Annotated in this window: 55 protein-coding genes and 1 pseudogene (2 of these 56 only partly in view); 42 read left to right on the forward strand and 14 right to left on the reverse strand. The window is 59.2% G+C overall.

Annotated elements, in window-relative coordinates:
- Together SO058_RS06345 and proB are read right to left on the reverse strand one after the other, a co-directional pair.
- Positions 1-925, reverse strand: the 5' portion of a protein-coding gene (locus tag SO058_RS06345) for a glutamate-5-semialdehyde dehydrogenase (protein WP_320842150.1). It extends 323 nt beyond the left edge of the window; the window shows 925 of its 1248 coding nt (coding positions 1-925); it begins with the start codon at positions 923-925; the stop codon falls past the left edge of the window.
- Entirely contained in the window at positions 913-1731 is an 819-nt protein-coding gene (gene proB / locus SO058_RS06350) for a glutamate 5-kinase (RefSeq protein WP_320842151.1), read from the reverse strand. The genes SO058_RS06345 and proB overlap by 13 nt, the downstream gene beginning before the upstream one ends.
- 166 nt (positions 1732-1897) lie before the next feature.
- Here proB and SO058_RS06355 point away from each other — a divergent pair, with 166 nt between their 5' ends.
- From SO058_RS06355 to SO058_RS06405, 11 genes are all read left to right on the forward strand, one after another.
- Entirely contained in the window at positions 1898-2212 is a 315-nt protein-coding gene (locus tag SO058_RS06355; RefSeq protein ID WP_320842152.1) for a cell division protein ZapA, read from the forward strand.
- A complete protein-coding gene (locus SO058_RS06360; protein WP_320842153.1) occupies positions 2209-4248 on the forward strand; it encodes a U32 family peptidase in 2040 nt (679 codons plus the stop codon). The genes SO058_RS06355 and SO058_RS06360 overlap by 4 nt, the downstream gene beginning before the upstream one ends.
- Before the next feature lie 5 nt (positions 4249-4253).
- Positions 4254-4817: a Maf family protein gene (locus SO058_RS06365; RefSeq protein ID WP_320842154.1), complete on the forward strand. Its 564-nt coding sequence runs from the start codon at positions 4254-4256 to the stop codon at positions 4815-4817.
- A 39-nt stretch (positions 4818-4856) separates the two neighbouring features.
- On the forward strand, positions 4857-5696 hold the full coding sequence (gene mreC / locus SO058_RS06370) for a rod shape-determining protein MreC (protein WP_320842155.1): 840 nt from the start codon (positions 4857-4859) through the stop codon (positions 5694-5696).
- A 4-nt stretch (positions 5697-5700) separates the two neighbouring features.
- Entirely contained in the window at positions 5701-6210 is a 510-nt protein-coding gene (gene mreD / locus SO058_RS06375; protein WP_320842156.1) for a rod shape-determining protein MreD, read from the forward strand.
- Positions 6211-6233: 23 nt separating this feature from the next.
- Positions 6234-8327 carry a penicillin-binding transpeptidase domain-containing protein gene (locus tag SO058_RS06380; protein ID WP_320842157.1) on the forward strand — a complete coding sequence of 698 codons (2094 nt, stop codon included), beginning with the start codon at positions 6234-6236 and terminating at the stop codon, positions 8325-8327.
- A gap of 86 nt (positions 8328-8413) precedes the next feature.
- Positions 8414-9154, forward strand: a complete 741-nt coding sequence (locus SO058_RS06385) for a nucleotide-binding protein (RefSeq protein WP_320842158.1) — start codon at positions 8414-8416, stop codon at positions 9152-9154.
- Between the two features lie 43 nt (positions 9155-9197).
- Positions 9198-9608, forward strand: coding sequence for a methylglyoxal synthase (locus tag SO058_RS06390; protein ID WP_320842257.1), 411 nt, complete (start codon positions 9198-9200; stop codon positions 9606-9608).
- Positions 9609-9683: 75 nt separating this feature from the next.
- Positions 9684-11042 carry a histidine--tRNA ligase gene (gene hisS, locus SO058_RS06395; protein ID WP_320842159.1) on the forward strand — a complete coding sequence of 453 codons (1359 nt, stop codon included), beginning with the start codon at positions 9684-9686 and terminating at the stop codon, positions 11040-11042.
- A gap of 30 nt (positions 11043-11072) precedes the next feature.
- Positions 11073-12878, forward strand: a complete 1806-nt coding sequence (gene aspS / locus SO058_RS06400; protein ID WP_320842258.1) for an aspartate--tRNA ligase — start codon at positions 11073-11075, stop codon at positions 12876-12878.
- 63 nt (positions 12879-12941) lie between these two features.
- Complete coding sequence (locus tag SO058_RS06405) at positions 12942-14885, forward strand: LTA synthase family protein (RefSeq protein ID WP_320842160.1); 1944 nt, start codon at positions 12942-12944, stop codon at positions 14883-14885.
- A 43-nt stretch (positions 14886-14928) separates the two neighbouring features.
- Here SO058_RS06405 and SO058_RS06410 read toward each other — a convergent pair whose 3' ends face one another.
- The gene (locus tag SO058_RS06410; RefSeq protein WP_320842161.1) at positions 14929-15795 is read right to left on the reverse strand and encodes an AraC family transcriptional regulator; all 867 of its coding nucleotides are present in this window, start codon (positions 15793-15795) and stop codon (positions 14929-14931) included.
- Between the two features lie 170 nt (positions 15796-15965).
- Between SO058_RS06410 and SO058_RS06415 the strand changes: the two genes are divergently transcribed.
- The 3 genes from SO058_RS06415 (at position 15966) to SO058_RS06425 (ending at position 19473) form a co-directional block, all read left to right on the forward strand.
- Entirely contained in the window at positions 15966-16877 is a 912-nt protein-coding gene (locus SO058_RS06415) for a sugar phosphate isomerase/epimerase family protein (protein ID WP_320842162.1), read from the forward strand.
- Positions 16878-17277: 400 nt separating this feature from the next.
- Positions 17278-18993 carry a solute:sodium symporter family transporter gene (locus SO058_RS06420; protein WP_320842163.1) on the forward strand — a complete coding sequence of 572 codons (1716 nt, stop codon included), beginning with the start codon at positions 17278-17280 and terminating at the stop codon, positions 18991-18993.
- An 84-nt stretch (positions 18994-19077) separates the two neighbouring features.
- Positions 19078-19473, forward strand: a complete 396-nt coding sequence (locus SO058_RS06425) for a VOC family protein (protein WP_320842164.1) — start codon at positions 19078-19080, stop codon at positions 19471-19473.
- A 16-nt stretch (positions 19474-19489) separates the two neighbouring features.
- On the opposite strand, the gene SO058_RS06430 is transcribed toward SO058_RS06425, so the two are convergent.
- From SO058_RS06430 to SO058_RS06440, 3 genes are all read right to left on the reverse strand, one after another.
- The gene (locus tag SO058_RS06430) at positions 19490-19942 is read right to left on the reverse strand and encodes a SufBD protein (protein WP_320842165.1); all 453 of its coding nucleotides are present in this window, start codon (positions 19940-19942) and stop codon (positions 19490-19492) included.
- Positions 19943-20026: 84 nt separating this feature from the next.
- Entirely contained in the window at positions 20027-21988 is a 1962-nt protein-coding gene (gene iolD, locus SO058_RS06435) for a 3D-(3,5/4)-trihydroxycyclohexane-1,2-dione acylhydrolase (decyclizing) (protein WP_320842259.1), read from the reverse strand.
- A gap of 42 nt (positions 21989-22030) precedes the next feature.
- Positions 22031-22837 (reverse strand): 5-deoxy-glucuronate isomerase, encoded by an 807-nt coding sequence (locus SO058_RS06440; RefSeq protein ID WP_320842166.1) that lies wholly within the window; start codon positions 22835-22837, stop codon positions 22031-22033.
- Positions 22838-23107: 270 nt separating this feature from the next.
- On the opposite strand from SO058_RS06440, the gene SO058_RS06445 reads away from it, so the two are divergent.
- A complete protein-coding gene (locus SO058_RS06445) occupies positions 23108-23989 on the forward strand; it encodes an AraC family transcriptional regulator (RefSeq protein ID WP_320842167.1) in 882 nt (293 codons plus the stop codon).
- 41 nt (positions 23990-24030) lie between these two features.
- Here the strand turns inward: SO058_RS06445 and SO058_RS06450 are convergent, their stop codons facing one another.
- On the reverse strand, positions 24031-25332 hold the full coding sequence (locus SO058_RS06450) for an MFS transporter (RefSeq protein ID WP_320842168.1): 1302 nt from the start codon (positions 25330-25332) through the stop codon (positions 24031-24033).
- Between the two features lie 258 nt (positions 25333-25590).
- Entirely contained in the window at positions 25591-26346 is a 756-nt protein-coding gene (locus SO058_RS06455; RefSeq protein WP_320842169.1) for a DeoR/GlpR family DNA-binding transcription regulator, read from the reverse strand.
- Positions 26347-26448: 102 nt separating this feature from the next.
- Between SO058_RS06455 and SO058_RS06460 the strand changes: the two genes are divergently transcribed.
- Positions 26449-26613 carry a hypothetical protein gene (locus tag SO058_RS06460; RefSeq protein ID WP_320842170.1) on the forward strand — a complete coding sequence of 55 codons (165 nt, stop codon included), beginning with the start codon at positions 26449-26451 and terminating at the stop codon, positions 26611-26613.
- Here the strand turns inward: SO058_RS06460 and SO058_RS06465 are convergent.
- Together SO058_RS06465 and deoC are read right to left on the reverse strand one after the other, a co-directional pair.
- Entirely contained in the window at positions 26610-27791 is a 1182-nt protein-coding gene (locus tag SO058_RS06465; RefSeq protein WP_320842171.1) for an iron-containing alcohol dehydrogenase, read from the reverse strand. The two genes, SO058_RS06460 and SO058_RS06465, sit on opposite strands and share 4 nt — an antisense overlap.
- Positions 27792-27804: 13 nt before the next feature.
- A complete protein-coding gene (gene deoC / locus SO058_RS06470) occupies positions 27805-28509 on the reverse strand; it encodes a deoxyribose-phosphate aldolase (protein ID WP_320842172.1) in 705 nt (234 codons plus the stop codon).
- A gap of 182 nt (positions 28510-28691) precedes the next feature.
- On the opposite strand from deoC, the gene SO058_RS06475 reads away from it, so the two are divergent.
- From SO058_RS06475 to SO058_RS06495, 5 genes are all read left to right on the forward strand, one after another.
- Positions 28692-29405 (forward strand): Crp/Fnr family transcriptional regulator, encoded by a 714-nt coding sequence (locus tag SO058_RS06475; protein WP_320842173.1) that lies wholly within the window; start codon positions 28692-28694, stop codon positions 29403-29405.
- Positions 29406-29620: 215 nt separating this feature from the next.
- Positions 29621-30472 (forward strand): transketolase, encoded by an 852-nt coding sequence (locus tag SO058_RS06480; protein WP_320842174.1) that lies wholly within the window; start codon positions 29621-29623, stop codon positions 30470-30472.
- A 15-nt stretch (positions 30473-30487) separates the two neighbouring features.
- Positions 30488-31453 carry a transketolase family protein gene (locus SO058_RS06485; RefSeq protein ID WP_320842175.1) on the forward strand — a complete coding sequence of 322 codons (966 nt, stop codon included), beginning with the start codon at positions 30488-30490 and terminating at the stop codon, positions 31451-31453.
- A gap of 113 nt (positions 31454-31566) precedes the next feature.
- On the forward strand, positions 31567-32928 hold the full coding sequence (locus SO058_RS06490) for an MATE family efflux transporter (RefSeq protein ID WP_320842176.1): 1362 nt from the start codon (positions 31567-31569) through the stop codon (positions 32926-32928).
- An 87-nt stretch (positions 32929-33015) separates the two neighbouring features.
- A complete protein-coding gene (locus SO058_RS06495; RefSeq protein WP_320842177.1) occupies positions 33016-34188 on the forward strand; it encodes an NAD(P)-dependent malic enzyme in 1173 nt (390 codons plus the stop codon).
- 37 nt (positions 34189-34225) lie between these two features.
- On the opposite strand, the gene SO058_RS06500 is transcribed toward SO058_RS06495, so the two are convergent.
- The gene (locus SO058_RS06500) at positions 34226-35023 is read right to left on the reverse strand and encodes a prepilin-type N-terminal cleavage/methylation domain-containing protein (RefSeq protein ID WP_320842178.1); all 798 of its coding nucleotides are present in this window, start codon (positions 35021-35023) and stop codon (positions 34226-34228) included.
- On the reverse strand, positions 35020-35229 hold the full coding sequence (locus tag SO058_RS06505) for a hypothetical protein (protein WP_320842179.1): 210 nt from the start codon (positions 35227-35229) through the stop codon (positions 35020-35022). The genes SO058_RS06500 and SO058_RS06505 overlap by 4 nt, the downstream gene beginning before the upstream one ends.
- Before the next feature lies 1 nt (position 35230).
- Here SO058_RS06505 and iolE point away from each other — a divergent pair, with 1 nt between their 5' ends.
- The gene (iolE, locus tag SO058_RS06510) at positions 35231-36157 is read left to right on the forward strand and encodes a myo-inosose-2 dehydratase (protein WP_320842180.1); all 927 of its coding nucleotides are present in this window, start codon (positions 35231-35233) and stop codon (positions 36155-36157) included.
- A 43-nt stretch (positions 36158-36200) separates the two neighbouring features.
- Here iolE and SO058_RS06515 read toward each other — a convergent pair whose 3' ends face one another.
- Positions 36201-37613 carry an FtsX-like permease family protein gene (locus tag SO058_RS06515; protein WP_320842181.1) on the reverse strand — a complete coding sequence of 471 codons (1413 nt, stop codon included), beginning with the start codon at positions 37611-37613 and terminating at the stop codon, positions 36201-36203.
- Positions 37606-38373 carry an ABC transporter ATP-binding protein gene (locus tag SO058_RS06520; protein ID WP_320842182.1) on the reverse strand — a complete coding sequence of 256 codons (768 nt, stop codon included), beginning with the start codon at positions 38371-38373 and terminating at the stop codon, positions 37606-37608. Before SO058_RS06520 ends, SO058_RS06515 begins: the two co-directional genes overlap by 8 nt.
- A gap of 188 nt (positions 38374-38561) precedes the next feature.
- On the opposite strand from SO058_RS06520, the gene pyrH reads away from it, so the two are divergent.
- From pyrH to SO058_RS06620, 20 genes and pseudogenes are all read left to right on the forward strand, one after another.
- Entirely contained in the window at positions 38562-39284 is a 723-nt protein-coding gene (gene pyrH / locus SO058_RS06525; protein WP_320842183.1) for a UMP kinase, read from the forward strand.
- A 1-nt stretch (position 39285) separates the two neighbouring features.
- Positions 39286-39840, forward strand: coding sequence for a ribosome recycling factor (frr, locus tag SO058_RS06530; RefSeq protein WP_320842184.1), 555 nt, complete (start codon positions 39286-39288; stop codon positions 39838-39840).
- A 51-nt stretch (positions 39841-39891) separates the two neighbouring features.
- The gene (locus SO058_RS06535; protein ID WP_320842185.1) at positions 39892-40635 is read left to right on the forward strand and encodes an isoprenyl transferase; all 744 of its coding nucleotides are present in this window, start codon (positions 39892-39894) and stop codon (positions 40633-40635) included.
- Between the two features lie 25 nt (positions 40636-40660).
- Positions 40661-41479 (forward strand): phosphatidate cytidylyltransferase, encoded by an 819-nt coding sequence (locus SO058_RS06540; RefSeq protein ID WP_320842186.1) that lies wholly within the window; start codon positions 40661-40663, stop codon positions 41477-41479.
- Positions 41480-41484: 5 nt separating this feature from the next.
- The gene (locus tag SO058_RS06545; protein ID WP_320842187.1) at positions 41485-42624 is read left to right on the forward strand and encodes a 1-deoxy-D-xylulose-5-phosphate reductoisomerase; all 1140 of its coding nucleotides are present in this window, start codon (positions 41485-41487) and stop codon (positions 42622-42624) included.
- Positions 42625-42651: 27 nt separating this feature from the next.
- Positions 42652-43680, forward strand: coding sequence for an RIP metalloprotease RseP (rseP, locus tag SO058_RS06550; RefSeq protein WP_320842188.1), 1029 nt, complete (start codon positions 42652-42654; stop codon positions 43678-43680).
- A 5-nt stretch (positions 43681-43685) separates the two neighbouring features.
- On the forward strand, positions 43686-44732 hold the full coding sequence (ispG, locus tag SO058_RS06555; protein WP_320842189.1) for a flavodoxin-dependent (E)-4-hydroxy-3-methylbut-2-enyl-diphosphate synthase: 1047 nt from the start codon (positions 43686-43688) through the stop codon (positions 44730-44732).
- An 8-nt stretch (positions 44733-44740) separates the two neighbouring features.
- Positions 44741-49114 carry a PolC-type DNA polymerase III gene (locus tag SO058_RS06560; protein ID WP_320842190.1) on the forward strand — a complete coding sequence of 1458 codons (4374 nt, stop codon included), beginning with the start codon at positions 44741-44743 and terminating at the stop codon, positions 49112-49114.
- Between the two features lie 13 nt (positions 49115-49127).
- Positions 49128-49469: a DUF6054 family protein gene (locus SO058_RS06565; protein WP_320842191.1), complete on the forward strand. Its 342-nt coding sequence runs from the start codon at positions 49128-49130 to the stop codon at positions 49467-49469.
- Positions 49470-49481: 12 nt separating this feature from the next.
- The gene (locus SO058_RS06570; RefSeq protein ID WP_320842192.1) at positions 49482-50405 is read left to right on the forward strand and encodes a DUF3658 domain-containing protein; all 924 of its coding nucleotides are present in this window, start codon (positions 49482-49484) and stop codon (positions 50403-50405) included.
- 64 nt (positions 50406-50469) lie between these two features.
- Positions 50470-51426 (forward strand): annotated as a pseudogene (gene hisZ, locus SO058_RS06575) (ATP phosphoribosyltransferase regulatory subunit); the annotation flags it as partial.
- Between the two features lie 39 nt (positions 51427-51465).
- Positions 51466-52104, forward strand: coding sequence for an ATP phosphoribosyltransferase (hisG, locus tag SO058_RS06580; protein ID WP_320842260.1), 639 nt, complete (start codon positions 51466-51468; stop codon positions 52102-52104).
- Positions 52105-52107: 3 nt separating this feature from the next.
- A complete protein-coding gene (hisD, locus tag SO058_RS06585) occupies positions 52108-53409 on the forward strand; it encodes a histidinol dehydrogenase (RefSeq protein ID WP_320842193.1) in 1302 nt (433 codons plus the stop codon).
- The gene (gene hisB / locus SO058_RS06590; RefSeq protein WP_320842194.1) at positions 53396-53971 is read left to right on the forward strand and encodes an imidazoleglycerol-phosphate dehydratase HisB; all 576 of its coding nucleotides are present in this window, start codon (positions 53396-53398) and stop codon (positions 53969-53971) included. Before hisD ends, hisB begins: the two co-directional genes overlap by 14 nt.
- A 6-nt stretch (positions 53972-53977) precedes the next feature.
- Positions 53978-54589, forward strand: coding sequence for an imidazole glycerol phosphate synthase subunit HisH (gene hisH, locus SO058_RS06595; protein ID WP_320842195.1), 612 nt, complete (start codon positions 53978-53980; stop codon positions 54587-54589).
- 3 nt (positions 54590-54592) lie between these two features.
- Positions 54593-55306, forward strand: coding sequence for a 1-(5-phosphoribosyl)-5-[(5-phosphoribosylamino)methylideneamino]imidazole-4-carboxamide isomerase (gene hisA / locus SO058_RS06600; RefSeq protein ID WP_320842196.1), 714 nt, complete (start codon positions 54593-54595; stop codon positions 55304-55306).
- Positions 55306-56070 carry an imidazole glycerol phosphate synthase subunit HisF gene (gene hisF, locus SO058_RS06605; protein WP_320842197.1) on the forward strand — a complete coding sequence of 255 codons (765 nt, stop codon included), beginning with the start codon at positions 55306-55308 and terminating at the stop codon, positions 56068-56070. The genes hisA and hisF overlap by 1 nt, the downstream gene beginning before the upstream one ends.
- 1 nt (position 56071) lies before the next feature.
- A complete protein-coding gene (hisI, locus tag SO058_RS06610; RefSeq protein WP_320842198.1) occupies positions 56072-56407 on the forward strand; it encodes a phosphoribosyl-AMP cyclohydrolase in 336 nt (111 codons plus the stop codon).
- Positions 56404-56727 (forward strand): phosphoribosyl-ATP diphosphatase, encoded by a 324-nt coding sequence (gene hisE / locus SO058_RS06615; RefSeq protein ID WP_320842199.1) that lies wholly within the window; start codon positions 56404-56406, stop codon positions 56725-56727. The genes hisI and hisE overlap by 4 nt, the downstream gene beginning before the upstream one ends.
- Positions 56728-56953: 226 nt before the next feature.
- Positions 56954-57391, forward strand: partial view of a C39 family peptidase gene (locus tag SO058_RS06620; RefSeq protein ID WP_320842200.1) — the 5' portion only. 378 nt of this gene lie beyond the right edge of the window; 438 of the gene's 816 nt are visible here — the first part of the coding sequence; it begins with the start codon at positions 56954-56956; the stop codon falls past the right edge of the window.

The following is a 57391-nucleotide window of genomic DNA, read 5'->3' on the forward strand; positions in this document are numbered from 1 at the left end:
CGTAGTCCTCGTCCGTCGCGGGTACGACCGCGCCGCCGAGTATCGCCTGCGTGCGGGGACAGCCGTGGAGCTTGACGCCGTCGGGTGCGAGGCCCTGCGCCGCCATCGGCAGGAAAGCTTCCGCAACATCTGCGTGTACCAGCAGGCTTTCCGCCGCGTTGCACACCGAGATGCGCTGGCATTTGGCGTTTACCAGGATGTTTTTCGCCATTTCGAGGTCGGCCGAGCGGTCGACGTAGATATGGCAGTTGCCCGTGCCTGTTTCGATTACCGGTACGGTCGCATTCTGCACGACCGCCTGGATGAGCCCCGCGCCGCCGCGGGGGATGAGCACGTCAAGATAGCCGTTCAGGCGCATCATCTGGTTTGCAGTCTCGCGCGACGTATCCTCGACCAGGTTGATGGCGTTTTCGGGCAGCTTTTCCGCCGCGAGCGCGCCGCGCATGATGCGGGTGAGGCACATCGAAGAGCGGAACGCCTCCTTGCCGCCGCGCAGGATGCACGCCGAGCCGGCCTTGAAGCATAGCGCGGCCGCGTCGACCGTGACGTTGGGGCGCGCTTCGTAGATGATGCCGATGACGCCCATGGGCACGCGCCGCTGGCCGATGGTGAGGCCGGAGGGGGTCTTTCGCATCCAGAGCGTTTCACCCACCGGGTCGGGCAGGGAAGCGACCTGCCGACAGCCCGCCGCGATGTCCGCGATGCGCTTTGCATCCAGCATCAGGCGGTCGAGCAAGCCGTCGCCCAAGCCGTTTTCGCGGCCGTTTGTCAGGTCTTCCCGGTTGGCGGCGATGATCTCGTCCGCGTGGCGCTCAAGCGCGTCCGCGATGGCGAGCAGGCCGCGGTTTTTGTCGTTCGTGCCGAGCTTTGCGGTTTCGCGCTTGGCTTGGTTCGCGTCATGGGCGATCTGCATCAGTTCCCGCATGTCAGTTTCCCTCCTCGTGCAAACAGGGTGCCTACCTGCTTGCCGTCCACTACGTCATAGAGCACGTTTACGTGCTCGCCGTTCGCCACCAGCATCGGGATGCCCGCGTCCATGCACAGCTCGGCGGCGGTCAGTTTGGTCGCCATGCCGCCCGTGCCGTGCGACGAGCCCGCGCCGCCAGCCATGCGGCGTACCTTGGCGTCGATCTTTGGAACGAGCGGGATGAGCTTGGCCTGCGGGTTTTTGCGGGGGTCGGAATCGAACAGCCCGTCAATATCGGAAAAAATGACGAGCAGGTCGGCCCCGCACATGCGCGCGACGACTGCCGAAAGCGTATCGTTGTCGCCGAAGTTCTCAATATGCACGAGCTCGGCGGTCGCGACCGTGTCGTTTTCGTTGACGATGGGCACAACGCCGGTCTCGAGCAGCGCTGTGAACGTATTGTGGATATTCTCACGCTGGCCGTCGTTTGTGATGTTCTCCCGTGTCAATAATATTTGCGCGACATTGATGCCGTATTCCAAAAACATTTTATCATAAATATGCATCAGCTCACATTGGCCGACCGCAGCGGCCGCCTGCTTCATCGAAAGCTTGTGCGGCCGGGCGGCCAGCCCGAGCTTTGCCGCCCCGACGGTGACCGCGCCCGAGGACACCAAAACCATCTCATAGCCGCGGTTTTGCAGGTCGCAGATGCAGCGGACAAGCTGCTCAATGCGCCCGATATTGAGTTTGCCGTTTTCATAGGTGAGCGTTGAGGTGCCGACCTTGACGACGATGCGGCGCACCTCCCGGATATTTAGCATGATGTGGTCTCCTTATAATGTATATTCCAACTCAATCATATTTTAACATAGTGCATCATCGAAGACAAGTGAAACAAAAAAATGTTCCAAATAGGCGTTTGCTGTGGTATACTATATTTTATCGAAATATGCCTTTTTAGACCGAACGCGAAAGGGAGGGGCCGCTATGCCAAACCGTGTCACGATCCAGATCGCAGGGCAGCACTATACCATGCTGGCCGAAGAGTCCGAGGAATATATGAACGAGGTGGCCGAACTCGCGCAGCAGACCATCGCGGAATGCGGCGGCTCAGCCGCATTTGCGACAACGCGCTCACTGGCGCTTGCCACCGTCAATTTAGCGGACGAGTATATCAAGGCCAAGAAGCAGGCCGAGGCCGCGGAAGCCAAGCTGCGCGTTGCAGAAAGCGAGAACGAGGCGCTGCGCAGCCAGTTGGAGCGCAGCCGAAACCCGCATAATAACAACCAGCACCGCAAATGAGTTTTCCAGAACTGCTCGCCCCGGTCGGCTCAATCGAGGGCGTGCGCGCCGCCGTCCAGTCGGGCGCGGGCGCGGTTTATATGGGCTATGGCACGTTTAACGCCCGGCGCGGTGCAAAAGGGTTTACGCGGGAGGAGATGGCGGAAGCCATCTCTTATTGCCGCGCCCGGGGCGTGAAAACGAACCTGACGCTTAACATCCTGACAGGGGACCGTGAGCTGGAACCGGCGCTTGAGGACGCGAAATTCTTATATGAGGCCGGCGCGGATGCGCTGATCGTACAAGACTTGGGGCTGGCGCGGCTGCTGAAACAGCACGCGCCCGATCTTGCGCTGCATGCATCGACGCAGATGACCGTGCACACGCTCGACGGCGCGGTGGCCGCGAAAAAACTCGGGTTTTCGAGGGTCGTTTTAAGCCGCGAATGCAGCCTTGATGAAATACGGCTCATCACGGAGAAATCCGGGATCGAGACCGAGGTGTTTGTGCACGGCGCGCTGTGCATGTGCTATTCAGGGCAGTGCTATCTCTCCTCGGTCATCGGCAGGCGGTCTGGCAACCGCGGGCTGTGCGCGCAGCCGTGCAGGCTGCCGTACAGCGGGGGCTATCCGCTGTCGCTCAAGGATCTTGCGCTTGCCGATCATGTGAGCGAGCTTGCCGATCTGGGCGTATCGTCGCTCAAGATCGAGGGGCGGCTCAAGCGTCCGGAATATACCGCCATTGTAACACAGATCTACGCGGGACTGCTCCGCGAGCACAGGGGGCCTACCCCCATTGAGCGCGAAACTCTGCAAAAGGTGTTTTCGCGCGACGGCTTTACAGACGGGTATCTGACCGGACAAAAAGGCGGCGCGATGTTCGGCGTAAAGACCGACGTGCCGTTACATGAAGTACAGACGCTGTACGACGAGGCCGCGCGCCGCTTTGCGGAGGGCAGGGAGGCGCCGCTCGTGCCGGTGTCGCTGTCGCTGACGGCGGACGAGACCGGCCTGCTGCTGAACGCGTGGGACGGCGAGACGGACGGCGTGACGGTCATGGACGTTTCACCCGTCGAGCGGGCGCAGAATCGCCCGGCGACGGCGGAAAGCGTGCAAAAATCGCTTGAAAAAACCGGCGGTACGCCGTTTTTTGTTAAAGAAACGCATATCAAGCTCGCGGACGGCCTGATGATCCCGGCTTCGCGACTCAACGCGCTGCGGCGCGAGGCGCTGCAAACGCTGCTCGCGCGCCGGGCTGCGCCGCCCGCGCGGCAATGGAACGAATGGGAATCGGCTGCGTCCAAACCTGCATGCCGCCCGTTTTGCGGCTTTACCGCCTCGGTGCGCACCAAAGCGCAGGCCGACGCCCTGCGGGGACTGGGGCTGCAAACGGTGTATGTCCCGCTGGACATCGCCGCAAAGACCGGGCAGCCCGCGGTGCTGCCGCGCGTGTTTTCTGACCGGGAGCAGCCCGAGATCGAGAAGATGCTGGAAAAGGCACGCCAAAACGGGACAAGCACGGTGTTGATCGGCAATTTGGGACAAATGGAACTGTCAAAACGGCTGGGCCTTTCCGTGCACGGCGATTTTGGGCTGAATGCGTTTAACAGTGAAACGCTGGCAGCGCTTGCGGGCTGCGGCGTTTCACGCCAAACGCTGTCCTTTGAGGCGCGGCTCGCACAGATTCGGGATATGCAAAAGCCGGTTGAGACCGAACTGATCGTTTATGGCCGCCTGCCGCTGATGGTTTTTGAAAACTGCGCCATCCGGCGGCAGCACGGAGGGAAATGCGCCTGCAAAAACGGCGTGACTGTCCTGACAGACCGCAAGGGCGAAGCGTTTCCGCTGCTGCCGGAATTTGGCTGCCGCAACACCCTGCTGGGCAACCGCCCGCTTTGCCTGCGGGAGGATCTTGCTAAGCTGGGCGTGACCCATGCCCGGCTGCAGTTCACCATCGAGCCGCCGGAGGAATGCGCGCGCATCGCGCGGGCGTTTCTTGCGGACGAGCCGCTGGCGGGCGATTTCACCAAGGGATTATATCATCGGGGAGTCGAATAACAGATATGGAACTTATTTTGGCCTCGGCCTCGCCGCGCAGGCGGGAGCTGCTGAGCCTGATAACAAAGCATTTCACCATTTGCCCGGCGGACGCGGACGAGACCCTGCGTCCGGGCGAAAAACTGGCGGACGAGGTCGTGCGCCTTTCGGTGCTCAAGGCTGAAGCTGCGCAAAGAAAGCACCCGGACGCGGTGTGCATCGGTTCGGACACGCTGGTCACCATAGACGATGCCGCGCTCGGCAAACCGCGCGACACACAGCACGCCGCCGCAATGCTGCGGCAGCTTCGGGGCCGCACGCACGAGGTGCTGACCGGGTTAGCCGTACTGCTGCCGGACGGCGGCGCGCGCACGCTCTGCACGCGCACGCGCGTTATGTTCCGCGATTTTGCGGAAGATGAGCTTGCCGCTTACCTCGCTACGGGCGAGCCGCTTGACAAGGCGGGGGCCTACGGCATCCAGGGACACGGCGCGCTGCTTATCGAGGGCATCGCGGGCGATTATTACAGCGTAATGGGCCTGCCGGTGGCGGGGCTTAACGGGATATTGCGGGAGATCGGCGCGGTTTGACGCGCCGTCTGCCCGGGACAAGAGAGGAGACACGGACCCTTGCGAAGAAGAAATTTCACCTCGCGGTTTTTTATCGGCGTCGCGGTCGCGGTCGCGATCTGCCTGCTGAGCGCGCTGTATAGCCTGGTGACCGGCAACGCGTCGCCGGTGTCCAAGCTGGTCGGCATTGTGACGACCCCGCTGCAAAAGGTGGGTTCGGGCATTGGCGGGCTGTTCGGCAAAGGCCACGACTATTTTTTTGAATTTGACGAGCTCAAGGCGGAAAACGAGCAGCTCAAAAAACAGGTGCGTGATATGGAGCAGCAGGTGCGGGACGCGGCGGTCGCGCTGGAGGAAAACGCACAGCTTCGCCAGCAGGCCGGGATGCCTGCGCGCAGCCGCGACCTGACGCTCCAGACCGCCGAGGTCATCGGGAGGAACCCGGGAGACTGGGCGGCCACGCTCACGCTGGACAAGGGCTCCTCGAACGGCGTCAAGGTCAACGATATGGTGCAGACGGAGGACGGTATGGTCGGCTATGTCAGCCAAGTCGCGCCCAACTACTGTGAAGTGACCACGGTGGTCGATATCGAGATGCAGTGCGGCGCGCTTGTGACGCGCACCCGTGAGGCGGCCATCGCCGAGGGCAATTACGACCTGATGACCGAGGGCAATCTGCGCCTGTCATACTTAAAGGAAAACGCGGATGTTGTCATCGGCGATACGGTCGAGACCTCGGGCGGCGGCGGCGTGTTCCCCAAGGGCATCATGATCGGCACGGTCGAAAGCGTGCTGCCCGAGGAAAACGGTATTTCGTATTACGCGGTCATCAAGCCCTTTGTTAATGTGGACATGGTGACCAACGTTTCAATCATCACCTCGTTTAATATTACGGAGTAAGCACATGCAAAGAGAACAGGTTTCCATTCCTAAAATCATTCTTTATATTTTGCTGCTCGCGGTGGTGTTCGCCCTGCAGTCGAGCCTGAGCCGCTCATTTGTGGTGCGCGGCTTCCAGCTCGATCTGCTGCCGTGCTTTGTTGCGGCGGCGGCGCTGCTGGATGGGCCGGCGGAGGGCGTGATCATGGGCCTTGCGGTCGGCGTGTTTTACGATGTCGGCTTTATCGGGGTGGATGGGATCTACCCGATCTTTTTCCTGATCTTCGGCCTGATCGCGGGGTCGATGAGCCGTCTGACGCTCAGCCGGAACTATCTGTCCATGGTGCTGCTGACCGGCGCGGAAATGATCCTGCTCGGTCTGGCGCGTTTCTTTGCCTACCTGCTGCCGATGAAGGGCGCGTCGTTTCCGCTGGTGCTGCAGCAGGTGCTTGGCGGGGCGCTGCTCTCCTGCATCTTCTGTTTTATCGTTTACTGGCCGATGAGCAAGATCAGCCGCCGGTTCGATACGCGCTGACCGACTGAAAAGAGGATTCCCTTATGATGAACAAAAATCAGCTGCTTTCGCGGCTGCTGGTACTGGCGCTGCTCGCGCTTCTATGCTGCGGCCTTGCAGGCGCGCAGCTCGTTTCGCTCCAGCTTGTCAACGGCGAAAACTATGTCAAACGCGCCGCCCTAAACTTAACGACCACGTCGACGGTATCCGCCGCGCGCGGCGAGATCCTCGACCGCTATGGCCGCCCGCTCGTGACCAACAAGGCGGCGTTTTCCCTGGTGCTGGTTTATTCCGCATGGGAAAAAGAGGGGCAGTTTGAGCGGTTGCTCGACCTTGCCAGCCGGGTCAAGGCAGACGGCGGCGCGGTGCAGGATTTGCTGCCGATCACAACGGCGGCGCCCTATGAATACATTGGCAAAGCGGCGGACGCGGAACGCCAGAAGCTGACCGAATACCAGACTGCCAGTGAGGAGAAGCTGCTGGTCGGCGCGGCGGCTACGGCGCCGGAGTTTCTTGGCGCGATGCGCACTTATCTTAAGCTGCCCGACAGCTTTTCTGATGAGGACGCGCGCACGGTCATCGGCATTTATTACAGCATGTACCGCGCGGGTTTTTCCATGCGCTCAAACTATACGCTGGCGACCGGCGTATCCATTGACCTGATCGCCTGGATCAAGGAACACCATAAGGACTATGCGGGCGTTGAGGTCGAGACCGAGGCGGTGCGCCAGTACGATACAACCTACGCCGCGCATTTGCTTGGCACGGTCGGCCCGATGTATGATACCGAGTGGAACGGTACGGAGGGCGGCGGGCCATATAAGGACAAGGCCGGCTATACGATGAACGACACGATCGGCAAAACAGGCATTGAAAAAGCACTCGAACCGTATCTGCACGGCACGGCGGGATCGCGGACGGTCGAGACCAGCCTAGGCGGCGACGCGGTCAGCGAACAGACCGGGGCTTACGCGCCCGAACCAGGCGACAATGTCGTGCTGACGGTCGACCTCGACCTGCAAAAGGCTGCTGAGGACTCGCTGGCTGAAAACATTTCGCAGTACGGCTACGGCGGTGCAGCGGTCGCACTCGATATCAATTCGGGCGAGGTGCTTGCTATGGCGTCCTATCCGACGTTTGACCTCGCGACCTATAATAAGGACGTCGATACGTACAACCAGCTGCTGGATGACCCGCGCAATGTCTTTAACAACCGCGCGACGAGCGGCTTGTACGCGCCCGGCTCGACTTTCAAGATCCTCACCGCGATCGCGGCGCTGGAGGAGGGCGTGATTGACGCCAACACCACATTCACCTGCACCGGCGTGTTCGAGTACGGCGGCCAGAAGTTCCTCTGCCAGAACCATGAGCAGCCTATGACGCTGGACGTGACGGGCGCGATCAAATATTCATGCAACAATTATTTCTATAACGTCGGTAAGGAGCTGACCGGCGCGCGGCTGGAAAAGTGGTGCGACAAATTCGGCCTTGGCAAGGTAACCGACATTGAGGTCGGCGAGACGCTTTCGAGTCAGGCCGCCGGTCCGACAACGCGTGAAAAAATGCTCGACAACGACCCGTCGCTGCGCGAATGGCAGGGCGGCGACGATGTGCAGGCCGCCATTGGACAGTCGGACAACTGGTTCACACCGCTCCAGCTCGCCAACTACATGGCAGCAGTGGCCAACCACGGCACGCTGTACAAGCCGACGCTGGTCAAAAATATCAAAAGCTATGATTATTCCGAGGTCATCGAGAGCGACGACCCCGAAATCCTGAGCACGATCGATTTTTCCGATACGACTTACAATCTGGTCATGACCGGCATGGCCGAGGTTACCGCCGAGGGCGGCACCGCGGCGACCGTGTTCGCGGATTACCCGATCAAGGTCGGCGGCAAGACCGGTACGGCGCAGACCAGCGTGGAAGGGCGGGATAACGGCGTGTTCATCGCATTCGCCCCGTTTGACGATCCGCAGATTGCGGTCTGCGTTGTCGGCGAGGCCGCGCACCATGGTTCGTCGGTCGCCCCGGTGGTACGGGACATCCTCGATGTCTACTTCAAAAACGCCGCGGACGCCGAAGCGGAACAGGGCAAGGTGGAAACCGTTCCGGTGGAGAACAGCATGATCTCTTAAGCAGAAAATTTGGACAAACGCTTGTAAATTGTGGGTTTCTGGTTTATAATGCTATCCAGAGAAATCTTTTTTCGGGGGCGTTGTTGTTGAAGGTCATTTTGGTTGCATCCGGCAAGGGCGGCACAGGCAAAACCTCGTTTACCGCCGGCGTCGGCGCGGCGCTCGCGCAGGGCGGCAGCCGCGTGCTCCTGATTGACGGCGACTGCGGCCTGCGGAACCTGGATCTTGCGCTTGGCATGTCCGATCGCGTGGTTTATTCTTTTGCGGATGTCGCGGGCGGCGCAGTGCCGCTGCAGGACGCTGCCGCAAGCCACCCCCAATATGCTTCGCTGTCTCTTCTGACCGCGCCGGTCGCGCTTCCCGCGCTCTCCGAGCGGGGGATGGAGCAGCTTGCCGTACAGGCGGAGGAGGCCGGTTTCGACTATCTGCTGATCGACGGGCCCGCCGGGCTGCCCGCCGAGCTTTCATTTCTCGCGTATATCGCGATGCAGGCCGTCGTGGTCGCCACGCCGGACAGCGCCTCTATCCGCGGTGCGGAACGCTGCGCGCGAAAACTCGAGGAGGAATATTGCATCGCCCGGATTCGTATGATACTCAATCGCGTCCGTCCGCGCATGATCGCCCGTGGGCAGGCCGCCAATATTGACGACGCGATGGATTCCGCGGGTCTGCCACTGCTCGGAATCGTTCCCGAAGACGAAGATATGATCGGCTGTGGGAATAGCGGCATCAGCATTCTTGAGAAAAAGCAGGGGGGCGCGGCGCGTGCCTTTCGGAACATCGCCCGCCGGCTGGGCGGCGAGCGGGTGCCGCTGATGAAATTTTGACCCCCGCTGACTGGTTTTTGGATACGGAAGGGGATGGATGGAAATGAACATAGCGCTCATCGCACACGACCGCAAAAAGGAACTGATGGTTCAGTTCTGCATGGCGTACTGCGGCATCCTGGCAAAGCACAGCATCACGGCGACCGGCACGACCGGAAAATTCGTCGAGGAGGCCACCGGCCTCAAGATCGATAAATGCCTCGCAGGTATGCAGGGCGGCGAGGAGCAGATTGCCTCGCGCGTTGCTTATAACGAGATCGATCTCGTGCTGTTTTTCCGCGATCCCATGTCCAACTCGCAGTATGAACCCGACGTGCACGCCATTTCGCGTCTGTGCGATATGCATAATATCCCGATCGCGACCAATTCGGCGACCGCCGAAATGCTTATCCTTGGTCTCGACCGCGGCGATTTGGATTGGCGCAATATCGTCAATCCCAAAAATATGAAATAAGAAAAAACACGAAGGACGCACCGGATGCCTGCAATGGGTCGTTCGGTGCTCTCGTTTGTTTAGAGGAGACTGACAATGGAAAAGGTCAAACCCAGAACGTTATCCGGCTTTATGGAGCTGCTGCCCGCGCCGCAGATGCAGATGGAGCGCATCATGCAGACACTGCGGGAAACCTACGCGCTCTATGGCTTTTATCCGCTCGACACGCCGCTGATCGAATCCTCCGAGGTGCTGCTGGCCAAGGGCGGCGGCGAGACGGAAAAGCAGATCTACCGTTTTTCCAAAGGCGACAGCGACCTGAGCCTTCGCTTTGATTTGACTGTTCCGCTCGCCAAATATGTGGCGCAGAACTACGGGCAGCTCACGTTCCCGTTCCGCCGCTTCCAGATCGGCAAGGTCTACCGCGGCGAACGCGCACAGCGCGGCCGGTTCCGCGAATTTTACCAGGCGGATATCGACGTGATCGGCGACGGCAAGCTCGATATCATCAATGAGGCCGAGGTGCCCAGCATCATCTATAAAACGTTCACCTCGCTCGGCCTTTCGCGCTTTAAGATCCGCCTAAACAACCGTAAGGTGCTGAACGGCTTTTTTGCCATTCTGGGGCTGACGGAAAAGAGCGGGGACGTGATGCGCACCATCGACAAGCTCGAAAAAATAGGTGCGGACAAGGTAAAGGACATCCTCACCGGGGACTTTGGCGTACCGGGCGGCGCGGCGGACGAGCTGCTCACGTTTATCCAGACGCCGGGCGGCACCGCTGGTATCTTGGACGCGCTTACGCGCTATAAGGGCAGGAACGAGGTGTTCGACCAGGGCGCGGATGAGCTTTCCACGGTCGCGCGGTATATGACGGCGTTCGGCGTGCCGGACGATCACTTTGAGATCGACCTCACCATCGCACGCGGGCTTGATTATTACACGGGCACGGTCTATGAGACCGCTATGCTCGATCATCCTGAAATCGGCTCGATCTGCTCGGGCGGTCGGTACGATAACCTGGCGGAATATTATACCGACAAGCAGCTTCCCGGCGTAGGAATCTCGATCGGCCTGACACGGCTGTTTTATGTACTGGGCGAGCAGGGCTACCTGAACGACAAGATGAACACCGCGCCCGCGGACGTGCTCATCCTGCCGATGACCGAAGACCTTGCGCCCGCCATCGGACTGGCGACCAGCCTGCGCGAAGCGGGGCTGCGCGTCCAGCTTTACGGCGAGCAGAAGAAGTTTAAGCAAAAAATCGGGTATGCGGACAAGCTGGGCATCCCGTATGTTATTTTCCTCGGGGAAGATGAGATCGCCGGGGGCGTATATGCCGTCAAGGACATGGAGACGGGCGAGCAGGCAAGCGTGCCGCTGGACGGGGCCATTTCCCGCATCCGGGACGGCCTTGCCGCGAAAAACGCGGGCACAGTCATCGTAGACCGATAAAAATCAAAAACAAGGAATGATAGAGTTATGATGGAAACCTCTCTTACCGGCATGAAACGCACGCATATGTGCGGCGAACTGCGCCTTGCGGACGCGGGGCAGACGGTCACGGTCAACGGCTGGGTCGACCGCGTGCGCGATAACGGCGGCGTGCTGTTTCTGCTGGTGCGCGACCGCGCGGGCGTGATCCAGTGCACGTTTGACAAATCGGTCAATGCCGATTTGTTCAATATTGCCTTTACCTGCCGCACGGAGTTTGTAGTGGCCGTGCGCGGTACGCTTGCCGCGCGCGACGAAGCCGCAGTGAACAAGAAAATGCCGACCGGCGAGGTCGAGCTCATTGCCGGGGAAATCCGCATCCTTTCAAAGGCCGAGACTACGCCCTTTGAAATTGATGATACGAAAGAAGTCGGCGATCAGGTGCGCCTGAAGTACCGCTATCTGGATCTGCGCCGCCCGTCGATGCAGAAAAACATGATGCTGCGCCACCGTGTCACGCAGGTCGCGCGCAATTATTTCGACGAAAACGGTTTCCTTGAGATCGAAACGCCCATGCTTACCAAGTCGACCCCCGAGGGCGCGCGCGATTATCTTGTACCCAGCCGCGTGCATCCGGGCAAATTTTACGCGCTGCCGCAGTCGCCGCAGCAGTATAAGCAGCTTTTGATGCTGTCCGGCGTCGACCGCTACATGCAGATCACCCGCTGCTTCCGCGATGAGGACCTGCGCGCCGATCGCCAGCCCGAGTTTACCCAGATCGACCTCGAGATGTCTTTTGTTGAGCAGGACGACGTGATTGCCGTCAACGAAGGTTTCCTCGCGCGCGTGTTTAAGGACGTGCTGGATGTGGACATCCAGCTGCCGCTGCCGCGATTGACATGGCGTGAGGCCATGGACCGCTTTGGTTCGGACAAGCCGGACACCCGTTTCGGCTTTGAGATCCGTGATATTTCGGATATCGCCGCTTCATGTGAGTTTGGTGTGTTTAAGGGCGCGGTCGAAGCGGGCGGCACTGTACGTCTCATTAATATCAATGGCTATGCCGACAAATTCCCGCGCAAGGAGATCGACAAGCTCGCCGATTTTGTCAAGACCTACCGCGCCAAGGGCCTTGCCTGGATGAAACTGGCCGCCGACGGGTCGATGACCTCGTCGTTCGCCAAATTCCTCACCGAGGATGAGGTTTCCGCCATCAAGGAACGCGCGGATATGCACGAAAACGACGTGCTGTTCGTTGTGGCGGACGCTTCGGAGGAGACCGCGCTCGTTTCGCTCGGCGCGCTGCGCTGCGAGCTGGCAAAGCGTCTCGGCCTTGCCAAGAAGGACGATTATAAGCTGCTCTGGGTCACCGAGTTCCCGCAGTTCGAGTATTCCGAGGAGGAAGACCGCCTCGTCGCCAAGCACCACCCTTTCACCGCACCGATGGACGAGGATATCGCGCTTTTGGAGACCGAGCCGCAAAAGGTGCGCGCCAAGGCATATGATATCATCTTAAACGGCTGCGAACTCGGCGGCGGCTCGATCCGCATTCACGACAGCGAGCTGCAAACCCGTATGTTCCGCGCCTTGGGCTTTACGGAGGAAAAAGCGAAAGAGCAGTTCGGCCATCTCATCACCGCATTTTCCTACGGCGCGCCCCCGCATGGCGGCTTGGCTTATGGCCTTGACCGGCTGTGCATGCTGCTCGCGGGGCTGGATTCCATCCGCGACGTGATCGCGTTCCCCAAGGTGCAGAACGCATCCGACCTGATGATGAGCTGCCCGGATACGGTCGATGAAAAGCAGCTCGACGAGCTTTCCATCGCGGTCACCCGCATGGAGAAGACAGAAGAATAACCCCGCGCAAACGGTTTGGAACCACCCGGAAACCGGGTGGTTCCTTTGGCTAGGAGGGATTATATGAAAGAGGAGACCGGCGCGCAAAAACAGGGCTGGCAGCGCACGGCGGTATCCGTACTGCTATCGGCCGCGGTGCTCGCGCTCGTCTGGCCGTTGCTGAAAAAAGGCACATTCCCGCTCTGGGAGCTGACGGGCACGCTGCTCGGCCTGCTGGTGCTGCTCCCACTCGTTTTGCGGCCGCGGAAGGCGGCAAAGCTGCCCGAGCTGCTTGTGCATGATCTGCTGCTGCTGCTTTCCGCTTCGACGGTCAGCCTGATTTTGACCGAATATGCGGTCAAGGGCATGAGCATCGGCATGCAGAAATCGATCTGGCAGGGGCTGCTGTGTTATCTGGCGGTCTATTTGATCCTTTACCTGCTGTGCGGGCGCGCGCATTTGGCGGTCTGCATCGGGCAGGGGATATTCCTCGTGTATCTGCTGATCGACCACTATGTGATGCTGTTTCGCGGCACGCCGGTCATGCTGAGCGACGTGCTGGCGTTGCGCACGGCGCTCAGCGTCTCGGGCGGGTATTCCGCGCCGGTAGAGCTGTCTGTGCTGCACGTAGCTGCCGCCGCTGTGCTGTTTTGCGCGTGCGTTTGCCTGATGCGGCGCAAATGGCGTGTCGGACGGCTGTGGACACTGCCGGTCGCGGCTGTGCTTGCCGTGTGCGTGTTCGGCGGTCTGCAAATTACGGGTACGGGCATCGGCTTCTGGCAATCGAGCCGGTCATACAGCGAGCTGTTTTATTTCCTGCGCTGCGCGGCCAACACGGTCGTGCAGAAGCCGGAGGGCTACGGCGCCGACCGTATCGGGGAGATCGCCGCAGAATACACGGGCGAGGCGGGCGTGCAGCAGCCCAACCTGATCGTTGTGATGAATGAATCGTTTGCCGATCTGCGCGTGATCGAGGATTTTGAGACGAACGAGGATTATATGCCCTATGTGCGCAGTATGGCGGGCATGGAAAACACGATCACGGGAAACCTGCTCGTGTCGACGTTCGGCGGCGGCACGGCCAACACCGAATTTGAGTTCCTAACAGGGGATACGATCGGCTTCCTGCCGTTTTCCAGTTCCCCCTATCAAATGTATATCAAGCAGCAGATGCCGTCGCTCGCGTCCAGGCTTGCGGAGCAGGGCTACGATACCGTAGCGATGCACCCTTATCTTGCGTCCTCTTGGAACCGCGAGCGAGTCTACGAGCGGTTTGGTTTTGCGCGGCAGTTATATGAGGAGGATTTCGCCGCCGATGCAGAACGTGTACGCTACCGCATCAGCGACAGCGAGGATTACCGAAAAATCTATGAGCTGTATGAAAATAAGGAGCCGGGAAAGCCGCTGTTCATGTTCAACGTGACGATGCAGAACCATGGCGGCTATGAGCCCGCAGATTACCCGAACTACGAGGATCGTATCTGGCTGACTGGGGAGTACGAGGGGCAATTCCCGGACGTTGACGTGTATCTGTCACTGCTCCGTTACAGCGACGACGCGGTTCGTGAGCTGATCGAGTATTTTTCGGCGGTGGACGAGCCGACAGCGATCATTTTCTTCGGAGACCACCAGCCCAATGTGGACAGCACGTTTTACGACACGCTGTTCGGCGATACCGACGAGACACGCACCCGTGAATCCAAGCAGAGGAAGCTGCAGACCCCGTTTTTCATCTGGGCCAACTATGATATCGAGGAAGAGCAGGGCGTACAGATCAGCGACAACTACCTGGCGGCTTACGCGCTGGATAAGTTGGGCTGCGGCCTGTCGGGCTACGATCAGCTTCGGCTCGCGGCGCACGAGAACGTGCCGCGCATCAACAGCTATGGATATTTCACCGTGGACGGCGCGTGGCACGACGCCTCCACCGTAGGGGACGAGCCGGCGCTTTCCGATTACCGTATTATGCAGTACGCGCATCTGTTCGGCGGCAAAAACCGTCCGGACGGTTTTTATAACGCGCCATAAAGAAGAAAGGCCGCCGCATCTTTTTCGATGCGGCGGCTTTTTGTCATACTGGGTAACGGCGGAACCCGGTGGGGGACACGCCGACTTTCTTTTTGAACGCGCGGATAAAATTTTCTTCGCTGTTATAGCCCGTGTCGAATGCAATCTGGCGAACAGTGCGACCGGTCGAGAGCAGCAGGGACTTTGCGCGGTCGATGCGGCGCAGTGTGATGTATTCATAGGGCGAATAGCCGGTGCGGGCGCGGAACAGCTTGGTGAAGTGCGAGCTGCTCAGGCCGACGTGCGCAGCAACCTCCTCGACCGAAAGCTCACTTTCAAAATGGCGGTCCATGAAAGCGATCGACCGGCCGACCGGTGTGTCGCACGCGGTATCGGCGCTGGAGGCAAGCAATTCGCACAGCAGCGTGTAGATGATCTCCGAGCAGGCGTGCTCGGGCACGCGCTGCTGAAACTCGCCGTAGGTAATCAGACGGTCGAACAGCAGGCGGGTCTGCGCAGGGTCGGCAGAGGGAAAAACGTGGCTGCCGCCGTGCAAAGAAAGGATTTGACGGTAAAACGCTTCGGCCTGCACGCCGTTGAACAGCAGCCAGTAAAACTCCAAATCGTCGCCCGCTGCACGGTATTCATGCTGCTTTTTGCAGTCGAACAGTGCTAGGCCGCCCGGCTCGGCTCTGCAGGAAACGCCCTCCACATTCAGCTCCAGCGCGCCGCGCCTCACAAGGAACAGCATGAAGTTTAAATGGTGGCCGGCCTCGCGCGCCACTTCGCACTGCCAGCCGAAGCGGTATTGCCTGCCGCAGTAATAATGGCCGACGCGGGTCGGATAAAAAAACAGGCGTTCAGCAAGCGAGGAAGGTGTGAAAAAATACCGCACCGAGCGGCTCAAAACGCCGGGTTCGTGAATATCCATAACGCAGCCCTCCCCTTTTTATTTATTATACCGGACGCATGACAAAAGGCAAGGGAAAATGAGCGAAAATATCAATGAAACGAGCGGTTTGGGGGTTGGACGGATTCCCGCTGTTTGTTAGAATAAAGGCAACAAAACCGGATAAACCCCATGTAAGGAGGAAAACAAATATGAAAATTGCATTCGACGTTGACGTGCTCGCCAAGCAGATGCCGATAGGTGACATGGTGCATCAGGTAGCCGACTGGGGCTACAAGTACATTGAGCAGTCCCCGCATCCGCGCATAAACCCCTTCTATAAGCACCCGCTGTTCTCCAAGGAGTGCGAGCAGGAATACCGCAAGGCTCTGGCTGAAACCGGCGTGGAGATCTCCTCGTTCATCGTGGTTTACCGCTGGTCGGGGCCGACCGAGGAGCAGCGCCAGCACGCAGTAGCCAACTGGAAGAAAATCGTGGAGATTGCCGTTAACATGGGCGTGCAGGTCATCAACACCGAGCTTTCGGGCGACCCCAACCAGCAGGAGATCTGCAACGGCATGTGGTTCCGCTCGATGGAGGAGCTGCTGCCGCTGTTTGAAAAAGAGGGCATCCGCGTTGAGATCCAGTCGCACCCATACGATTTCTGCGAACTCAACGACGAGACCTGCGACATGGTCAAGTCGTTCCGGTCGAAAAACCTAGGCTACGTCTATTCGTCTCCGCACGGCTTTTTCTACGACAAGGGCAAAGGCGATGTGCGCCATATGCTGCAGTATGCGGGCGACGAGTTGACCCACGTGCTGTTTGCAGACACCTATAACCAGACGATGGACTGCCGCTATATCGTCAATCCGCCCTGGCTGGGCGAAAAGGACGCGGTCGTGCACCAGCATCTTGCGATGGGCGAGGGCGATGTCGATTTCCCGGGTATCTTTGAGACCCTGCGCGAAATGGACTTCGCGAACAAGCAGCTCAAGGAGGATGCGCCCAAGGTTGGCGGCGACAATATCGCCTGCGTTTCCTACTTCGGCTTCCCAGAAAAAATGAACGAGCAGGCGCCTGCCGCGCGTGAGCGCATTGAGCGAGAGCTGCTCGGCAAGTAACTGCGGAACTGGTCGAATTTTTCGGCAAATTGAACAATATCAAAGGCTCTGTACAATGAAAATTGTAGCAGAGCCTTTCTCTTTTGCACAAATAACGACATCTAAAACTGTGCATATATACAAAACAAGGCGTTTCTAATAATTTTGGTTTGAAAACCCACAAATGAGATGATAAAATGATTGGCGTGGGCTTCTAAGGAGTTGGAAGCAATCCGCAGATAGGCGGGCAATTCCCGGCGGAGGATTCACAGACCGCTGGCAGCGAAAAGCGGCGGTCTGTTCTTTTTGGGTATCCGCGTGCACGTGCCCGCGCTAAAATCTGCACAATTTGCCAAACCGATACATGTTCCAGGGAGAGAGGGGACAGGCTTGGCAAAATACAGAAAAAAGGGGTAAAAACATGAGTTTCGTGAATTCGTTGTCGTTCACCGTCATCAGCTTTGTAGCTTTTACGGTGCTCGTTGCGGTGATTTCCTGGTGGAAGACCCGCGGCGACAATCTGGACACGCAGGACGGTTACTATCTGGCGGGTCGAGGCCTGACCGGCCCGGTCATTGCAGGATCGCTTCTGATGACCAACCTATCCGCCGAGCAGCTCGTCGGCAATAACGGACAGGCCGTCCGCGTCGGCATGAGCACCATGGGCTGGGAGGTCACCTCGGCGATCGCGCTGGTCATTCTGGCGTTCGTGCTGATGCCCAAGTACCTAAAGACTGGCCTTACAACCGTACCGCAGTTTTTTGAGCAGCGTTATGATGCAGGCACGCGCCGTCTGGTTTCGATCATTGTGCTGCTGAGTTATGTTGTCATCATGCTGCCCAACATCTTATATGCGGGCGCGCAGGTGTTCGTCAACATTTTCGGGCTGGACAAAATGCTTGGTGTTTCCTATTTTGCCGCTATCGCCATTGTGTGTGTGGCGACCGCGATCGTCGGCTCGATCTATGCAATCTTCGGCGGCCTTAAGGCTATCGCGCTGTCCGACTCGATCAACGGCCTCGGCCTGATCGTGGGCGGACTGCTCGTGCCGGTGTTCGGCCTGATGTTCCTGAGCGGCCAGCTCGGCGGAGACGGCAGTTTCCTCGACGGCTTTGATAAGTTCCTGCATGTCGACCCGGCCATGCTCAACGCGATTAACGAGCCGTCTTCCCCTGAACCGTGGCTTCCGTGGCCGCTGCTGCTGACCGGCCTGTTGGTCAACAACATGTATTACTGGGCGACCAACCAGTCGATCATCCAGCGTACCTTTGGCGCGAAGAACCTGAAAGAGGCGCAGAAAGGCGCGGTGTTTGCGGGCTTCCTGAAGATCATGACCCCGCTCATTATCGTTGTGCCCGGCGTTATCTGCTCGCTGGCATATCAGGGGCAGGCCTGGGGCAACGGCGACTCGGCTTACCCGATGCTGGTCTCCGAGGTCATGCCCAAGCCGGTGCTGGGCTTTTTCGCGGCCGTCATGTTCGGCGCGATCCTCTCTTCGTTCAACTCGGTGCTGAATTCCGCGTCTACCATCTACGCGCTCGATATCCATCGGCCCGTGTTCAACCCGACCGCGTCTGACGCGCACATGGTCAAGGTGGGTCAGAAATTCGGCACGGTGCTCGCGATCGTGGCGACGATCATGTCGCCATTCATGCTGTACATGGGCGGTATCACCACATTCGTAAACTCGATGTTTGCAGCGTTCAACACACCGATTTTTGTGTGCCTGATCTGCGGCTTCTTCTGGAAGAAAGTGCCGGCGATTGCGGCAAAAATTGTTATTCCAGTGCACGTTGTGCTGTACTTTAGCCTGCAGTTTGGCCTGCGCAACGTCATTCCGGCGCTTCACAATATCCACTATCTGTATTTTACCGCAATCCTGTTCGTGTTTGACATGCTCCTGATGTGGGTGATTGTTAAGCGGAATCCGCGCGCGGAGGACTTCGAGATCAAGGATGTCGGCGCTGTCGATCTGACGCCATGGAAACATGGAAAGATCTGGGCCACGGTCACGCTGCTCGTCATGGTGGTGGCTTACATCATCTTCTCGCCTCTGGGCTTTGGCAAGAGCGATACGACGACGTACCAGCGTCATCTTCAAAACCAACAATCAGTTTCGGATACCGTGACGGAATAAAAGAAAAGGGCGCAAAGGCTATTTAGCCATTGCGCCCTTTTTGCGCGCCGTGCTATAATGGAAAAAACGGGGAGGGACAAACCTATGAATCATTATCAGGGCCTGGGGCATATCGCGGTCCATACGGACGATATGGAAAACAGCATCGCGTTTTATGAGAAACTTGGCGGTGCACTGTTTAAACGGGACGGTGTACAGACGCCGGACGGCGAGAAAAAGTTGGCGCTTGTCGAGTTCGGCGGATTTTTGATCGAGCTGATCGAATCGCCGACATCCGTGCCGATGGGCGAAGGGAACATCCCGCATTTTGCAGTGTACGTCGATGATCTGGACGCCGCAGCAGCGGCCATCCGCGAGGCGGGTGTGGATACTTTTCTGGAGCCTGAAAAGAAAGTGCTGCCCGATACGTTCGGCGGCCTGCAAAACTGGTTCTTCACTGGCCCATCCGGCGAGCAGATCGAGCTGCTGCAAATGCTGTGAATCAAAACGCGGACGCTTAAGCGTCCGCGTTTTCAATTGCTTGCAGGGTGTTCCGAATGTCTTTCAAAACGAGCGGCGCCATGCTGTCCGGATAACGGGAAACATCCGCCTGTCGGAGTGCGCGGCAGACCTTACCGGCAAGCGCGGGCTTGGCCGCGGCCAGTTCGGGCAGCGCTTGGATAAATTGCCGCGATGTGATGGGCTTTGCATCCAGAATGTGTTTCAGCAGGGAGTCCAGTGCATCGTCGATCTGGCCGATTTCGTCCCATTTTGCGTTGGCAATGATTAGCAGCAGGCCGCGTGTGCGAATATAGGAGTTTGCATCCTCCGCCATTCGAAAAAACTGTGGGAGAAACGGAAAAACTGCATTCGATTCCCGGCTGACGGCAAGCGCCTGCTGGAAATACCGATACGCCTGCTGCGGTTTGGGACAGTACAGCCCCTCCAGGCATTCAGCGAGATTTTCCATACAATATCCCTCCTGTCGTGTCCAGTATAGCACAAAAAAGCGCGCCGGAAAACCGGCGCGCTTTGGTATTCTGGGGAAAGGATATCAATAGTGGCGGGCTTCGTACAAGTGATCCTCGATCGCCTTGCGGGCGGCCTGCACCTCGGGCTTGGTCGAAACCTCGGCCACGCCGACACGCCACCAGTTCTCATAACCGGCGGACATGGTCTTGGGCAGCACCTTCATGTCGATCAGCGTGGAAACGGTCTGCTTCTTGGAATCCTCGATCGCAGCCTTGAGCTCCTCGATGGTCTCGACATGGTAGGTCTTGCAGCCGTAAGCCGCGCCGATGGCTGCGTAGTCGATCTGCATGACCTTGCCCTTGTGGATGCCGTTGGTCACGCCCGGCTCGAGCATGTTCTTCTCGGTCGTGATCGAGGCGTTGCCCTGGCCGACCTGCAGGTTGTTGATGCAGCCATAGGAGGCGTTGTCGAACAGCATGACGTTGATCTTCTTGCCGATCTGGACGGAGGTGATCAGCTCGGAGTGCAGCATGTCGAACGAGCCGTCGCCGCACATCGCGTAGACTTCCTTATCCGGGCAAGCAAGCTTGGCGCCCAATGCGGAAGCGACCTCATAGCCCATGCAGGAGTAGCCGTATTCCATGTGATAGGTGTTGGGCTTGGACGCGCGCCACAGGCCCTGCATGTCGCCCGGCAGCGAGCCGGCGGCAGCGCAGACGATCGCGTCGTCGTCGATCATGTGGTTGATCGCGCCGAGCACCGTGGTCTGGCACAGCTTGCAGCCGGTATCCGCGACGTACTTCTCGACACATTCGCGGTTGGCGTCGTTGATCTCAGGCGTAAACGAATCCTTGCCCGTATAGACGACCCCGTCCAGACGCTCGATCTCGGCAAACCATTCCTTGCGGTACGCCTGCACCGACTCAGCGTAAGCGGCGTCGGTGTGGTAGCCGAGTTTTTTGAGCTCCTCGCCGATGGCGGTCAGCGCCTCGTTAGCGTCGGCCACGACCGGAATCGCGTCCATCTTATAGGCCTGGAATTCGGAGGGGTTGATGTTGACGAACTTGGCGTCCGTGCGGTACAGCCACTTGGATGCGGTGGTAAAGTCGGTGTAGCGGGTGCCCACGCCGATAACCACGTCGGCCTCGTGTGCCAGCTTGTTCGCGGCGATGCCGCCGGTGGTGCCCAGACCGCCGAGATTCAGCTCGTGCGTCCACTCGATCGCGGATTTGCCCGCCTGCGTCTCGCCAAAGGCAATGCCGAAGTCCTCAGCGAACTTCTTGAATACCTTATGCGCCTCGGCGTAGCGTACACCGCCGCCGCAGATCAGAAGCGGCTTCTTGGCGTTTTTGATGGCCTCAACAGCCTTTTCGACCGCATAGTTGGTTGCCGGGCGACGGTCGATGCGCCATACGCGCTTCTTAAAGAAGTCGACCGGGTAATCATAGGCTTCGGCCTGCACGTCCTGCGGCAGCGAGATGGCGACCGCGCCGGTGTTGGCCGTGTCGGTCAGCACGCGCATGGCGGAGATCATATCGGTCATGACCTGCTCGGGGCGGTTGATGCGGCCCCAGTACTTGGTGACGGCCTGGAACGCGTCGTGCGCCGAGATGGACAGGTTCTGCGGCTGCTCCATCTGCTGGAGAACCGGGTCGGGCTGGCGGGAGGCGTAAATGTCGCCCGGCAGGATGAGCACGGGGATGTTGTTCGCGGTCGCGGTCGCGGCGGCGGTGACCATGTTGCACGCGCCGGGGCCGACGGACGAGGTGCAGGCGAAGATTTCCTTGCGGCGCTTCTGCTTGGCGTAGCCGACGGCCGCAAGGGCCATGCCCTGCTCGTTTTTGCCCTGGTAGACGATCATGTCCTTCAGTTCCTGCTCAACGCCGTTGCAGAAGCCGACGACGTTGCCGTGGCCGGGCAGCATGAAGATGCCCTTGACGAATTTGTGCTCCACTTCCTTGCCATCCATGTCGATGTAGCTGACATACTGGTTTTCCAGGAAGCGGACGAGAGCCTGAGACGCGGTCAGGCGGACGGTTTCCATATGCTTCATGTGAATGTTCTCCTCTCTCTTAATGAAACTCGATCAGTTGCCGGTCGGGCAGTGCCAGATGTGGTCGTTGGCATCCTCGGCGACCATCCACTCGTGCTCCTTATCGTCGATACGAGTCTTGTCCCACGGGTCGCCCGGCAGGTGGCGGATGCCCCAGGCGTAGCAGCAGGCATAGCCCGGCGCCGCGGCCTGCGCGTGCATCTTGTCCGTGATGATAGCGAGGCCGTTGTGGTGGGTCTCGTAGATCTCATCGTTGCCCCAGCCGGCGCCGAAGCCCTGCGGCTTGTCATAGCGGTAGAAATAGACCTCGGGCTGCGGATGGTGGTGCGGCGGATAGGAGGACCACTTGCCCGGCAGCATGACGACTTCGCCCAGCACCATGTTGGAGTAGGGGGCGTTGTCCAGGTCGAAGCAGGTGCGCACGTCGCGCTTGATGCAGCCCATCAGTTCGCCCTTGTTGCCGCGGGACCAGGTGTCGGTATCCTCGGGCGTATACATCTTGGAGGCGAACGTCTTGTCGTTCATGGTCTTCTGGACGAAGATGTTGGCCTCGCCGTTCGCCACGATCTCGATCTTGACGCCCTTGCACACATGCAGGCAGGACGGGTTATAGTCGAACGGGTTCGGACGGTCGACGTCGTAGGACTGGCCTTCCCATTTGAGCGTGCATTTGCCGTCGAACACCAGGACCGCGACTTCCTTCTCGGCCTCTTCGATCGCGTAGGTGTCGCCGCTCTCCATGACGAGCAGCGCGACGTCCATCATGGCGTCCTTGCCGATGCCCTCGTCCAGACGGATATATTCGTTGTATCCGCGCTTGACTTGCTTATCAATGTACATGCGTTTTCCCTCCGAATAAAAATTTTGAAATATCTTGCCGGCGGAACGCCGCCGGTGGTGCACAGCTTTATTATACCATGGATGGCTTTGGCAATCTCCACAAAAACGTATTGCCAAAATGCGGCATATGATACAACAAAAATACGGTTTTTGAAAGAATCCGTACTTGCCTAACTGGCTGTCTGCGACTATAATTATATCATAAGGATGCTGAAACGCTTGCAATATCTTCACAAACAATAACACGATTTTCAGGAAAGGGGAGAGGGCATGGACGCGGCGCGGCGGGAGAAGCGGGAGCACGGCACACTGGGCTTTCCTTTCCAGATTTATCCGGCGCTGGACGGCAGCGAGGCGCAGGACAGCGATTTCATCCCCTATCATTGGCACCCTGAGCTGGAGATCATCACGGTGGACGCGGGGCAGGTGTCGGTGACGATCGCCGATCATGTGTATGAAGGCGCGCGGGGGGACGTGTTTTTCTGCGCGGGCGAGCAGCTGCACGAGATTCGCGCGGCAGGGCGCGCAAACCAGTTCCATTCGTTTGTGTTTGCAGCCGATTTCTTGGAATTTGCACGCGGCGACCAAGTGCAGAGCGAGCTGCTTGCGCCGCTCGCCGAGGGGCGGCTGCAATTTGCGACCTGCCTGCGGCGCGGCGAAGCGGGGCAGGACGAGGTGCGCGCGCTGCTGGCGCAGATCATGCGCGCGTGTTTGAACAGGTCGCCCGGCTACCAGCTTGCGGTCAAGGCGGCGCTTCTGGGCGTGGTTGCCGTGTGCGCTGAACACGGCCTGCTCCGCGAGCTCGACCGGCCGGCCTCGGACTATAAAGCACGGCAGCTCAAGGAGATCGTGGGCTATTTGAGCGAGCATTTCGCCGAGCCGCTGCCGCTGCCCGAGGTCGCAGCAAGGTTTGGGTTGTCGCCCCAGTATTTCTGCACTTTTTTTAAGGACAATTTCGGGAAAACGCTGACCCAGCACATCAATTCGCTTCGCATCGAGCAGGCCGCGCGCCTGCTGCGCGAGACCGACCTGCCGGTGATGGAGGTCGGCTTCAACGTCGGTTTCGACAATTTCAGCTACTTTATCAAGCGGTTCCGCGCGGTGTACGGCGCGTCGCCGTCGGCTTACCGCAAGGGGAGCGGCGCCGTGTAAGAGGCAAGGCAAAGCCCGCCGCATCTGCGGCGGGCTTTTTGCTACGATTTTCTGTTTTCGAGTGCCCACAAATGGGGGTCTTTGCGGAAGAGCAGGCAGGTGAGTACGCCCTCAACAGAGAGCGCCAGAAACAGCAGCGCCGCCCCGGTGCCTTTACCTGAACCAAGCAGGCTCACGAAGAAACTGTTCAGGCCCTGCGCGGACATAAACGGCTCGAATACCCTGTCGACCAGAAAGCCCCCCAGCAGATAGCCGACCGGGATGGTGAAAAACTGCAGCGCATTTCGCGCCGCGTAAACGCGCCCTTGCATTTCGACCGGGATGTGCGAGCGCAGAAGTACGTCCATATTGGCGTTCATAAGCGGGATGCACAGCCAGCCGAGCACCGCGCCGAGGCACCACACCGGCGCGCCGCGCCCAAGCGCAAGCAGCAGGTTTTCGGTGGACATGGCGAAGAGCAGCGAATTGCAGATGACCCGCACGCGGCTTTTGGGCGCGGGGGCGAGCGAAACGAGCACGCTGCCCACAACGTTCGCGACGCCCGTGCACATATTGACCAGCCCAAAAACGGTTTCCCCGCCGCCCGGGCGGGAGAGCAGCATGGCGGGCAGCGCAGCGTTATAGACCGACGCGGTCAGGTTGATAGCGGCCAGAAACAGGATCAGGTCGAGTACGCCGCGGTGCTGCCGCAGGAAGCGCAGGCCGCTGCGCACCGCGGCAAGCAGGCGCTCCTGCCCGTCCTCCCGTACCGGCGGGCGCGGGATACGGATGCGCAACGCCAGCGTCAGGAACGCGGCTGCAAACGTCAGCAGATCGAACAGGAACACGGCTTCGATGCCAAACAGCCCGAGCAGCGCGGACGCGAGCGCGGGGGACAGGATCGTGATGAGCGAGCTCGAGAGCGACCGCAGGCCGCCGACCCGCTGATATTGCGCCTTGGGCGCGAGCAGGCTGACCGCTACATCGGACGCGGGCTGCTGAAAAGTGTTCATCAGCCCGTTCAGAGCGTTGAGCACGTACAAGTGCCAAATCTCGAGCATGCCGGCGTGCAGCAGCGCAAAAGTGGCCAAGGTACCGAGCGCGGCCAGCGTGTCGCAGACGAGCATGGTGCGCTGTTTGTCCCAGCGGTCACTGAGCGCGCCCGCGAAGATGGAAAGCAGCACATAGGGCGCATAGGTGCACACCGAGAGCAGCGCGGTGACGAGCGCAGAGCCGTGCTGCTGATAAGACCAGACGATCAGCGCGAACGTGGTCATGGCGCTGCCGAGCTCGGAGAAAGATTGCGTGCTCCAAAGGATTAAAAAGGTATGAAGCCCGGCAAAGGGCTTGTTTTTCGATTGCATGGTGACTTTGCTCCTTTTATTTGATGCCTAATGCCGGATAAAACCGGAAAGATCATAAAAAGCATGCAAAGTCCTTGCCGGACGGATGTTCAGAAGTTTCGCTCCATGCGGTGCCGTCCGCTTGTCAGACCTTGCATGGAGCTTTCACAATGCAGAGACGCATCTCGCCGCCGCCTTTCCTTAGGAAGTACTTTCAGTATAGGAGGGAGGCGCGGAAAAGTCAAGAAAAGGGCGTCCCCAATGGGACGCCCTGAGAGGTCATTCAAAGCGGATCTGCACGTTTTCCCGTTTGCACAGGTCAAGGTATTCCGCAGGCGGTTCGCGGTCGGTGATAAAGCCGGTCAGGTCTTTCAGGTGGCAGAAAGTGACGATGGCCTCGCGGTTCAGCTTTGAGGAATCGGCCATTAAGTAGATATGGTCGGCCCGCTGGACGACCGCGCGCTTGATCTCGGCTTCGAGAAAGGTCGTATTGGTCATGCCGGCGGTCAGCGATACACCGGTCGCGCCCATGAACGCCTTGGTGATGCGCATGGCCGCGAGCGCCTCAATGGTAGACAGGCCGACAAAGGAATCGGTCGTCGGGCTGTAAATACCGCCGAGTGAGATCAGGTTCAGGTTTTCATATTTTGCCGCCTCACTCATCGCGCCGAGCGAATGGGTGATGATGGTGATATGCTTTTTGGCGACCAAATAGCGCAAAAGGCACAGCGTCGTCGTGCCAGAATCGATGAAAATGGTGTCGCCGTCCGCGATCTCCTCGGCGGCCAGCCGCCCGATGAGCGATTTATCGGCCATGTTGAGTCCGGAACGGATGGGCGTGGGCACGGCGCCGCCCGGCACGGTGGCAGTCACGCCGCCGTAAACTTTGGTGATATGGCCGCGCATTTCCAGCTCGTTCAGGTCGCGGCGGATCGTGTTTTTGGAGACGCCAAACACCTCGCAGAGCTCGTCAATACTGACGGTCTCGCGGGAGATCACATATTGTTCGATTGAATTGAGCCGGCTGACTTTCATCTTCCTATATCCCCCATCTTGTCGCGTTACCAATCTGTTTTTGATACAAGACATAGTTTATCAAATATTCTTTGGATTGTCTACTGGCTGGAAAACGCTGAAATGAGTGAGGAAAAACGAGATAAAACTGCTATTTCAGGTCGCGGTATCGGGACCGCGGGATTTTATCAGAATAAAACGGTGGTTAACTCATGGGCAAAATTTTATTTCTTACTGTGCAGGTTTAGCGTCATTGATGGTAAATTTCTGGAACTTGCAGGCGGTTAGCCGCAGCATTGGCGAACCAGAAAACGGATATCGTTTAACGTGGGTACTTTCACATAATTTCCCATGTCGCCCTGATAATTCTCATAAATGAAAGCGGAGAAAGGCTCCTGCTGCGCCTCGGTCAGGCCATAGGTTCGCATGGTGACCCGCCCGCCCAGAATGCGTTCAAACAACCGGTTCAGCAGGTCGGGAAGAGCGTGTGCCGCGGCGCGGTCGTCCTCAGGAAGGGCGCGGTCGAATACACGCGCGACAGCAGCGAGCTGCGGGAGACCCTCCGGCAGTGTCCAGCGGATGATGGGCGCGGTACAGGTGGCCAAGCTACCGCCGTGCGGCGCGTCCGTCCAGCCGGACAAGCATTGGCCGAGCACGTGGCCGATCGTGCATGGACAGTGAGCGATTGCCATGCCGCCGAGCAGAGCGGCATATGCCATCGCGCCGCGCGCTTCGACGTTGTCTCCGTGGAAACAGCAGGTTTCAATGTTTTCCGCGAACAGGCGCATGCTTTCGAGCGCGATCATGCGGGAAAAATAGGTGGATTTGATGTTGGTATAGGATTCATAGGCGTGTGCAAATGTGTCGATGCCGGTCATAGCGGTGAGTTGCTGTGGGATGCCGGTCATAAGTTCCGGATCGATGAGCGCGACGGCGGGATAGAGCAAGAAACTGCGGATCGAGCATTTCCGCTGTAAATCCGGGTTGGTGACGACCGAATAAATTGTCGCTTCGGAACCTGTGCCTGAGGTGGTCGGCACCGCGATCAGCGGCAGCGGCGGCTCGGTGATTTCCTCATAGGGATGCGTTTCCAGCGCCGCGTAATTCCAGCTTGATCGTCCGTTGGTCGCGACCATGGCGACCGCTTTGCCAATGTCGATCGCGCTGCCGCCGCCGAGCGCAATCACAAGGTCACAGCCGTTTTGCACACATTCCGCGGCTTTTTCATCCATATCAGCAGCGCGGGGATTGGGTCGCGTATTGTAATTTTCAATGGTTTCCACTCCTGCTTCGTGCAGAAAGGACAATGCGCGCGCGGCGGTCTGGCTGCCCTCAAAAAAGGGATCGAAAATCACATACGCGCGTTTTCCAAACGGCCGCGCGATCCCGCCAAGTTGTGCAAGCATACCCGCGCCAAATTCCACACGGGTCGGGAAACGGATAAAACTTCGTTTAAGAGGGGGCATCGCGATCCCTCCTTCATGACAAGCTGTCCGGACAGCCGCGCAGAATATCCATGCCGCGGCGAGAGCCCAGCCGATCGGCGCCGATCATCAGCATGGCGCGTGCGGTCTGATAATCCGCAATCGGGCCGGCGGCCTTGACGCCCAGCTTCTCGCCGACTACATCCTTCATTAGCTTGACGTCGCCCAGGATTGCCGCGCCGGTTCCGAAACCGGTGCTGGTCTTTACATAGTCCATGCCGGTTTCCATTGCGATTTCGCAGGCGCGGATTTTTTCCGCGTCGGTCAGGTAGCAGCATTCCAGAATGGCCTTGATGGTGATGCCGTGTCCGTGCGCGGCTGCGGCGCAGGCAGCGTAGTCCTCGCGCAGCAGCGCCCAGTCGTGCGACTTGATCGCGCCGATATTGGACACGATGTCAATGGTACCCGCGCCGAGCGCAATCGAGCGTTCGACCTCGGCGGCCTTGGAAGCGGGCTCGAGCGCGCCAAAGGGGAACGCGACGACCGTGGCGACCTTGATATCGGTGCCGCGGAAAAACTCAGCGGCTTTTTTGGTGTAGCAGTTGTTGACGCAGGCAACTTTGAAGCCGTTGTCCCGAACCTCATGCAGGAACTGGTCTATTTCCGCCTCGGTGGTGTAGGGGACGAGCATGGAATGGTCAATTTTGGCGGCCATTTCGGCGCGGGAAAAGTCGGTCTTGGTGGTGATGGGATAATTCATAGATGTTTCCTCCTTTGTGTATCAAAAATTGGCACAGCCCTTTGATGCTTTCAGTATACTGCCTGCAATCGACAAGAATTGTAGCGTGCGCTACAAAAAAAGCCAAAAGAACGCCCGGGTTTTCTGTGCAAATTGGCGCGGCTGTGCTACAATAGACAAAACGGTGGAAAGGGGATTGTGCTATGCAAAGGAGGGCGGCTTTTGCGTTCGGGCAAAGCGTCGGCCGGGACACCACGCTTTACAGCGTGTTCCGGCAGGCGGGCGAGCGGCGCTGCTTTGCCAAAGGGCAAATGGTGCACTTTCAGGGAGACGAGCCCGAGGCGTTTTATATGATAGAAGCCGGGCAGCTCCGTTCGTTTCTGCTGGCGGAGGATGGCAGACAGGTGACGCTTGAGGTGCTGGGGCCGGGCAAGCTGTTCGGGCAGGCGTCCTATTTTGGACGCGTGCCGCGGCTGACTTCGGCGCTGGCGGAAACGAAGTTGGAAATACTCGCCATTGATTATGAACGCCTGCGCCCGTATGTGGCGGCTGACGCGGGACTCGTGACCGAGGTCTTTGACCTGATGGGTTATTCTATCCGCATGCTGACCATCCGTATCAGCGGCATGGTGTTTTTGGACGCGGGCAAGCGGGTGGCAAACGCGCTGCTGCAGTTGGGCGCGTTTGCGGGAAGCGGCGCGCCCGTGATATCCTGCACGCATCAGGAGCTGGCCGAGCTGACCGGTCTAAACCGCGTAACGGTAACACGCGCGCTGCATGGGCTGGAGAAGCACGGCTGGCTGAAACTGTCTTACCGGGCGGTGGAACTGCGCGACCCCGCTGCGCTCGGCCGGTATATTGACCCGGCGACCGGGTCAATTTTACCAGAATGCCACGAAAATGCTACCAAGACATAACAAACAATTTTCAAGTTTTTACACAAGTCTTTTTGTGTAAAATCCCGTGTAAACCAAAAGAGCGCGCGAAATTTTTGTGCACAAATCCACGAATACTTATTGAAATCCGGCAGGTCAGGTGATACACTTGTAAATGAAAACGGCGATTTATTATGCGCCGGATTCCGGAACCATTCCGCGGAGAGAAAATTATATGAATTAGGCAGGTGTATGCAATGCAGAAAGCAGAAAAAATGCAGGAGCTTCGCGTTTTTGCAGCGCAGATCCGTCTTGAAACGCTCAAGACGATCGGCTCGCTGGGCTTCGGCCACGTTGGTGGCTCGATGTCGGTTGCGGACGCTCTGGCGGTGCTCTACGGAGACGTCATGAAGGTCGATCCGAAGAACCCCCGCTGGGAAGACCGCGACTGGTGCGTCATGTCCAAGGGACATGCCGGCCCGGCCATGTACGCCACCCTCGGCCTCAAGGGCTTTTATCCCCTCGAGCAGGCGTATACCCTCAATAAGCCCCACACCAACTTCCCGTCCCACACCGACCGTCTGAAGACCCCGGGTGTCGACCTGACGACCGGCTCGCTCGGCCAGGGCGTATCCACGGCTGTCGGCGCTGCGCTCGGCAACAAGATCGACGGACGCGACAACCACACGTTCCTCTTCATCGGCGACGGCGAGGCCGACGAGGGCCAGGTCTGGGAAGGCGTGCAGTTCGCTGCGCACTATAAGCTTGACCACCTGATTTGTTTTGTGGACTATAACAAACGCCAGCTCGACGGTGCCTGCGAAGACATCATGAGCCACGGCAAGGGCATTGGCGCCAAGTTCGACGCGTTCGGCTGGAACGTGATCGACGTCAAGGACGGCAACGACGTGGAGCAGATCTACGACGCCGTTCAGGCCGCTTACGCCAACACCGGCAAACCCACCTGCATCGTTCTGAACACCGTCAAGGGCAAGGGCGCGACCTTTGCGGAGCCCTCGGGCGCGCACTCTTCGCAGCCGACTCCCGAGCAGTGGGAAGAAGCGATCAAGGCCTCTGAGGCGGCTTATGCCGCTGTCAAGGCACAGTAAGGGAGGGAATGCATAATGAGTTTCACTTTGATTGGTAAGCACGAGAAAGATTCCCGTGCGATGCGCGACGCTTATGTGACCGCGCTGCATGATATGATGTCTGCGGGCAAGCCCGTTGTCCATATCGACTGCGACCTCGAAGGCTGCAGCAACACCGGCAAGCTCGCCAAGGAGTTCCCGAACAACGTTTTTAACGCGGGCATCGCGGAAGCCAACGCCATGGGCGTTTCCGCCGGCCTGTGCGCGACTGGCAAGACTGTGTTCATGCACTCGTTCGGCCCGTTTGCTTCGCGCCGTTCGTTCGACCAGGCGTTCATGTCCGCCGCTTACGCGGAGCTGCCGGTACATATCATCGGCTCTGACCCGGGCGTTTGCGCGGCGTTCAACGGCGGCACGCATATGCCGTTCGAGGACATGGCACTTTACCTGTCCGTTCCGGGCGCGGTCGTTATCGACCCGACCGATTACGCCATGCTCAACTGCCTGACCAAGAAGCTGGCTGATTCCGGCAAGTTCTCCTACACCCGCCTCATCCGCAAGGGCTTCACCACCGTTTACGAGGACGGCTCCGATTTCGAGATCGGCAAGGGCGTTACGCTGCGCGAGGGCAAGGACGTTGCCATCATCGCGTCCGGCATCATGGTGGACGAGGCTCTGAAAGCCGAGGAGGCTTTGAAAGCTGAGGGCATTTCGGCTAAGGTCGTCGATATGTTCACCTGGAAGCCGCTCGACGAAGAGCTGGTCAAGAAGTGCGCCGCGGACTGCGGCTGCATCGTCACCGCTGAAAACCATCAGGTCGGCTGCGGCCTCGGCAGCGTAGTTGCAAACTGCGTCGCCAAGAACTGCCCGGTTCCGATGGAGATGGTCGGCGTGCTGGATCGCTTCGGCCAGGTCGGCCCGGAAAACTTCCTGCGCGAGGAGTACAACCTGACCGCGAACGACATCGTCGCCGCCGTCAAGAAGGCTGTTGCGCGCAAGTAATCGAAAAACAGCAAAAGAGGAACGCTTTGGCGTTCCTCTTTTTTATGCTTTACGAAACCCCATCGTCCCAGTATAATGAGATGAGATTAAAATGAGAAAGGGGAGGGAGGCCGTTGGACGAGCAGGAAAGCGTGCTCGGCACCGCTCCGGTCGGCAAGCTGGTGCTGCAGCTCGCCATTCCCGCCATGCTGGCGCAATTCGTCAATATCCTGTACAGCGTGATCGACCGCATTTATGTCGGCCATATCGCGGGCGTGGGCGAAATGGCGCTGGCGGGCGTGGGTGTGTGCGGCCCGGTCGTGGCGATGATCACCGCGTTCGGCGCGTGGGTCGGCTTCGGCGGCGGGCCGCTCATGAGCATCCGCATGGGGCGGCGCGACATGGATGGGGCGCGGCAGGTCGTTTCGTCGAGCTTTTGGCTGCTGCTCGCGCTGTCCGCGCTGGTGACCGTGCCGGTGTTTGCATTGCGGCGGCCGATCCTGTTTGCGTTTGGCGCGAGCGAGGCAACCTACCCCTATGCGGGCGCGTATTTCTCCATTTACATCGTGGGAACGGTGTTCGCGCTGCTTTCTTCGGGGCTGAACCAGATCATCATGAGCCAGGGCTTTGCGGGCGTCGCCATGCGGTCGGTCATGCTGGGGGCGGCGGCCAATATCATCCTGGATCCCGTGCTGATTTTCGGGCTTCGTATGGGCGTTCGCGGAGCGGCGCTTGCGACCGTGCTTTCCCAGCTTTGCTCCAGCCTTTATACGCTGCGCTTTCTGTTTGGGAAGCGGGCGCTGGTCGGCATCAGGCCGCGGGAATGGTCGCCCGGTTGGACGCGGCGCATTTTGCAGGTCGGCCTGTCGCCTGCGCTCATCATTGCGCTGGATAACGTCATGCTGATCGCGGTCAATATCATGCTGCAAAAGCACGGCGGCGTGCGAAGCGACAGCCTGATTGCCTGCGCGGCCATCCTGCAGAGCTTTATGCTGATCGTCACCATGCCGCTTGGCGGCATCACGGCGGGGACACAGGCCATTTTGGGCTATAATTACGGCGCGGGGCGAACAGAGCGCGTCCTGTCTGCGGAAAAGCGCATTATGCTGCTGTGTCTGGCGTTCACCGGGCTGATGTTCCTGCTCGCCCGCTTTGTGCCCGGACAGTTTGCACAGATTTTTACGAGCGATCCGGACTATATCGAACTGTCGGCGTGGATGATCCGAACCTATACGCTGGGGATCTGCGGCCTATGCATCCAATATCCGTTCGTCGATGGGCTGACTGGTATGGGGCTGGTCAAATGGGGCCTGTGTTTTTCCATGTTTCGCAAGATCGTGTTCATGGTGGGGGTGCTCCTCCTGCCCGCGTTTTTTTCGGTCGAGGCGTTGTTTTACGCCGAGCCGCTTTCCGACGCGGCCGCCGCCATCGTATCTTTTATCGGCTTTGCGGTATTGCTGCCCCGGCTAATGCGCAAACGCGAGCTCGAAGGGTGAATCTCTGTGGAATCTGCCGCTTTGCAAGCGGCGGCTTTTGATGTACAATGAAATAAGAGAAATATGTGCCGATATGGAGGAGAAAGAATGGATCTCAAAGAACGCGCGCTCAAAGCCCATGAAGCGTGGGGCGGCAAGATCGAAGTCGTCGCCCGATGCGAAGTGAATTCAAAGGACGACCTTTCGGTCGCCTATACGCCCGGCGTGGCCGAGCCCTGCCTTAAAATCAAGGACGACCCCTCGCTGAGCTACACCTATACCCGCCGCCACAATCTGGTCGCGGTCATTACGGACGGCACCGCTGTGCTCGGCTTGGGCGATATCGGCCCGGAGGCCGGCATGCCGGTCATGGAAGGCAAGTGCGCGCTCTTCAAGGCTTTTGCCGACGTGGACGCGTTCCCGCTCTGCGTCAAAAGTAAGGATGTGGACGAGATCGTGCGCACGGTCGAGTTGATTTCGGGTTCGTTCGGCGGCATCAATCTGGAGGACATCTCCGCGCCGCGCTGCTTTGAGATCGAAAAGCGGCTCAAAGAGGTCTGCGATATCCCGGTATTCCACGACGACCAGCACGGCACTGCCGTCTGCTGCGGCGCGGCGCTTTTAAACGCCTGCCGCCTGACCGGCCGCAAGGTCGATGAAATCAAGATGGTGGTAAACGGCTGCGGCGCTGCGGCGATCGCGGTCACAAAGTTTTTGATGTTCCTCGGCGTAAAGGATATCACAATGGTCGAGCGGTTCGGCATCGTATGCGAGGGCGACGAGCGCCTGAACCCCGCGCAGGAGGAAATGGCCAGAAGGACCAACCGGGGACACTTGACCGGCACGCTGGCCGATGCGGTCAAGGGCGCGGATGTATTTTTCGGCATGTCTGCCCCGCAGGTGCTCACCGGTGAAATGGTATCTACCATGGCTGAAAACCCGATGGTGTTCGCCATGGCAAACCCGGTGCCCGAGATCTGGCCGGAGGATGCCAAAAAGGGCGGTGCGGCGGTCGTTGGCACAGGGCGGTCGGACTACCCCAACCAGATCAACAACGTGCTGGCGTTCCCGGGCATTTTCCGCGGCGCGCTGGACGTGCGCGCGAGCGACATCAACGAGGAAATGAAGCTCGCGGCGGCGAAGGCGATCGCGGCCTGCGTATCGGACGCGGAGTTGAGCCCGGAATACATCATGCCTATGGCGTTCGACAAGGCGGTGATCGACGCGGTGGCGCACGCAGTCGCGCAGGCGGCGCGCGATTCAGGTGTGGCGCGGATTTGAAAAACAAAACCGAGCGGCGACAGCCGCTCGGTTTTTTCTACTTTAAATAGGTCACTCGTACCGCTTTCCAAAGGCGGCTGGTCGAGACCTCGTCGTGCAGCGACTGGGTGTTGGCAAAGCTGGTGATGGAATAGTTGTCCGGCGTACCGTTTGCCCGCACCCGCTGATACCAAACGTCGTCAATTGGATCGTATACCAAGGGGACATACCATGAGTTCAGCAGATTGGTGCCATCGCCCACACGGGCAAACAGCCAAGTGTTCTGCGGGTCTCTGGTGTTGGTTTGGAAAAACGGTTCATATTGGTAAACGGTGCCGTCTCCGCCGTCGATCGTCATGGTAGGCCATTTGTTGCCGTTCTCTTCAAAGAATTTGCCGCGCATCGAACTATTGTCGCTGTTTGGCTGGCCTTGATGCGCTTCGAGATAGGAGATAAAGTCTTTGAGCAAGCCTTGACTGGGCGTTTCAATATCAATATCGCCGCCGCCGGTATGCTTGCTGCAAACAACGGAAACGGAATGATCACCTTTCTCAATGGAAAACGTACCGCCCGATGGACAGGAGATGTCGGTCAGGTACGCGCCGGCGCCGCGGAGCTGCCCCGCCACCGTGTCCCACGGTTCGCCGTCATATAGAGACCCCAAAAAGCTGTCATCGAGCTGGATGGCCGCCGCGACCAGATTCCTCGCGGCCTCGCGGTCGCCCGCACACGCGTTTGCCTGCACCTTTTCAAGCTGGTTTGAAACGACCGGGATAGCGACCGCAACCAGCAGGCCGATGATTACGATTACTACGACCATTTCGACCACGGTAAAACCGCGTCTGCTGTCTTTCACGCCGTGCCATCCCCCTTTTCCGCCGCGCCGCGCGGACGTTTTTGTTTATTGTAGCACAGGGCGGCGAAAAAGGGAAGAAAGGCTTTCTCGTAGGCGGTTTGCGCGGCAAAAATGCGTTTGACTTTTGCATAGCGTTTCGCTACAATAGAACTAGCCAATGAAGCAGCGCCGGAGCGGCGTGAGAGAGAAGAAAATGGAGGTATCATTATGTTAGATCCGAAGAAGGTAAGGCTGGGCATCTGCCCGATCGGCTGGTCGAACGACGATATGTGGGACCTGGGCGATGAAAACACGTTCCAGCAGTGCGTTTCCGAGATGAAGCTCGCGGGCTTTGACGGCTGCGAGGTCGGCCATAAGTACCCGGAGGACAAAGAAGTACTCAAGCACATGCTCGACGTGCGCAATATGACGATCGCGTCCAAGTGGTTTTCCTCGTTCCTGGTCGACAAGCCGTACGAGGAAGTGGAAGCCGAATTTATTAAGGAACTGGAATACCTGTCCTATGTCGGCGCGACCGCCATCAACGTTTCCGAGCAGTCGGGTTCGATTCAGGGCATGGATGACAAGCGTATCCTCAAGGATAAGCGCGTGCTGACCGACGCCGAGTGGGACCGCTTCTGCGATGGCATGAACAAGCTGGGCAAGCTGTCGATGGAGAAGTATGGCATCCGCACCTGCTTCCATCATCATATGGGTACGGTCTGCCAGACGGTGGAGGAAACCATCCGCCTGATGGAGAACACCGATCCCAAGTACGTATTCCTGTGCTTTGATACCGGCCACTTCACCTTTGCGGGCGAAGATCCGGTCGCGATGCTGGAGAAATTCGCCGACCGTGTCGGCCATGTGCACCTGAAGAATATGCGCATGCCGATCGTTGAGAAGGTCAAGGCCGAGGACTGGTCCTTCCTGAAGGCTGTCCGCAACGGCGCGTTCACCGTACCGGGCGACCCGGACGGCTGCGTCGAGTTCGATAAGGTCTTTGACCTGCTGGACAAGGCCGGTTATTCCGGCTGGATCATGGTCGAGGCCGAGCAGGACCCGGCAAAGGCCAATCCGTTCGAGTACGCCAAGATGGGCCGCGAGTACATCACCGCGCACACCGGTCTGGGCGGCGAAGTCGTCCTCAAGTAAAGAAGCGCAAACAGAAGCCCCGTCCGACCGGACGGGGCTTTTCTTATGCGATCGTGCGCAGATAGGCGCGCGAGGTCAGCAGATAGCAGGCGGCGTAGACGGCGCAGAAGACCAGCATGGACAGCGCGATGCCGGAAAACAGCACAGCCTGGTCAGTGATGGCCAGCACGTTCATAAAGGTGCCCAGAATGGGGGCGGCGAACGCGATATGCACGAGCGCTGTGCCGAGCGGAAGCAGGAAGACCGCGCGAAGCTGTTTTTTTGCGGTCGACGCGCTCATCTCGTCAGAAAGGCCGACCGCACGCAGGATGCCGAACCTGCCGGCGTCCTCCATGCCCTCGGCGAGCTGCTTATAATGGAGCACGAGCGCGGTGCAGGCCAGAAAGACCAGCACAAAGAACACGCCCAGAAACGCGAGCGTCGTGAACTCCATGATCAGCTCCTGCATGGTCAGGTTTGCGGTGTTCAGGCCGATCTGCCCCTCGGCAAGGGCTTTGCCAAGCATCGCGGCCGCGTCGCCCTGCCCAAGCAGCACGCACATCGAGCAGCAAAGCGTAAACAGCGACGCAGAACTGAACAGGCAGATGTTGGTGAGCCCGGCCGCGTTTTTCCGCATGCGGTGCTGGAGGCCGGAAACGATGATGAAGCGGGAGGGGTCGGCATAAAACCGTCCGCCTTTCCGCAGCCTGCCAAGGATCTGTGCGCTGCCCGCGGTGAATACTCCGTAGGTGCCGAGGATGACGAGCAGCAGAGCCAGGAAAAAGCCGTGCACAGTGAATGTCCGCACATTGGTGGTGAGTGCGATGGAGTAACCGCCGGCCAGACATAGGACACCCAGCAACGCGAGAAGCGGTTTGGCACGCAGCGGTTTTTCCCCTTGCTGCTGCCCGTGCAGCAGGGACGCAGGCTGCGTGCGCAGGACACGCCACACGCCGAGCAGCAGCAAAATGAGAAACGCGGCGGCGAGCACCTTGACGGTCGCCGCGATAGGCGCGGCTGACAGCGCCCACGCGATATCGACCCGCACATGGAGCGCGGCGAGCAGGCCGTCTATCACGAGCGGGCAAAGGACCGCGCCCGCGCCGACGCCAAGCAGCAGGCACAGAGAAAAGCAGATCAGGTTTTCGATCAGCAGCACGCCGGCGATGTGGCGGCGCTCCAGCCCCAGCACGGTATAAAGCGCCAGCTCACGACTGCGCCCTTTGAGCAGATAGCTGTATACGTATACCAAGAACGGTACGACCACAATGGGCATCAGATAGTAGCCAACGCCCATTAGAATACGGATGTTGTCTCCATCCGGGATGTTTTGACCAAACGAATCATTCCAGACAAACGCCGCGATGATAAAATAGACCATTGTCATAAACGAGGTGGCAAGAACAAAAGGCAGATATAGGCGACGGTTCCCATATAGCCCGCGCAGCGCGAGGCGGGGCAGCAGCAGATTACGCAAGGCGTTCGCCTCCTTGCCGCAGCGCGGTCAGGCGGCCCGCGAGACGGGGATAAAACGCCTCGCGGGACAGTTCGCCGCGTGAGATCTCGTCCGCGATCTGCCCGTCACGGATGAACAGCACGCGGGAGGCGTGGCTGGCCGCGTCCAGGCTGTGTGTGACCATGACGATGGTCTGCCCGTCATTCTGGTTGTAGGCGTCGAGCAGGCCGAGCAGCTGGGAAGCCGAGCCGGAATCGAGCGCGCCGGTCGGCTCGTCCGCGAGCAGCAGCATCGGACGGGTGATGAGCGCGCGGGCCGCCGCCGCCCGCTGCCGTTCGCCGCCTGAGACCTCGTAGGGATATTTATCGAGCAGGCTGGAGATGCCGAGGCGCTCAGTGAGCAGGGCAAGGCGGTTTTTCATTTCCTGTTCCTGTTTGCCCGCCAGTACGAGCGGGAACAGGATGTTTTCCCGCAGCGAGAGGGTGTCGAGCAGGTTGCAGTCTTGAAAGATAAAGCCGAGCCTGTCCCGGCGAAACGCGGCGAGCGCGCGTCCCGGAATGGATGCCATATCGGTGCCGTCCAGCAGGATACGGCCGTCTGTCGGCCGTTCGAGCGCGGCGAGCAGGGTCAAAAGGGTGGTTTTCCCACTGCCGCTTTCGCCCATGACCGCGACGTATTCTCCCTGTCCGACCGCGAAATCAACGCCGCGCAGCGCATGCACCGCGCGCCCGCCGAAACGGGTCACATAATCCTTTGTAAGGCTTTCTACCTTGAGCAACATGAAATGACCTCCTTTAGTATCATTGTTCTAAATGAATGATACAATAATACAATGCAGCTTGGTGATTGTCAAGTGCTTTGTGAACGGAAGCGGAGAAAAAGTGAATTTCACGCTGAAAACCCTTTGCAAAGTAGCCCTCGATAGGGTAGAATATAGAAAGGAATATACTGAGGGTAAGGAGTGTTACGATGCAGACACCCAAATACAAGCGCGTGCTGATCAAGATCAGCGGAGAAGCGCTTGCAGGAGATAAGCATTTCGGGCTGAATTTCGATGTGATCGGCCCGGTGTGCGATGTAATCAAGAAATGCAACGAGATGGGCACGGAAATCGGCATCGTTGTCGGCGGAGGCAACTTCTGGCGCGGCGTCAAGGACGGCGGCGGTAAGATGGAGCGCACCCGCGCCGACCATATGGGTATGCTGGCGACTACGATCAATGCGCTCGCGCTTGCGGATGCGCTCGAGCAGCGCGGCGTGCCGGTGCGTGTGCAAACCGCGATCGAAATGAACCGCATCGCCGAACCGTACATCCGTCAGCGGGCGACCCGCCATCTGGAAAAAGGCCGTGTGGTCATTTTTGGCTGCGGCACGGGCAACCCGTTTTTCTCGACCGATACGGCAGCCGTCCTGCGCGCCGCTGAGATCGGCGCGGAAGTGATCCTGCTCGCCAAGAATATCGACGGCGTGTACGATTCCGACCCGGCTGTGAACCCGGATGCGAAAAAGTACGACCATCTCTCGTATATGGACGTGCTGGGGCAGGGGCTCCGCGTTATGGATTCGACCGCAACTTCGCTGTCGATGGACAACCACATCCCGATTCTGGTGTTCGCGTTGAGCGATCCCGAAAATATCTGCCGTGCCGTAAACGGGGAAAAAATCGGCACGATTGTACAGGAGGAAGAATGAGATGAAGGCTGAACTGAACGTATATGAAGAGAAAATGAAAAAAACGCTCGACGTGCTGGCAAAGGAGCTTGCCGCCGTGCGCGCCGGCCGCGCCAATCCTGCGGTTCTCGATAAGATTACTGTGGAATACTACGGCGCGCCCACGCCGCTTCAGCAGGTCGCCGCGGTCTCGACGCCCGACCCCAGGACGCTGGCCATCCAGCCGTGGGACGCTTCGATCCTCAAGGCGCTGGAAAAGGCGATCCAGACCTCCGATCTCGGCCTGAACCCGCAGAACGACGGCAAGCAGATCCGCCTTTCGTTCCCGCCGCTGACCGAGGAGCGCCGCAAGGAGCTTATCAAGAACGTGTCCAAGATGGGCGAGGAAGGCAAAGTCGCGTTGCGCAATATCCGCCGTGACGCGATCGACAAGATGAAAGCCGCGAACAAGAAAAACGAGATGACCGAGGACGAACTGCACGAGGGCGAAGACAAGATGCAGAAGCTGACGGATAAATACGTCAAAGAAGTGGATGCAATGGTTGCAAAAAAGTCCAAGGAACTGGCGGAAGTATAAAAAGATGGGAGGGGCGGCGTTTCGCCGCCCCTTTTTATGGGGGATTTGGCAGTGGGGCTGTTTAAAAAGAAACCAAAAGCCGAAAAAGACCGTCCAGTACCGCGGCATATCGCGGTCATCATGGACGGGAACGGTCGCTGGGCAAAAAAACGCGGCCTGCCGCGGCAGGCGGGGCACAAGGTGGGCGCGGAGACTTTCCGCACCATCGCGACCTACTGCAAGGACATCGGCGTGCAGTATTTTACGGTCTATGCGTTTTCCACAGAAAACTGGAAACGCCCACCCGAGGAAGTGGATGCGCTGCTCGATCTGTTCCGTAAATACCTCAAGGAAGCGGCCGAGACGATGTTTGAGCGCGGCGTGGCGGTGCGCGTGCTGGGCGACCTGTCGCCGCTGCCGCCTGATATTCTGGAGCTGATCCGGGAGACCGGCGAAATCGCCGACACGCTCGGCCCGGACGCCGCAACCGCCAGCCTGTGTATCAACTACGGCGGCCGGGATGAGATCAAAAACGCGGTGCGCGCGCTGGCAAAAGAGGTCGAAAAAGGCAGCATACGCCCGGAGGATATCACAGAGGGTGATATTTCACGCCATCTGTACACGGCGCACATGCCAGACCCGGATTTGATCATCCGGCCGTCGGGCGAGATCCGCACGTCCAACTTCCTGCTTTGGCAGTCGGCGTATGCGGAATACTATTTTACGCCCGTACTATGGCCCGATTTTAAAACGGCAGACATGGATGAGGCGATCGACGCATTCAATAAAAGAAACCGGCGCTTCGGCGGCGTATAAAGAAAACGGGGTGCATGTTAAAGATATGAAAACCAGAGTGCTGTTCGGCGTGGCGGGCTTTATATTCGTGCTGCTTGCGCTGTATGTGTTCCCGCCTGTTGTGCTGGAGCTGATTGTGGCCGCGCTGTGCGTCCTGGCGACCTATGAGGTGCTGGGCTCGGCAAAGCTGGTGCGGAACCGCTTGCAGATTATACTGTGCTGCGGAATATCGTTCCTGTTTGCGGCCGGGCATTCCTCGCTGGTGCCCGCTTCGCCCGTCGCGATAGGACAGGGCTTGGCGTTCGTGCTGCTCGTACTCTCCTTTGCCATTTTGCTGCGCTTTCATGAAAGCATGCATGCGTCCGAAGTGGCGTGGGGGTTCTTTGGCGCGTTCGTTGTGCCGTATCTAATGCTGTCGCTTCTGCGCATTTTTCAGATGGAATACCATCACGGGCCGTTTCTGGTGCTGCTGCCGCTGCTCGCGGCTTGGGGCGCGGATACGTGCGCGCTGTTTACCGGATTGTTTTTCGGCAAGCATAAGCTTGCGCCCGTGGTCAGCCCGAAAAAGACGGTCGAGGGCGCTGTGGGCGGCGTGATCGGCGGCGCACTGCTGGTCGTGCTGGCGGCTGTGCTGATGAATGGGTTCCTCGATCTGGACCTCCCGCTGTGGGCAGCCGCCGTTTTGGGCGGCGCGGGCGCGGTGATGGGCGTGATTGGCGACCTGTCGTTCTCTATCATCAAGCGGCAGGCCGGTATTAAGGACTATGGAAGCATTTTCCCCGGGCACGGCGGCGTGCTCGACCGGTTTGACAGCGTACTGTTTGTTGCGCCGTTGGCCGAAATCATCCTGCGGATCATCTGGTGAAAGACATGAAGAAAATAGCAATCCTGGGCTCGACTGGGTCGATCGGCACGCAGACTGTCGATATTTTGCCCTCGATCGAAGCCGAGGTCGTCGCATTGACGACGAATAAACGCATAGACTTACTCGAAGGACAGGCGCGAAAGCTGAAGCCCAAAATGGTGTGCGCGTTTGACGAGGATGCCGCGAAAGCCCTGAAAACCGCGCTTGCCGATACTGATATTCGCGTGCTGTCCGGCATGGACGGGTTGATCGCCTGCGCCGCCGAATCGGGCGCGGACATCGTGGTAACCGCGGTGGTCGGCATGGTCGGCCTGCTGCCGACGATGGCGGCGATCGGAGCGGGTAAGGACATCGCGCTGGCCAACAAAGAAACGCTGGTCTGCGCGGGCGAGCTGGTTATGCGCGCGGCGCGGGAAAAGGGCGTTCAGATCCTGCCGGTCGATTCCGAGCATTCGGCGATCTTCCAGTGCGCGCAGGCCGCGCAGGGCAACCGCCTTTCCAAAATCATCCTGACCGCGTCGGGCGGGCCGTTTTTCGGAAAGTCCGCCGAAGAAATGCGGCGGGTGACGCGGGAACAGGCGCTCGCGCATCCCAATTGGAATATGGGCGCGAAAATCACCATCGATTCGGCGACCATGATGAACAAGGGACTGGAATTTATCGAGGCCATGTGGCTGTACGACATGCGCCCGGAGGACATCGAGATCGTCGTCCACCGCGAAAGCATCGTGCATTCACTCATTGAATTTGAGGACGGCGCGGTGCTCGCGCAGCTCGGCGTGCCCGATATGCGCCTGCCCATCCAGTACGCGCTGACGTACCCAGCGCGCGTGCCGTGCAAGGTGCCGCGCCTGCGGCTGAGCGAATTGGGTAGTTTGACATTTTTTGATCCGGATGAAGAAGCGTTTCCTGCGCTTACGCTCGCCAAGCTGGCAGCGGAGCGGAGGGGCAACCTGGGCGCTGTGCTTAACGGCGCGAACGAAGCCGCGGTCGGCCTGTTTCTGGATGGGAAAATCGGCTTTGCCGATATTGCCGAGCGCGTGCGCGAGGCAATGCGGCAGATCCCATACCGCCGCGTGCTGACGCTTGACGCGGTGCTTGAAAGCGACCGCCTCGCGCGGGAACAGGTGTACCGCACCGTCTAACCCCCGATTTCTGGAAGGAGAACCGTTTTGCTGCAAATACTTCTCGCGATTCTAGCGTTCGGCGTGCTCATCATCGTGCATGAGTTCGGCCATTTCATCACCGCCAAGCGCGGCGGCGTGCAGGTCAACGAATTTTGGATCGGCATGGGCCCGGCCATTTTCAAAAAGGAATGGCATGGCACAGTTTACTGCCTGCGGCTGCTGCCGTTCGGCGGCGCGTGCGTGATGGAGGGCGAGGACGGCGAAAGCGAAAGCGAGCATTCGTTCGGCAAGGCCAAGCTGCGCCGGCGGATGCTGATCGTCGTGGCGGGCGCACTGATGAACTTTTTGGTCGGCTTCCTGATCGTACTGACGTTGGTCGGCTCACAAAAGGGCGACATGATCACCCGCACGATCGATAATTTTCAGGACGGTTTCCAGTATCAGGGTGAAACAATGTTGATGCCCGGGGACACCATCCTGTCCATCAACGGCTATGCAACACTGATCCGCGAGGATATCGACCAAGCGCTTGCACAGGGCGCGGGCGGCGCGTACGATATCAAGGTCAGGCGCGGCGGCGAAACGGTAAACCTTGAAAATGTGCCGTTGACCCGCGAATTCACCACGGAGGATGGGCGTAAGCTGTACGGCATCAATTTTGCCGTGGAGACGCGCACACCGCTCGCGGTGATAGACCGCTCGGCGCGTGTTTCCGTAAACTACGCCCGCTTGGTCTGGACTAGCCTTGGCCAGCTTGTGACCGGCAAGGTCGGTATCGACCAGCTTTCGGGACCGGTCGGCGTGGCCGACGTGATGGCCGATACGGCTAAGGCCAGTATGCGCTCGTTCTTTGATCTGGTGGCGTTCATCTCGATCAACCTCGGCGTGATGAACCTGCTGCCGCTTCCAGCGCTCGACGGCGGGCGGCTGCTGTTCCTCGTGATCGAGGGCGTGCGCCGCAAGCCGGTGCCGGCGAAATATGAGGGCTATGTGCACGCGGCAGGGCTGGTGGCACTGCTGGCGCTTATGGTATATGTGACCGGACAGGATATTCTCCGGCTGATAACAGGGTGAGGAATATGAAACAGACAAAACAGATTGCGGTGGGCGGTGTTAAGGTGGGCGGCGGCGCGCCGGTCGCCGTGCAGTCGATGACCAACACCGACACGCGGGACGCGGACGCCACGCTTGCGCAGATAGAGGCGCTCGCCGGGGCGGGCTGCCACATCGTGCGCTGTGCCGTGCCCGATATGCAGGCTGCCGAAGCGCTTAGGACGATCTGCGCCAAAAGCCCGATCCCGGTCGTGGCTGATATCCATTTCGACTACCGGCTCGCGCTCGCATCCATCGAAGTGGGCGTGCAGAAAATACGCCTGAATCCCGGCAATATCGGCGGGGCGGACCGGGTGCATGAGGTCGTCAGAGCCGCGAAAGCGCGGCGGATCCCGATCCGCATCGGCGTCAACTCAGGGTCGGTCGAAAAGGAGATCCTCGCGCGCTTCGGCGGGCCGACGCCCGAGGCCATGGTCGAATCCGCGCTGTACCATGTGAAGCTGCTGAACGACTGTAATTTTGACGATATCTGCATTTCAATCAAGTCTTCCTCGGTGCCGGACACCATGCGCGCTTATCTGCTCGCGCATGAGCAGACCGACTACCCGCTCCATCTCGGCGTGACCGAGGCGGGCACCGAATACATGGGCACGGTCAAATCGGCCGCGGGCATCGGCGGCCTGCTCGCGCTTGGCGTGGGCGACACCATCCGCGTTTCGCTGACCGACGACCCCGTGAAAGAAATTTACGCGGCAAATGCGATCTTAAAAGCCGTCGGCCGGAACGACGACGGGATCAATGTCGTCTCCTGCCCGACCTGCGGGCGCACGCGCATCGATCTCATCGGGATCGCGAAAGAGGTCGAGCAGCGGTGCGCGTCCATTCACGGGAAAAAGCTGAAAGTAGCCGTCATGGGCTGCGCGGTCAACGGGCCGGGCGAGGCGCGTGAGGCCGATCTCGGCATTGCCGGCGGCGCGGGCGAGGGGCTGATCTTCCGAAAAGGGGAGATCGTCCGCAAAGTGCCGCAGGACGAGCTGGTGGACGCGCTGATGGAGGAGATCGAGAGGAGTTAAGGAAACCCATGCCAGGCAAGCTGATCGATTTTTTTGACAAGTGCAAACAGGATATCACCGAACAGCACCTCGCCCGGGGCGAGGTGCGTTCGCTTGCGTTTGGGGACGATAAGACGGTGCTGGTCGTCGAGCTGGAGCTGGACGGCATCGTACCTCGCGCTGCACTGCACCGACTGGAAAGCCAGATCGCCAAAGCCTATGGGATAGGCAAGGTGTTTGTCGAGCCGCGGTACAAGCTGCCTGCCCCCACGGCGGACTACCTCGCGACGCTGTATGAGGAAATGGCGGCTAAGATGCCGTCGGCTCGCGGCCTGCTCGACGCGTCCCAGTGGCGTTATGAGGAGGGGGAAGTGCGCCTGCCGATGGACGAGGTGAGCGAAAAGCATTTCACCGTCGCCCTGCGCCAGCTCGAGCGCCGCATCGGCGACGAGCTCGGCATTCGCTGCCCGGTGCGCGCGGTGCGCGCCGACGCTTCGGCCTATCCGTCTGCACTTGGGCAACCGAAGCGCGAGGAAATCCTGCAAAAGGCGATCGAGCAGCAGGCGGCAAGCGCGCCGCCAAGCGAGCCAAAACCCAAAAAACCGCGGCCTGCGCCCAAATCTGAGGGCGGCTATGCGCGCCCCCGCGCCGAAAAGGTAAAGGATGACGACCTGCTGTTCGGCAAGCTGATGCAGGATCCGATCGTTTCGATCAACGAGGCCGTCATGGCTTATGATATGGTGACGATCCAAGGCGAGGTGTTTTTTACCGACCACCGCGACATCACGAGCAAAAAGACAGGCAAAGACTATGTAAAGCTCGCGTTCGACATGACCGACCGCACCAATTCGGTGCGTGTTTCCAAATTCCTTGCGGCAGATAAGGCGGACGATCTCGCTTCCCGCGTCAAGCCCGGGCTGTACTGCACGGTGCAGGGCAAGCTGACGTTTGACAGCTACGCCAAGGAAATGGTTTTGGAACCGACCGCGATCGTCCGGGCGAAAAAGCCGATGCGGCAGGATAAATACGAGGGCGAAAAGCGTGTCGAGCTGCATTTACATACCAATATGTCCGCAATGGACGGCATGTCGTCCACCGCGTCGCTTTTGTGCCGCGCGGCGCAGTGGGGCCACCGGGCGATGGCGATTACCGATCACGGCGTGGCGCAGGCGTTCCCCGAGGCACTCCATGCGCAGGAGGGAAAGCAAAAGGATATTATCGGGGATATGAAGATCCTCTATGGTGTTGAGGCGTACTATATCAACGACTCGGACAGCCTTTCGGTCGTGCGCGGCCCGTCCGCCGAGCCGCTCGACGGCACGTTCATTGTATTTGACCTGGAGACGACCGGGCTGAATCCGGCTTCCGAGGAAATCACAGAAATCGCGGCAGTGCGCGTGGTAGGCGGCGAGATCAGGGACAGCTTCCAGACCTATGTGAACCCGCACAAACCCATCCCGGAGGAAATCACCAAGCTGACCGGCATTTCGGACGAGACGGTCGCGGACGCGCCCGAGCTTCGTGAGGCCGTGCCAAAATTTCTCGCGTGGGCGGGGGAGGGCGCGTACCCGCTTGTGGCGCACAACGCGGGGTTCGATATGGGCTTTTTGCGCGCGGCGTGCAAACGGCTTGCGCACGAGCCGACGTTCACCAGCATCGACACGCTCGAAATGTCGCGCCTGATGCTGCCGCACCTGCATAAATTCAAGCTTAATATTCTGGCAAAGGAACTGCAGGTCGGCCCGTTCGAGCACCACCGTGCGAGCGAGGACGCCGCGGTGCTCGGCCGGATTTTCGTAAAGCTGCTAGCGCGGCTGCGCGAGGAGTTTCACGCGGTTACAGCGGCCGACATTAATCCCGTGCTGGCCGCGCAGACCGATCGGAAAAACAAACTCAAAAACCTGCCCAGATACCATTTCATTATTCTAGTGAAAAACCAGGCGGGGCTGCGAAATCTCTATCAGCTCGTTTCCAAGAGTTTTCTTGAATACTACAACAAGCGGCCTATTATGCCGCGCAGCGAGCTGATCCGCCACCGCGAGGGTCTCATTTTCGGCTCGGCATGCGAGGCGGGAGAGCTGTTCCGCGCGATGACGGGCGGGGCGGACGACGAGGAGCTTGAACGTCTGGCCTCCTTTTATGATTATCTGGAGATCCAGCCCACAGCGAACAACCAGTTTATGATCGCCAAGGGCATGGCGAGCGGGGAGGAGCAGCTGCGGGATTGGAACCGGAAGATCCTCCAAATTGCGGACAAGCTGCAAAAGCCCTGCTGCGCGACCGGCGACGTGCATTTTCTCGAACCCGAAGACGAAGCGTTCCGCCGCATCCTGATGGCGGGGCAGGGTTTCCCGGACGCGGACAACCAGGCGCCGCTTTACCTCAAAACGACCGACGAGATGCTTGCTGAGTTTTCCTATCTGGGTGCCGACCGCGCCTATGAGGTGGTCGTGAAAAACACCAACCTGATTGCGGATATGTGCGATGTGATCCGGCCGGTGCCGCGGGAAAACTATCCGCCGCATATCGACGGCTGTGAGGACGATCTGCGCAATATGAGCTACGAAAAGGCCAAGCGCATCTACGGCGACCCGCTGCCCGAGCTCGTGCAGGCGCGGCTCGACCGCGAGCTGGGTTCGATCATCGGAAACGGCTACGCGGTTATGTACATCATCGCGCAGAAACTGGTGACCAAATCGCTGTCGGACGGCTATCTGGTCGGCTCGCGCGGTTCGGTCGGCTCGTCGTTCGCGGCGTTTACTTCGGATATCACTGAAGTCAATTCGCTCCCGCCGCACTATCTGTGCGAGGAGGACAAATATGTCGAGTGGCACGACGAATACTCCTGCGGCGTAGATCTGCCGGACAAAACCTGTCCCCGCTGCGGCAAGCCGCTGACCAAGCAGGGCTTTGGCATCCCCTTTGAGACCTTTCTCGGTTTTGAGGGCGACAAGGTGCCCGATATCGACCTGAATTTTGCGGGCGAATACCAGTCCCGCATCCATAAATACACGGGCGAGCTGTTTGGGGAGGATCATGTGTTCCGCGCGGGCACGATCGGCACGGTTGCGGAGAAGACAGCCTACGGCTATGTGAAAAAATATATGGACGAGCGCGGCATCGAATGTTCGCGCGCCGAGGAGAACCGCCTCGCCGCGGGCTGCACGGGCGTGCGCCGCACGTCGGGGCAGCATCCGGGCGGTATCGTCGTCGTGCCGCAGGAGGTTGAAATCTATGATTTCTGCCCCGTCCAGCATCCGGCGGACGATCCGGACTCTGATATCATCACCACACATTTTGAATATCATTCGATCGACGCCAATCTGCTTAAACTTGACGAGCTTGGGCACGATGATCCGACCATGATCAAGCATCTGGAGAACCTGACCGGCGTTAACGCGCAGGAGATCCCGCTGGACGACCCCGATACCATGAGCCTGTTCCATTCGTGCAAGGCGCTTCGCTACACAGGCGAAAATCCGGACACCGACCCGATCCTGGGCGATCTGGGCTGTCTCGCCGTGCCCGAGTTTGGCACCAAATTTGTCCGCGGCATGGTCAAGGAGACCAAGCCATCGACGTTTGCCGAGCTGGTTTCCATTTCCGGCCTGTCGCACGGTACGGACGTCTGGCTGGGCAACGCGCAGGAGCTGGTGCGGCAGGGCATCCCGCTTTCGGGCTGCATCTGCTGCCGCGACGATATCATGAACTATCTGATCTTGCAGGGCGTCAAGCCCAAGCTTTCCTTTAAGACCATGGAATCGGTGCGAAAGGGAAAGGGGCTTACTGAGGAGATGGAGACCGCGATGCGCGAGCAGAACGTACCGGAATGGTACATCGATTCGTGCAAAAAGATCAAATACATGTTTCCAAAAGCGCACGCGGTCGCGTATGTTATGATGGCGTTCCGCATCGCGTGGTTCAAGGTGCATTATCCGCTTGCGTTCTATTCGGCGTATTTTTCCGTGCGCGCCAAAGGGTTTGACGCGTCGTGCATGATCCGCGGCGACAAGGTGTGCCAGGACAAGCTGCGCGAGCTCGCGCTCAAGGAGCGGGAAAAGACGATCACGGCGGCGGAAAAGGAAATGGCGACCACGCTCGAGGTGTGTCACGAGTTTTACCGGCGGGGCTTTGCCTTTGAGCCGATGGACGCTTACACCTCGGACGCTACCAATTTCATCGTCACAGAAAACGGCCTGATCCCGCCGTTCACCTCGATGCCCGGCATCGGCGAGCAGGCGGCGCAGAATATTGTCGAGGAGCGGAAAAACGGAAAATTCCTGTCCGCGGAGGAACTGGCGGTGCGGTGTCCCAAGGTGTCAAAATCGGTTATCGAGCTGCTCGACCAGATCGGCGCGCTCGGCTCGATGCCCAAGACCACACAGATTTCCCTGTTTGCGTGAGGAGGACAAGGTTATGGCGAAATACGTAAAGCGGTTGACCGGCGATTTTGACGACCTGCTGCGCCGTATTGACGGCGGTATCCTGAGCGGCAGCATGTCCGCGTCCTATGAGGATGGCAGCGACTGGCAGGCGGATAGTACGCGCGTGGCTGTCCGCGTTTACGAGCGGTACAGCTATGCGGGCGGCAATCGCGTCAGCTTAAGTGTAACGCTTGCGGGCAGCGGCGATGACCTGTTCCTTTCGGCCATCACCTCAGGCGGCAGCCAGGCCGTGTTTTTCAAGATCAACACTTGGGGCGAAGAGGCGTTTCTCGACCGTTTGGCCGAGATCGTCGAAGCCTATACAAGACAGTAAGGGGCGCGGGATATGTACTGGTTTGCTTATGGAGACAGCGCGGCAGGGCTGCTGAAATGCGCGCGCAGCGGTTTAGCGCCCGAGATGCAGGCCGATGGTATCCAGCCGCTGCTGGACGATTATTCACAGGGCAATATTTCCGATGTGACCGACTGTGCAAAGCGCGGTCCGATCATTTACCCGTGGTACGACGACCCGGAACTGACGGACGACAGGGAGGCTATGCTACAGCGGCATTTTAAAGAAGCGCTGCCCGCGCTGGAGACTTGCGGCGAAGCGCTGATCTGGTATGGAAATCTGGCAAGCGAACAATGCGCCCTGCGCTATGCGGTCAGCCGGCTGGCTGAACACGGCGCAAAGATCTGGACGGTCTGCGTTGACCAGATGCCGCTTGCGGATTCTCCGCCGCCCGCGCCAACACAAGGCGCGGTCAGCGTTGTCACAGGCAGCCGCGCGAAAAACCGTCTGCTGCGGCTTGTGCCACAGACGGTTTTACGCCGTTGCGTGGACAGGCAGGCGATGAAGCGCTGGAAAGACCGTGACCGGTGCGCAGTCGCCGTATTTCGGGGCGTGGGCGAATGCAGCCCGGAGCTGCTGCCGTATTTTTACGAAAAGCGCCGTCTGTTGGCCGGAGAGGAAGTGCACGCGCTGTGCGAATCGTGGCGAACACTCGAGCGGGAAAACGCGCCGCTTCGCGTGGTGGCAAACGGTGAGGTGCGCTCGGTCTCTGAGGACTATTACGACGGGCAGATATTGGCGTGTGTATCGGAAAAACCAGCACCCGCCGCATTGACGGTCGGGCGCGCGTTGGGCGGGCTGCCGGTCAGCGATATGCAGGTGTTCCGCCGCATTCAGGTACTGGCGGAACAGGGGCGTATCACGGTCGTGACCCACGGGGCGACCTACCGCGATACCGTCATTTGCAAAAAGGGTTGACAATGATGGTTTTCTGTGGTATTATTTTAACGCGATAAAGCAATAAAGGAGACGACCGGATCTTATGAACCGTTTCAGTATTTCCACGCCCGAGGGCACGCGCGACCTGCTGTTTTCCTCATGCCGCGCGCTGCGGCAGACCGAAAACGCTATCCGCGGCGCGCTGGAGGCGCGCGGCTTTTCCGAGATCATCACGCCCGCGGTCGAATATTTCGATGTGTTCCGCACAGCAAACCCCGAGCTGGATCAGGAAAATATGCTCAAGATCATCGACCGTTCGGGGCGTATCTGCGTCGCGCGGCCGGATAATACAACGCCGATCGCCCGAATTGCGGCGACCCGTTTGGATGACGCGGCGCTGCCCGTGCGGCTGTATTACAGCCAGAAAGTGTTTCGCTCGGTCGCGGGCGACCATGGGCATAAGGGCGAGTTTTTGCAGATCGGCGCCGAACTGATCGGCGCGGACGGCCTTTCGGCCGATCTCGATATCCTGCTTGCCGCGTTTGACGCATTGGAAAAGACCGGGGCGGACAGCTTCCGCATCGAGCTTGGCCATGCGGAGATCTATAAAGCGCTGATCGAGGAACTGGGTGTGGACGAAACGGCAGCCGAGCGTATCCGCCGGCTGATCGAGAACAAATCGTTTGCCGCGCTGGGCGACGCGCTCGAACCGTACAGCGACCGGGCGGCTTCCCGCGCGCTGGGCGCGATGCCGCAGCTTTTCGGCGGCATGGAGGTGCTGGACGAGGTCGAACAGCTCACGCAAAACGTGCGCGTGCTAGGCGCGGTGAGCTATCTGCGGCGGCTATACAAGGCGCTCGACGAAAAGGGCTATGGCGCGCGCGTGATGATCGATCTCGGACTGGTGCATGAGATGGATTATTACACCGGCATCATGTTTCGCGGCTACATCGGCGGCGCGGGCGCAGCCATCCTGTCCGGAGGGCGTTATAACGCCCTCTGTGCCAAGTTCGGACGCGACCTGCCCGCGGGCGGCTTTGGCATCGACGTGGAGCGCGTGGCGGAAAGCCTGACCGGCGCGCAGCGTCCGGAGGCGGCCATGCGCCGCGGCACTGTCCGCATCGCGCTGACCAAGGGGCGGCTCGAGAAGAAGACGCTGGCGCTGCTTCAAAAGTCGGGCTATGATATTTCCGAATTGGAAGCCGGTTCGCGCAAGCTGATTTTCACGCTGCCAAACACGCAGATCGAGATCGTGCTTGCCAAGGCGGCGGACGTGATCACCTATGTCGAGCATGGCGTGTGCGATATGGGCGTTGTCGGCAAGGATACGATCATGGAAAAGGGCGGCAGCTTCTATGAGATGGTCGATCTGGGCTTCGGCAAATGCCGCTTTGCAGTCGCGACGAAAAAGGGCAGGGATGTTTACGGCGGTTATAAAACGCCGGTGATTGCAACTAAGTACCCCGCTGTGACCAAAGCGTTTTTTAACCGGAAAAATATGGACGTGGAAACGATTAAGATCGAGGGCTCGGTCGAGCTCGCGCCGCTTTTGGAGCTTGCGGACGCGATTGTAGATATTGTGGAGACCGGCTCGACGCTACGCGACAACGGCCTTGAGGTCGTGGAGGATGTGGCGCCGATCTCCGCGCGTGTGATCGTCAATCTCGCGTCCGCCAAGATGAAAAAAGCCGCGATCCAAAAGGTGATAAGCGAGCTGGAAAGCGGTTTGGAGGGCTAAAGCATGTTTTTAAAAACCGTGCTGGCGGATGGGCAGGCCGAGCAGGCCGTCCTCCGTGAGATGGGAGCGCGCGCGGAAAGCGCGCGCGGCGATATTGAGCAGACCGTGCGCGCCATCATGGACGATGTGAAAGCGCGCGGCTTTGAAGCGGTTTGCGAATACGCGGAAAAGTTTGACGGGCAGGCGCCCTACGTGGTCGGCCACGAACTGCTTGATGAGGCCTATGCGGGCTGTGCGCCCGAGTTGATCGCGGCGCTCCAGAAAGCGGCGGACAATATCCGCAGCTACCACGAGCAGATGCTGGTCAAAAGCTGGGAATGGCAGCGCCGCCCGGGTGAAACGTTGGGGCAGACCGTGCGAGGACTTGCCCGCGTCGGCATCTATGTGCCGGGCGGCACGGCGGCGTATCCGTCCTCGGTGCTGATGAACGCAGTCCCGGCCAAGGTGGCGGGGGTGCAGGAACTGATCATGGTCACGCCGCCGACGGAAAATATGAGCCGCGAGGTGCTGGCCGCCGCGAAGATTGCGGGGGTCGACACGGTTATTGCGGTCGGCGGCGTGCAGGCTATCGCGGCGCTGGCTTATGGCGCGGGCATGATTCCGCGGGTGGATAAGATCGTTGGCCCGGGGAACGCGTTCGTCGCAGCGGCGAAAAAGCTGGCGTTCGGCGCGGTCGATATCGACATGATCGCGGGACCGAGCGAGGTGCTTGTCATCGCCGACCATACCGCCAACCCGACCTATGTGGCGGCCGACCTGTTATCGCAGGCCGAGCACGACCGCCTGGCGTCCGCCGTGCTGCTGACCGACTCGATGGCGCAGGCACAGGCTATTTCCTGCGAAATGGAGCGGATGGCGCGGGAACTGCCGCGCTTTGCCATCATTGAGGAAAGCGTGAAAAATTACGGGTGCGCCATTGTGTTCGACGAACTGACAGACGCCTGCAAGCTGGCAGACCAGATCGCGCCTGAGCATTTGGAGATCGTCACCGCCGCGCCGCGCGAGCTGCTGCCATACCTGCATAATGCGGGCGCGGTCTTCCTTGGGCAGTATGCGCCCGAGCCGCTTGGCGACTATATGGCGGGGCCGTGCCATGTGTTGCCCACCTCGGGTACAGCGCGGTTTTTCTCTCCGCTCTCGACCGATACTTTTTTGAAGAAAACCAGTGTGATCGAATATTCGCGGGAGGCGCTTTCGTCCTATGCGGACGATATCATTGCGCTTGCCGAGGCCGAACACTTAAACGCGCACGCGAATTCTGTCGCCGTGCGTTTCCGGGAGGAGGAGACCGATGAGAAGCGCTGAGATCAAACGGAAGACCAAGGAAACGGATATCGAGCTGACGCTTTGCCTTGACGGCGGCGTCCGGCAGATCGATACCGGTATCGGCTTTTTTGACCATATGCTGAACTCCTTTGCCGTGCACGGGGGCTTTGGATTAACGCTTTGCTGTAAGGGTGACCTTGTGGTGGACGGACACCATACGGTCGAGGACTGCGGTATCGCGCTGGGGCAGGCGCTCGCAAAGTGCCTGGGAGATAAGGCGGGCATCGCGCGGTTCGGGCAGGCATTTGTGCCCATGGATGAAGCGCTTGGGTTTTGCGCGCTCGATATTTCCGGCCGGCCTTATCTGGTGTTCGACGCGCCCATGCCCCAGCCGGCCTGCGGCGGCTATGACACCTGCCTGACCGTCGAATTTATGCGCGCACTCTCGGTGAATGCAGGGCTGACCCTGCACCTGAAAGCCGAATACGGTGACAACGCGCACCACATCACCGAAGCACTGTATAAGGCGCTGGCGCGCGCGCTCCGCCAAGCAGTGCAGCAGACGGGCGGCGGCGTTTTGAGCGCAAAAGGGGTATTGTAAAGACAAATGAGCTATATCGCTATCGTGGACTATGGCGCGGGCAATCTGATGAGCGTGCACAATTCGCTGGATTTCCTGGGCTATGACAATAAAATTGCCTGCACAGCGGAGGATATTGAGCGGGCTGCGGGCGTGATCCTGCCCGGCGTGGGCGCGTTTCCGGACGCAATGCGGGCGCTTGCCGCCTCCGGGCTGACGGCCGCGGTCAAGTGCGCGGCTGCGGAAAAGCCCTTTTTGGGCATTTGCCTGGGCATGCAGATGCTGTTCAGCGAATCGGACGAGATCCGTCCTTGTGCGGGGCTGGATCTGCTGCCCGGACGGATCGAGCGGATCAAAACAGATTTGAAGCTGCCGCAGATCGGCTGGAACGGGCTCAATATCCTGCGTCCGAACGCGCTTACCGCGGGTGTGAAAGACGGCGACTGCGTTTACTTTGTGCATAGCTTCATGGCAATGCCGAGAAACCCGAACGACCTTGCGTGTACGGCCGATTACGGTGCGGCGGTGCCCGCTATGGTCGCGCGCGGCAACCTGTTCGGCTGCCAATTCCATCCCGAAAAGAGCGGGGAAGTGGGGCTTAAAATCCTGCGCAACTTTGCAAAACTGACGGAGGCTTGACAGATGAGGATACTCCCAGCGATCGATTTAAAGGACGGGCAGTGTGTGCGCCTGCAAAAAGGCGATTATGCGACCGCACACAAAGTAGCCGAGGATCCCTGCGAAACGGCGCGGGGCTTTTTAAAAGCCGGTGCGGAACTGGTGCATATGGTCGATCTCGACGCTGCTAAGGACGGCTCCCACGCCAATTACGGCGTGGTCGAGCGCGTCATCCGGGAAACGGGTGCAAGGGTAGAGCTGGGCGGCGGTGTGCGGTCAATGGAAGACGTGGAGGCCGTGCTCGCGCTCGGGGTTTCGCGTGTGGTGATCGGCTCGGCGGCGGTGAAGAACCCGGGATTTGTGCGCAAAGCGGTGCGGAAATACGGCGAAAAAATCGCCGTCGGCATCGACGCGAAGAGCGGCACCGTGCGCACCGAGGGGTGGCTCAACGACAGCGGCGCGGATTTTTTGGCATTTGCAAGGCTGATGGAATCCTACGGTGTGCGCACCATCATTTTTACCGATATCGATAAGGACGGGATGCTTGCCGGCCCCAACTTTGAGCAGCTTGCGGCATTGCGCAGCGCGGTGTCGTGCGGTATCGTTGCGTCGGGCGGTGTGTCCACGCTGGATGATGTGAAAAGGCTTAAAGCACTTCGGATTGACGAGGCGATTGCCGGCAAGGCGGTCTATACAGGCGCGCTCGATTTGGCGGCGGCAATCAGGGAGGCGAGATAATGCTGGCAAAACGCATCATCCCGTGTCTGGACGTGAAAGATGGACGCGTGGTCAAGGGCGTCAATTTCGTCAGCCTGCGCGACGCGGGCGACCCGGTCGAGCTGGCCAAGTTTTATTCCCAGCAGGGCGCGGACGAGATCGTTTTTCTCGATATCACCGCGACCTCGGACGACCGCGCCACGATCGCGGACGTGGTGCGGCGCACCTGCCGTGAGGTATTCGTACCGGTGACGGTCGGCGGCGGCATCCGCACGGCAGACGATTTTCGGGACATCCTGCGCGCGGGGGCGGACAAAATATCGGTCAATTCGGCGGCGGTGAATAATCCGGGGCTGATCGACGCGGCGGCGGAAAAATACGGCAGCCAATGCGTGGTCGTCGCGATTGACGCGCGCAGAACGGGCAAAACGCCATCAGGCTTCGAGGTGTATGTTGCGGGCGGCCGCACGCCGACCGGGATTGACGCGGTCGCGTGGGCGAAAGAGGTCGATAAGCGCGGAGCGGGCGAGATATTGCTCACTTCGATGGATAAGGACGGCACCAAGTCCGGCTTCGATCTGGAACTGACCCGCGCGGTCGTAAACGCGGTTGGCATCCCGGTCATCGCATCGGGTGGCTGCGGCGCGCTCGCGCACTTTTCCGAGGTGTTTGAGCAAACCGGATGCGACGCGGCGCTCGCCGCCAGCCTGTTTCACTATGGCGAGCTGACCATATCCGAGGTCAAGCAGCATCTGAATCAAAAAAACATTCCGGTGAGGATTTAACATGGAGCTATCAAAATTTTTTGTGAAAAGCGATCTGGTTCCGGTCGTTTGTCAGGATGAGCGAAACGGCGAGGTGCTCATGCTGGGCTATGCCAATGAAGAGGCGCTTCGCCGCACGATGGAAAGCGGCACGGCTTGGTTTTTCTCTCGTTCGCGGCAAAAGCTGTGGAATAAGGGGGAGACCTCGGGAAACTTTATTTTCGTGTCAAAGATCCTGTCTGATTGCGACGACGATACGCTCATCTATCTCGGCACGCCCAAGGGGCCGGTCTGCCATACGGGCAGCCGCACCTGCTTTTACACCACGCTATGGGAGAAAGGAGAAGCATCCCGATGAATTCCTTTGAACAAATGGAGGCCGTTATCGCGCAGCGGCGCACGGAGCCGCAGGAGGGGTCATATACCTGCTACCTGTTTGAAAAGGGGCTGGATAAGATCTTGAAAAAAGTGGGTGAGGAGTGCGCGGAGACGATCATTGCGGCGAAAAACGGTGATAAGTCCGAGCTTGTCGGCGAGATCAACGACGTGTTTTACCACATGATGGTCATGATGAACGAATGCGGCGTGACGCTTGACGAGGTGTGCGCCGAAATGGACCGGCGCGCCGAAAAGATCGGAAACCTGAAACAGTTCCACGTTTCCGACCACAATAGCTGAAAACAGGAATCCCCCTGAACCTTCATTTTTGAACGGTTCAGGGGGATTCTGGCTCTTATAAGCAGGGACGGCGGAAAGGGTTGACATAGGACGCGCTGTCTGATAAGATACAACTGTACTAGAACACATAATACAGAACGGGCATTTGGAAAGGAACGTGGAAGCAATGGGATACCGGGAATTGGAACTCGAACGGCCGCGCAGATCGCCGCCGCGCCGCAGGCGGGTGAAAAGACGTCGCCGCTGGGGAAGAAAACTGCTATTATTGATTGTGGCGGCCTTCGTCCTCTGGTTTGGTCTGCGGCTGATGGGCGGCGCCTATGCGGTGAAGAACTGGCAAGCGCGCGGCATCGCCGTGCAGGAGGGGACGGCCGCCGCTCTCGTCCGGCTGTCGCTGAAGGACGGCCGTGTGCAGGAAATCTTGGACAAGCCCGAAGCCTATCCGCCCGCGTTCCTCGATATGCTTGCGAAAAACAGCGAGACGCTGGATTTTGTGCTCGGCTACCCGTCGCACCGGGAGGACCCGCCCCCACAGTCGCTTGACGAGCCGCTTGACAGCGTGCCGCTGCTGCTGCAATGGGATATGCGCTGGGGCTATCAGCCCTATGGGGAAAGCACGGTCGCGGTCAGCGGTTGCGCGCCGGCCAGCCTCGCCATGGCGGCG

This window comes from Agathobaculum sp. (assembly GCF_034098985.1).
Classification (GTDB): domain Bacteria; phylum Bacillota; class Clostridia; order Oscillospirales; family Butyricicoccaceae; genus Agathobaculum.

Bases quoted from the DNA above. Each gene is read 5' to 3' on its own strand.
- proB (WP_320842151.1), bottom strand. From the start codon at position 1,731: ATGCTAAATATCCGGGAGGTGCGCCGCATCGTCGTCAAGGTCGGCACC.
- SO058_RS06355 (WP_320842152.1), top strand. From the start codon at position 1,898: ATGCCAAACCGTGTCACGATCCAGATCGCAGGGCAGCACTATACCATG.
- SO058_RS06360 (WP_320842153.1), top strand. From the start codon at position 2,209: ATGAGTTTTCCAGAACTGCTCGCCCCGGTCGGCTCAATCGAGGGCGTG.
- SO058_RS06365 (WP_320842154.1), top strand. From the start codon at position 4,254: ATGGAACTTATTTTGGCCTCGGCCTCGCCGCGCAGGCGGGAGCTGCTG.
- mreD (WP_320842156.1), top strand. From the start codon at position 5,701: ATGCAAAGAGAACAGGTTTCCATTCCTAAAATCATTCTTTATATTTTG.
- SO058_RS06380 (WP_320842157.1), top strand. From the start codon at position 6,234: ATGATGAACAAAAATCAGCTGCTTTCGCGGCTGCTGGTACTGGCGCTG.
- SO058_RS06390 (WP_320842257.1), top strand. From the start codon at position 9,198: ATGAACATAGCGCTCATCGCACACGACCGCAAAAAGGAACTGATGGTT.
- hisS (WP_320842159.1), top strand. From the start codon at position 9,684: ATGGAAAAGGTCAAACCCAGAACGTTATCCGGCTTTATGGAGCTGCTG.
- aspS (WP_320842258.1), top strand. From the start codon at position 11,073: ATGGAAACCTCTCTTACCGGCATGAAACGCACGCATATGTGCGGCGAA.
- SO058_RS06405 (WP_320842160.1), top strand. From the start codon at position 12,942: ATGAAAGAGGAGACCGGCGCGCAAAAACAGGGCTGGCAGCGCACGGCG.
- SO058_RS06410 (WP_320842161.1), bottom strand. From the start codon at position 15,795: ATGGATATTCACGAACCCGGCGTTTTGAGCCGCTCGGTGCGGTATTTT.
- SO058_RS06415 (WP_320842162.1), top strand. From the start codon at position 15,966: ATGAAAATTGCATTCGACGTTGACGTGCTCGCCAAGCAGATGCCGATA.
- SO058_RS06420 (WP_320842163.1), top strand. From the start codon at position 17,278: ATGAGTTTCGTGAATTCGTTGTCGTTCACCGTCATCAGCTTTGTAGCT.
- SO058_RS06425 (WP_320842164.1), top strand. From the start codon at position 19,078: ATGAATCATTATCAGGGCCTGGGGCATATCGCGGTCCATACGGACGAT.
- SO058_RS06430 (WP_320842165.1), bottom strand. From the start codon at position 19,942: ATGGAAAATCTCGCTGAATGCCTGGAGGGGCTGTACTGTCCCAAACCG.
- iolD (WP_320842259.1), bottom strand. From the start codon at position 21,988: ATGGAAACCGTCCGCCTGACCGCGTCTCAGGCTCTCGTCCGCTTCCTG.
- SO058_RS06440 (WP_320842166.1), bottom strand. From the start codon at position 22,837: ATGTACATTGATAAGCAAGTCAAGCGCGGATACAACGAATATATCCGT.
- SO058_RS06445 (WP_320842167.1), top strand. From the start codon at position 23,108: ATGGACGCGGCGCGGCGGGAGAAGCGGGAGCACGGCACACTGGGCTTT.
- SO058_RS06450 (WP_320842168.1), bottom strand. From the start codon at position 25,332: ATGCAATCGAAAAACAAGCCCTTTGCCGGGCTTCATACCTTTTTAATC.
- SO058_RS06455 (WP_320842169.1), bottom strand. From the start codon at position 26,346: ATGAAAGTCAGCCGGCTCAATTCAATCGAACAATATGTGATCTCCCGC.
- SO058_RS06460 (WP_320842170.1), top strand. From the start codon at position 26,449: ATGAGTGAGGAAAAACGAGATAAAACTGCTATTTCAGGTCGCGGTATC.
- SO058_RS06465 (WP_320842171.1), bottom strand. From the start codon at position 27,791: ATGCCCCCTCTTAAACGAAGTTTTATCCGTTTCCCGACCCGTGTGGAA.
- deoC (WP_320842172.1), bottom strand. From the start codon at position 28,509: ATGAATTATCCCATCACCACCAAGACCGACTTTTCCCGCGCCGAAATG.
- SO058_RS06475 (WP_320842173.1), top strand. From the start codon at position 28,692: ATGCAAAGGAGGGCGGCTTTTGCGTTCGGGCAAAGCGTCGGCCGGGAC.
- SO058_RS06480 (WP_320842174.1), top strand. From the start codon at position 29,621: ATGCAGAAAGCAGAAAAAATGCAGGAGCTTCGCGTTTTTGCAGCGCAG.
- SO058_RS06485 (WP_320842175.1), top strand. From the start codon at position 30,488: ATGAGTTTCACTTTGATTGGTAAGCACGAGAAAGATTCCCGTGCGATG.
- SO058_RS06495 (WP_320842177.1), top strand. From the start codon at position 33,016: ATGGATCTCAAAGAACGCGCGCTCAAAGCCCATGAAGCGTGGGGCGGC.
- SO058_RS06505 (WP_320842179.1), bottom strand. From the start codon at position 35,229: ATGATACCTCCATTTTCTTCTCTCTCACGCCGCTCCGGCGCTGCTTCA.
- iolE (WP_320842180.1), top strand. From the start codon at position 35,231: ATGTTAGATCCGAAGAAGGTAAGGCTGGGCATCTGCCCGATCGGCTGG.
- SO058_RS06520 (WP_320842182.1), bottom strand. From the start codon at position 38,373: ATGTTGCTCAAGGTAGAAAGCCTTACAAAGGATTATGTGACCCGTTTC.
- pyrH (WP_320842183.1), top strand. From the start codon at position 38,562: ATGCAGACACCCAAATACAAGCGCGTGCTGATCAAGATCAGCGGAGAA.
- frr (WP_320842184.1), top strand. From the start codon at position 39,286: ATGAAGGCTGAACTGAACGTATATGAAGAGAAAATGAAAAAAACGCTC.
- SO058_RS06540 (WP_320842186.1), top strand. From the start codon at position 40,661: ATGAAAACCAGAGTGCTGTTCGGCGTGGCGGGCTTTATATTCGTGCTG.
- SO058_RS06545 (WP_320842187.1), top strand. From the start codon at position 41,485: ATGAAGAAAATAGCAATCCTGGGCTCGACTGGGTCGATCGGCACGCAG.
- ispG (WP_320842189.1), top strand. From the start codon at position 43,686: ATGAAACAGACAAAACAGATTGCGGTGGGCGGTGTTAAGGTGGGCGGC.
- SO058_RS06560 (WP_320842190.1), top strand. From the start codon at position 44,741: ATGCCAGGCAAGCTGATCGATTTTTTTGACAAGTGCAAACAGGATATC.
- SO058_RS06565 (WP_320842191.1), top strand. From the start codon at position 49,128: ATGGCGAAATACGTAAAGCGGTTGACCGGCGATTTTGACGACCTGCTG.
- SO058_RS06570 (WP_320842192.1), top strand. From the start codon at position 49,482: ATGTACTGGTTTGCTTATGGAGACAGCGCGGCAGGGCTGCTGAAATGC.
- hisG (WP_320842260.1), top strand. From the start codon at position 51,466: ATGCGCCGCGGCACTGTCCGCATCGCGCTGACCAAGGGGCGGCTCGAG.
- hisD (WP_320842193.1), top strand. From the start codon at position 52,108: ATGTTTTTAAAAACCGTGCTGGCGGATGGGCAGGCCGAGCAGGCCGTC.
- hisB (WP_320842194.1), top strand. From the start codon at position 53,396: ATGAGAAGCGCTGAGATCAAACGGAAGACCAAGGAAACGGATATCGAG.
- hisH (WP_320842195.1), top strand. From the start codon at position 53,978: ATGAGCTATATCGCTATCGTGGACTATGGCGCGGGCAATCTGATGAGC.
- hisA (WP_320842196.1), top strand. From the start codon at position 54,593: ATGAGGATACTCCCAGCGATCGATTTAAAGGACGGGCAGTGTGTGCGC.
- hisF (WP_320842197.1), top strand. From the start codon at position 55,306: ATGCTGGCAAAACGCATCATCCCGTGTCTGGACGTGAAAGATGGACGC.
- hisI (WP_320842198.1), top strand. From the start codon at position 56,072: ATGGAGCTATCAAAATTTTTTGTGAAAAGCGATCTGGTTCCGGTCGTT.
- hisE (WP_320842199.1), top strand. From the start codon at position 56,404: ATGAATTCCTTTGAACAAATGGAGGCCGTTATCGCGCAGCGGCGCACG.